The following is a 55,129-nucleotide window of genomic DNA, read 5'->3' as shown; positions in this document are numbered from 1 at the left end:
CGGCGGTCGTGACGACCGACCTGCGCCTGAACGAGCCGCGCTACGTGACGCTGCCGAACATCATGAAGGCGAAGAAGAAGCCGCTGGAAACTGTGAAGCCGGAAGACCTGGGCGTGGATGTCACGCCGCGTTTGAAGACGCTGAAGGTGGCCGAGCCGCCGAAGCGCGCGGCCGGCGTGAAGGTGCCGGACGTGCAGACGCTGGTCGACAAGCTGAAGACCGAAGCCAAGGTGCTGTAACAGGGAGCGGACGGACATGACGATTCTGGTAATCGCCGAGCACGATGCGGCATCGGCTGGCGGCGCGTCGCCGATCAAGGCCGCGACGTTGAACACGGTGGCGGCGGCCGCCGAAGTCGGCGCGTTCGGCGGTGGCGACATTCACGTGCTGGTCGCGGGCCACAACGCGCAAGCAGCGGCCGATGCAGCGGCGAAGATCGCAGGCGTTTCGAAAGTGCTGCTCGCCGATGCGCCGCAACTCGCGGACGGTCTCGCCGAGAACGTCGAAGCGACGGTGCTGACCGTCGCGTCGAACTACTCGCACATCCTCGCGCCGGCCACCGCGTACGGCAAGAACATCGCGCCGCGGATCGCCGCGAAGCTGGACGTCGCGCAGATCTCCGACATCACGGCGGTTGTATCGGCCGACACGTTCGAGCGTCCGATCTATGCTGGCAACGCAATCGCGACGGTGCAGTCGGGCGACCCGATCAAGGTGATCACGGTGCGGACGACGGGCTTCGATCCGGTCGCGGGCGTTGGCGGCAGCGCAGCGGTCGAGAAGATCGAAGCGGCAGCAGATGCGGGTGTGTCGCAGTTCATCGGCCGGGAGGTGACGAAACTCGATCGCCCCGAACTCACCAGCGCGAACATCGTCGTGTCGGGCGGCCGCGGCCTGGGCAGCGGCGAGAACTACATGAAGGTTCTCGAACCGTTGGCCGACAAGCTGAGCGCCGCACTCGGCGCGTCGCGCGCGGCAGTGGACGCCGGCTACGTGCCGAACGACTACCAGGTCGGCCAGACCGGCAAGATCGTCGCGCCGCAGTTGTACATCGCCGTCGGTATTTCAGGTGCGATCCAGCATCTGGCCGGCATGAAGGATTCGAAGGTGATCGTCGCGATCAACAAGGATCCGGAAGCGCCGATCTTCGGTGTGGCCGATTACGGCCTCGTCGGCGACCTGTTCACGCTCGTGCCCGAAGCGGCCGCGGTGCTCTGAGCGATGCCGCTGTTCGAATTCGACGGCATGCGCCCGCGCGTCGCTTCGTCCGCGTACGTTCATCCGAGCGCGGTCGTGATCGGCGACGTGACGATCGGCGCGGGCTGCTACATCGGCCCGCATGCGAGCCTGCGCGGCGACTTCGGCGCGATCGTCGTCGGCGACGGCAGCAACGTGCAGGACGGCTGCGTACTGCACGTCGGCATCCGCGAGACGTGCCGGCTCGGCGTGAACAGCCACATCGGCCATGGCGCGATCGTGCACGGCGCGACGCTCGAGCCGGACACGATGATCGGGATGAACGCGGTCGTGATGGACGGCGCGACGATCGGCGCGACCACGATCGTCGCGGCCTGCGCGTTCGTGAAGGCCGGTTACGACGTGCCGCGCGGCGTGCTGCTCGCGGGCGTGCCGGGCCGTGTGGTGCGGCGGCTGAGCGACGCGGAGATCGACGCGAAGGCGAACGGCACGCGGATCTATCAGCAGCTGGCGGTGGATTGCTTGAGGGGGCTCCGGCAGATCGACGACGCGTAAGCGATGCGCGTTGTCGACGCGTCGTCGTTCGGGCGGAGGATGCCTGCCGGCGGCAAGACCGTCGTGCGTCAGCGTGAATACCGCAAATCCGTGCGCGCCGAGCGCCGCAAGGCGCCGCGCCGAAAGCGCGATGCCACGGTTTTATCGGGGTTTGTGCGGATGGCGATTCGCCGTCGTGCATGCCGGTCGCGACGTACGCGCGGGATCGATTGCCTGATGCGGCGCCGTTGTCTTAAGATCGGCGTCACACCATCCCACCGCCTCCGGCGCCGAATGAAAACGACCCTACGCCTGCGCGTCGCCATTATCGCTTCGGCCTTCGCCGTCTATCACGTATTCATGCACATTCAGTGGGTCGCCAGCGGTTGCATCGAATTTCGCGGCAGCCGGCATTGCAGCTTCGAGAACAGTGAGAATTTCGAAGGCATGATGGACTTCGACCTGCTGCTGACCTGCGCGTGGGTCGCGGGCGCGATGATGGCGTGGTTCGCGGTCGCGCGGTCGTCGAAGAAACCGGGTTGACGTCAGGACGACACCGCCGAGGGCGGCGGATGCGCCGCGTGCGGCGGCGCGTTTTCGCCGTCAATGCCCGACGGCTGCCATCATTCGCGCCGAATGGCGTTCGCCTGTCGCCGCACCGACCGGTGCGGGCTCGTCCAGCGCTGCCAGTTCGCCGGGCGAGAGATCGATGTCCGATGCGACAACGTGTTCCTCAAGATATGCGATACGCCGGGTACCCGGAATGGGCACCATGTTGCGGCTCCACGTTCACGCGATGACGATTTGCGCAGGCGTGACACCATTCGACGCTGCGAGTGCGGAGACTCAGCCGACCAGCCGATGGCGGCACGCGCGACCCAGGCGCATACAGACGGATTCAGGCAATGCGTCCTATTGCCGTCTTTCAATCCGCCTTGCAAGCCGTTTCCTATCGACTAACATTTTCCGGTAGCGCCTGTTTGTCGGTTTGTCGGTCAGTCCCACTGAAACGGGAGATAAAAATGCCACAAGAAATCGACCCGCGCCGGCGTGGCTTTGCGCGCATGGCAGCCGGTGCGCTTGTTGCAGCGCAGTTCGAGATGCTGCAATCCGCTCACGCACAAAATGCGCCGTCGGCAACACCGCCGATGCCACCGATCAAGCCTGGAAGCCATTCGTCGTTCACGACGATCAAGCAGATCAAGGCCGGGTTGCTCAATGTCGGTTATGCGGAAGCGGGCCCGGCCGATGGCCCGCCGGTCATGCTGCTGCACGGCTGGCCATACGACATCCACAGCTTCGTCGACGTCGCCCCGGCGCTCGGCGCGCAGGGGTATCGGGTGATCGTCCCGTACCTGCGGGGCTACGGCTCGACCACCTTCCTGTCGGACCAGACGATGCGTAACGCGCAGCCGACGGCCGTTGCACTCGACATCATCGCGCTGATGGATGCGCTGGACATCCGGACGGCCCTGTTCGGTGCATTCGACTGGGGCGCGCGAACCGCCGATATCATTGCCGTGCTGTGGCCGGAGCGTTGCAAGGGGCTGGTATCGGTGAGCGGCTATCTGATCGGCAGTCAGAGCGCGGGAAAAATGCCGCTGCCGCCCGCCGGCGAGTTCCAGTGGTGGTATCAGTTCTATTTCGCGACCGACCGCGGCCGCGACGGCTACGAGAAGTACACCGAAGATTTCGTCAAGTTCATCTGGAAGCAGGCGTCGCCGAAATGGAACTTCGACGACGCGACCTTCGCGCGAAGCGCGCCGGCTTTCCGAAACCCGGATCACGTCGCCATTACGATCCACAATTACCGGTGGCGGCAGGGGCTTGCGGTGGGCGAGGCGAAGTACGACGAATACGAGCAGCGGCTTGCATCCGCGCCGCCGATCACGGTTCCGAGCATCACGATGGAAGGCGACGCGAACGGGGCGTTTCACGTGCCGCCGGCCGTCTATCGGGCGAAGTTCACCGGTAAGTACGAGCATCGCACGATCACCGGCGGTATCGGCCACAATCTGCCGCAGGAGGCGCCGCAGGCATTCGCCCAGGCGGTGGTCGACGTCGGGCGGTTCTGACCGGCAGGCTGCGCGGCGGTTCGTCCCGCCACTGCGTCATTGCGTGCGCACCGGCTCCGGCCGGTCGCGCAGGATCGCGAGCGACAGCGCCGCCAGCCCGCAGCTGGCGATGAGCATCAGCAACGCGCCCTTGCCGGCATGCACCATCACCCAGCCGCCAAGCGACGGAAACCCGAACGCGCCGATGAAATACGACGCGACGAACCAGGTCAGCACGCCATGCCGTTGCGCGTCCGGGCAATCGTTGACCGCCTGTGCCTGGATCACCGGATACATGAGGCCGTAGCCGGCGCCCAGCAGGACGGCCGCGACGGACTGCAGCGATGCGTGCGCGGCAGCGCCGAACATCGCGAGCGCGCCGAGCAGCATCAACATGAGCAGGCCCTTGGTCGCCGTTTCGGGGCGCGCCATCCTGACCCATCTGCCGAGCAGCCAGCGCGCGCTCACCACCGTCATCGTATAAACGCTGAAGAATGTGCCGGGCCGCGCCTGCGTGCCCTGCATCAGCGACATCTGGAACGTCATCAGGCCGGAGAACACGCAGGTGCCGAGCGCGATCATCGCGATCGGCGCGGCCGCCCGCGTGCGCGAGATCGTGCGCAGCTCGCGCACCCACCGGCCGCCGGCGACGGGGGCGGACGGACGCGGGCTCAGGCGGCCGAATGCTTCCAGCATCAGCGACGCGAGCGCGCACAGCGCGCCGACCGCGTAAAGCGTGTCGTCGATCGACCAGTGGAGCATGCGCATCGCATAGGCGGCAAACGCCGGGGATGCGCCGATTCCGGTCATCTGGAACGTCGCCGATCGAAAGAACCAGGTGCCGCGCTCCGCACCGCTGGTACGCTCGGCCAGCGACATCGGCGCGGCCAGGTGAAACGCGCCCCAGCCGAAGCCGACCAGGAAGCCGGACGGCAGGTCCGCGTAGGCCGCGCGCCCGACGAGCGCGAAGCCGACGATGCCGGCGCCGATGCACAGTGACGACAGCGCGGCGATCCGTGTGGTGCCGATCTGCTGCGAGAACCAGCCGACGAACGACAAACCGGCGAACGTGCCGACCGTCGCCGCGGCCAGTGCCGCGCCGGTATCGAGATCGCTGCCGCCGATCGCGCGAAAGCGCATCGACAGCAGGAAGGTTGCACCGTAGCCGCCCGCGGTGAGCAGGGTGCCGACGAGAAACAGCAACGCACTTTGAACACGCATGACAGCGATCCGGGGCGACGGCGACGGTCGAGGTGAATCGGCGATTGCGAGACAGTATGAACCAGGACCGATGCGGGATGCCCGCATTCGTGATGCCGCGGACGTGCCGTCGGCTTTTGTCCGACATGGCTCGAACACGCTCGTCCGAGCGCGCCGTTGCGCATCGAAAGGCCTGCATCGGCGGGGCTGCACGACGAGGTTGAATGCGTCGGGCCGGCACCGTTGCGCGCCGCGCGGCGCCTGGTTTTTTTCGACGCACGAGGCACCCGCGCGCACTTTGATTTCCCCTGTCCGCTGCACTAGATTCGAAACATTACGTGCCAGCGACTGCGCGAGGTGAAGCCATGACGCCGTGGGAGATCCAGGGAACCGAACTGATGAACTGCAATTGCTCATACGGTTGCCCCTGCCAGTTCAATTCGTTGCCGACGCACGGCAACTGCGAAGCGATGGGTGCGATTTCGATCGACAGCGGCCACTACGGCGACGTGGTGCTCGACGGTGTCCGGATCGCGGTCGTGTTCCAGTGGCCCGGGCCGATTCACGAAGGCCACGGCCGGTGCCAGCCGATCGTCGACGAGCGTGCGAGCCCCGCGCAGTGCGAAGCCGTGCTGAAGATCATGACCGGTCAGGACACCGATCCGTTCGCGACGATGTTTTCCGTGTTCGCATCGACGCTCGAGCAGGCCTACGAGCCGATCTTCGCGAAGATCGATTTCGACGTCGATGTCGATGCGCGGCGCGGCCGGATCAGCATCGACGGCGTGCTCGACATCGTCGGCGAGCCGATCCGCAATCCGGTGACGGGCGCCGAACATCGCGTGCGGATCGACCTGCCGCACGGCTTCGAATACGAGCTGGCCGAGATCGGATCCGGCACCGGCCGGTCGCACGGCCACATCCAGCTGGATCTCGAGCGGAGCTACGCGCAGTTCGCACGGCTGCACCTGAACAACCACGGGCTGATCCGGCATCGCGTCGCGGCATGATCCCCGTCGGCGAGCTGCTCGGACGCGAGCGCGTCGTCACGCTGCTCGGCATGACCGCGCTCGTCGGCGCGTGCTGGGCCTACCTGTGGACGGGGGCCGGCACCGGCATGTCGGCGCTGGACATGACGGCGGTCGCGCTGTTCCCGCATCGGCTGGCCGACGGCATGGGCGCCATGGATCCGTCGCTGGCGACCGTGATCGTGATGTGGTGGGTGATGATGATCGCGATGATGACGCCCGGCGCGGCGCCGGTCGTGCTGCTGTACCGGCGCGTGCTGCGGCATCACGATCGGGGCGATGCCGGGTCGGCATTCACGTCGACGTGCCTGTTGGCCGGCTATCTGGCCGTATGGCTCGCGTTCTCGGTCGGCGCGGCCGTGCTGCAGATGCTGCTGCAGCCCGCCGGCCTGATCTCCGGGATGATGCTGTGGTCGAAGAGCGCCGTGCTGTCCGCGATCGTCCTCGCGCTGGCCGGCGTCTATCAGTTCTCGCCGCTGAAACAGGCCTGCCTGCGGCAATGCCGGTCGCCGGTGCGGTTTCTCGCGACATACTGGCGCCCGGGCATCACGGGCAGCTTCCTGCTCGGCGCGCGCCACGGCGCGTATTGCGTGGGCTGCTGCTGGCTGCTGATGGCGCTGCTGTTCGTCGGCGGCGTGATGAACGTCGTGTGGATCGTCGCGTTGTCGCTGTTCGTGCTGGTCGAAAAGGTGCTGCCGGGCGGCGAGCGGGTCGGCCGCGCGCTGGGTGTCGTGCTGATCGGGTGGGCGGTCGCGACGTTGCTGGTGTAGCGGGTGCGTTCCATGCGTTACCCGCTGCAGCCGGGAGTCGGTCGATGAAGATTCGAAATATTGCCGTCGCCGTCCTCTGCGCGATGAACGTCGTCGCGACACCGGCGTATTCAGCCGGCAGCATGTCCGACATGAACATGGACATGGGCGACTCGAAGACGTCGGCGCCGGATGCCGCGCTGACCAACGCCGAAGTGAAACGGATCGATGCCGAGCACGGCATGGTGACGCTGAAGCACGGCGCGCTCCAGAACGTCGGGATGGCGCCGATGACGATGGCATTCAAGGCCGGCGACCCGGCGATGATCGCGTCGCTGCACGTGGGCGACAAGGTCAAGGTCCGGGTCGAGCGCGTGAACGGTGCGCTGACGATCGTGAAGCTCGTGCAACGACGGTAACGCTCGCGCAAGCAACCGCTTGCCGGGCAACTGTCACGGACCAGTCGCCAGCGCTAACCCGGTCCATCACCGGAATCGCGGCCGGCGTCTGCAAAATTCAACTCGACGCCATTCCCGGCCGGATCGGTGAAAAAGATCTGCAGCTGGCTCGTGACCGGCACGTACCGGCGCGCGTACCGGACCTGCGCGTCGACAAGACGCCGCTCCATGTCCGCGGCATTCGCGCACGAAAACGCCACATGGTCGAACGTATTGACGACGTGCGCCGGCCGCGCCTCGCCGGGCCGCGCTTCCGACAGGTGGAGGATCGCCTGCGCCCCCGCGTAGAGCCAGTAGCCGCTGCTCTGGAACGGCGGTCGATACCCGGGTTCGAGGCCTACGACGTTCACGTAAAAGTCGCGCAGCGTATCGAGCGTGGCCCGATCCGCGCGGAGGTTGTAATGATCGAATCCGATGACTGGCATGGCAGGTTGTCCGGTTCGCGCAAGCGGCGCATGGCACAGCATCGCGCAGCGCGGGGCATCCTGTCACCCCCGAACGCCTTTGACCGCCGCGGCCGGACGGGCGAGCCCGCGCGCCGGCAGCGGCGTCGACATCACGATCGACGTGCGCGTTTCGCCGTACAGATTGATGCGCTCGATCAGCTGTTCGAGATGCGCCATGCTGACGGCGACAAACCGCATCACGTAGGAATCCGCGCCGGTCACGTGATGGCACTCGACCACTTCGGGAATGGTCTCCAGCAGCTTCAGGAATTTCGCCTTCGCCGGCTGCGGCACCGTGATGCCGATCAGCGCGCTCACCGGGTAGCCGGCCGCGGCCGGATTGACCCGCGCCGTGTAGCCGTCGATCACGCCCGCCGATTCGAGGCGCTTCACGCGTTCCGTGACCGCCGGCACCGACAGGTGAACCTGGCGTGCCAGCTCCGTGTAGCTGATGCGGCCGTTGGCCTGCAGCAGCGCGAGTATTTTCCAGTCGAGTTCGTCCATCGCGGCGGAGTTTTTAAGGTGAAGCGGCTATTTTTCCTTAAAAACCGCCTTCAGCGGCGACCGGAGTTTCCCTACGATGACGATTCAACGCATTGCATGTCGCGAGGAGCCGGCCATGTTGTTCATCAAGTCCGTCGTGATGGGATTGTCGATCGCGGTGCCGGTCGGCCCGATAGGCATGCTGTGCATCCAGCGCAGCCTGAGCCGCGGCTTTCACGCGGGGTTCGCGACGGGCATCGGCGCCGCGTGCGCCGATGCGATCTACGGGCTGCTCGGCGCGCTGGGCGTCGCCGGCATCGTCACCGCGTTCCCGATGCTGACCGTCGCGCTGAAAATCGGCGGCGGCGCGTTCCTCGTGTGGCTGGCGTGGTCGATCGCGCGGCAGGCGCCGGCGGCGTCGACCGCATCGGCGGCGGTTCGAGACCTGCCGCGCACGACCGTGCTGCGCGATTTCCTGACGACTTTCGGCCTCACGCTGTCGAACCCGATGACGATCCTGTCGTTCGTCGGGATCTTCGCGGCGCTCGGCCCGCTGGCGGGCACGCATGAAGGCGCGATGGGGGCGGCCGTCGCGCTGATGGTCGCCGGCGTATTCCTGGGTTCCGCGACGTGGTGGCTGTGCCTGAGCAGCGCGACCGCCGCGTTGCGCACGAAGATGTCGCTGACGTTCATGCACCGGCTATCGCGCATGTCGGCCGTCGTGATCGCCGCGTTCGGCGCGATCCAGTTGATCGCGGGCGTGCGGGGCGTCGCAGGGGCGTGACGCGTAGCGCGGTGCGAGCGAACGCGATCTTGCGCTCGCGGCCGACGACATCCGGCACCCGTACACCCGTCGGCATCGCCACCCGCGCACCTGGGTGCCGATGCACCGACCACCCCGCTCAGAACGTATAGCTGACCTTGCCGAACGCCGTGCGGCCGAGCGTGTTGTAGCCGTACGCGGTCATGTACTGACGGTCGAACAGGTTCGACAGCGTGGCGGACACCGTCAGGTGCGCGTTGATCCTGTACGACGCGCGCAGGTTCACGCTCAGGTACGACGGCAGGTACGTCGTGTTGGCCGGATCGTCGAACGTCGTGCCGCCGTAGCTCAGCGACGCGCCCGTGCTCAGCGCGTGCAGATGGAATTCGTCCCACGTGTGGTCGACGTTCACGCTGACGGTCTGGCGCGGCCGGCGGTTGAGCCAGCTGTCGTTGGTCTCGTCCTGCGGATTCAGGATCCCGATCGCGACGCTGACCGGCGTATAGCGGCCGATCGTGCCCTTGTACGACAGGTCGATGCCGCGGATATGCGCACGGCCGATGTTGATCGGCGAGAACGTCGCGGGGTTGTACGCGATCAGGTTGCTGACGCGCGTGTCGTAGATCGCGGCGCTGAACGTGCCGTACGCGGTGTTCGCGTCGAGCGCGGCCTCGACCGAATCGCTGCGTTCCGGGCTCAGGTCCGGATTGCCGTAGCCCGGGTAGTACAGGTCGTTGAACGACGGCAGGCGGAACGCATTGCCGTACGACACGCGCGCCGTATAGACCGGCGTAATGGCCCACGACAGCGCGGCGTTGCCGGTGTTCACGGCCTTCCCGGCAATGATCTCGTGGCGGCCCGCGACGAACATCGTCACGCTGCCGAGCGTCGCCGACTGATGCAGCGAGAACGCGGAATCGTTGCGCGTCGGCACGCCGTCCGGCACGTCGACCGGCAGGAACGCCTGTTCGCGCGTGAAGTCGTACGCCACCTTCGTCTCGCCCGACAGCGGCAGGCCGAACAGATGGAAGCCGTGCGCCTGATGGGTCAGCGACGTCGACGAGCTGATGCGCTGCGAGTTGATCTGGTCGGTCGGGATGGCCGGGTCGCTCGCGTACAGGAACTGGCGATCGTTCGCATAACCGAACGACTGGTCGAATTGCGTGTCGGGGGTGACGTCGAGATGGAACGCGAGGCCCGTCGTCAGCTGATGATCGAGCTCGCGGTTCGCAAAGCCGGCGTTGTCATAGGACAGGTCGGAGCGGTGGTACAGCGCGAACGTCGAGATCGACCAGTTGTCGCGCGCATAGCCGAGGCGCGCATCGAGGTCCTGCGCGTGATACGGATTGCGGCCGTCTTCGTGGTAGGGCAACACGGGCCGCGTTGCGTCGATGCCCGCCGTGTTGTAGTCGTGCAGGCCGAGCGTGTAGGTGAGGCCACCCAGCGCGGCGAGCGGCCCCGTCGACGGCACGGTGCCCGACGTTCGCAACTGCGTGTCGAAGGTCTTGTTCGAGCCGCCGCCGAACGACACGGTGGTCTGGTTCGGCTGGCCGGCGGCGCGGCGCGTGAACAGCTGCACGACGCCGCCCATCGCGTTCGCGCCGAACGACGCGGCGGCCGGCCCCGAGATCACCTCGACGCGCTCGAACGCTTCGGTCGGCAGGTCGGCCCACGGCGCGATGCCGGTGGTCGGCGAGCCGATCCGGATGCCGTCGATGAACACCGCGACCTGGCTGGCCGACGAGCCGCGGATGCTGACCGACGCCGACGAACCCGGGCCGCCGTTCTGCGAGACGGTCACGCCCGGCAGCGTCGCGAGCGCCTGCGTGATGCTCGGGTCGCTCGGCGACAGCCGGTCGAGATCGGCGCGCGTGAGCACCTGCGTCGTCGCATAGCGCTGGTCGAACGACTCGGGCAGATGCCGCGTGTCGGTCACGCTGATCGTCGGCAGGTCGGCGCCTTCGGCGGGTTGGGGCGGCTGCGCGGGCGGCATGTCGCCGGCGGCGTGGGCGATCGGGGAGAGCAGCGCCGTGGCGGCGGACGTGGCGAGAAGGTGGCGAAGATTCATGAGGCAGCGAGGGTGATCGTGTTGCAGGTACGGCGAGCGTAAGCGGGTGGCGGCGAGTACCGCCTGGTTGTCGTTGGTCTATCGCGGGACCGGCCAGCGTGGGCGGCATTCACGCGTGTCGTCATGACGCGTGCCGCGCGACACGGCACGGCACACGCGTGCGGACACGCCGCGCGGACTGGCCGCGCAACGGCACGACGCTTCCGGCGTGGAAGCGGAGGCGGAAAGATCGGACATCCGAAGGGTCCTGAGGTCGGGCCGTCCATGCAACGGGGCGACCGCCAAAGGCGGTGCTGGCGCATCGGGACACCCCGCCCGGTGCGGCTGCTTGGACCTCGGGTCGATGGCAGGTCTCCTGGCTCGCGGGTCGCGATTCGCACCGGCCTTCCCGGTTTCCCAGTGGCATGGGGTGGTGCGGATTCGCCGCTCACAGTTGCGGGGGCAGCCGCAGATTCGAGGCACGGCCTCTCCTGCGTTCCCTTTTGATCCCGTTCCCGGGAACCATCAGCGCGCAAGCGTAATGGCGAGCGCGCCGGCGCGTCAATTATCGAAGTGCGCAGGGATGCGAAAAAACGTCAGTGTTCGCCGGATGCTTTCTAAATCATTTCAATTCGAGCCTTCGCACCGCGTTTCATGTCTGACGAAACGCACCGCCGGCGGCGCTGCAATCGCGCCGGAACCGGCTCGGCGCGATGCCCGTCCATCGCACGAACGCCCGCCGAAACGCTTCTTCGCCACCGAACCCGAGATGCGCGGCGATTCGCGCGACCGGCCAGTCCGACTCGCGCAGGCAGCGCCGCGCGACGTCGGCGAGGCACTGTTCGCGCAATGCGTGATAGCCGCTGCCTTCGGCCGCCAGCCGCCGCCGCAACGTCGCTTCGCTGACGCCGAGCCATGTCGCCAGCGCCGCGAGCGCGGGCAGCGCCTGTTCGCGCGCGAGCGCCGCATCGAGAAAGCCGCGCACCTGCTGCGCCCATGACACGACGGCCGGCGCGGCATCGATCAGCCCAAACGGAAAATCGACGAGAAACGCGGCCAGCTCGCCCGGCTGGCGGATCACGCGTGCATCGAGCCGCACCGCGTCGAACGCGAAGCCGTAGGTCTTGCGGCCGACGTCGACCGGCGCGTTGAACAGCCCGAGCAGCGGCATTGCGTCTTCGCGGCGCGGATGGCCGAGCCAGACTTCGTCCGGCCGCAGCGGCTGCCCGATCAGCCAGCCGAACAGTTGCAGATAGCAGAACAGCCCCGTCAGGTCGACGAGGCACGCGGCGGGGCTGCGCGTGCGGCGCAGCGAATCCATCCGGAACGTCGCGCGTCCGTCGCGCACCGCGAGCGACAGCGCGCCGGCGCGCGGCGTCAGCATCTCGCAGAACTCGGCGGCGCAGCGGATCGCGTCGGCGAGCGTCGCGCAACTGAGCAGGCACCGGCACATCAGGTCGACTTCCTGCTTGCGCATCGGCGGATGGCCGTCGCCGCGCGCGACCTGCGCCTCGAGCCGCTCGATCGCGTCGCGGTACAGCGCGACGAAGCCGCCGTGTGTCGTCGTCGACGCAGCAGCAACGGCAGGCGGCGCAGGCCGTTGCGCCGGCGGCACGCCGCTGCGCGCCAGTTCGTCGAGCAGACGGGCACCGAAGCCCGGCAGCACGCGGCCGCGTGCCGGCAATGCGCGCTGTTTCATATGTCTCCCGGTTTGAGCGTCCTGACAGGGGCCGGTGAGCGCGCCGGTAGGGGTTCGCCGACCGCCGCCACGCAAGAATGCTACTCACGCCGGCCGCTTCCGGCCTCGCCGGAACGGCGTAGGCGGCCGGCATCGCATCCCGCCACGAACCACCCGAGACGACCCGCGAATGATTCAGATCGTAGACGAAATCACCCTCGCGCCCGAGCGCATTCCCGACGTGCTGGCGCTGCTGCGCGACCGCTATTTGCCGGGCCACGCGGCACGCGGACTGACGGCGGCCGGCCGCTGGGTGTCGCCGCCCGTCGCGGTGCCGGGGCAGCCGAGCACGCTGTGGCTGACGTGGCAGGTCGCCGATGCGCCGTCGTACTACCGGATTCGCGCGTTGACCGACGGCGACGTGGTTGCGTTCTGGATGGCCGTCGACGCACTGTGCGACGCCCGCCGCCGCCATGTGATGACGGATGCCGATGCGCCGCTGTCCGCACTGACGGAGATCGACCATGCGGCATGACACGGCTCAGATATTCGTTTCGGCGACCGGCGATGCCGGCGCATTCGAGCACGCGTTGCGCGATGCCGCGCAGGCGTTGCCCGGCGCGACCCGCGTGGCGCTCGCGCGCAATCTCGACGGCTGCTGGGGCGCGGGCGACTACACGCTCGACGTGCTGCGCGACGAACGGGCGACCGGCCACGCGACGGATTTCGCCGCGCTGGCCGGCCTGCCGGGCGTCGTGCGGATCGACGGCGCGGCGTGTCATGCGATCGGCGGCGGCCTGCGCGAACCGGCGCTGCGCGACGGCGTATGGCGCACGCTGATGCTGCGCGTGCGGCCCACGGCCGGCGAAGCGCAGGTGGGCGATCTCGAGCGCGAACTGCTGCGCATGCCGGCATTCATGCCCGGGATCCGCAACTGGCGGCTGAGCCGGATCGTGACGCCGGGCATGTGGACCCACGTCTGGCAACAGGAATTCGCGCACGTCGGCGATCTGCTCGGCGAATACCTGCTGCATCCGTATCACTGGGGCTGGGTCGACCGCCGCTTCGACGCCGAAAGCCCCGACTGGACGGTCGAGGCGATCTCGCACGCGTTCTGTCCGCTCGCGTCGAGCCTGCTGGCCGACACGGCGGCGTGACGCGCGACGCGCACGCGACCCGCCGCAATGCAAACGACAACACCGGAGACACCACCATGCGAGCCTTGCTGATCGACCGCGTCGGCCATTCCGACGCGCTGCGACTGGCCGACGTTCCCGCCCCGAAGCCGGGCCCCGGCGATGTGCTGATCCGCGTCGCGTACGCGGGCGTCAATCCCGCCGACTGGAAATGCCGCGAAGGCTATCTCGGCGCGTTCATGCAAATGACGTTTCCATTCGTGATCGGGTTCGACGCGGCAGGTGTGGTGGCGGCGGTCGGCGACGGCGTCGAAGGTGTCGCGCCCGGGATGCGCGTATTCGCGCAGACCGACGTCGGCGCGGGGCGCTGGGGCGCGTATGCGGAATACGTCGCGGTGCGGCACGACTCGGTCGTGCGCCTGCCCGACGCGGTCGGCTTCGCGGAAGCGGCCGCCACGCCGACGCCCGCGCTGGCCGCATGGGCCGGCCTGTTCGACGACGGCGGGCTGCGGGCCGGGCAAACCGTGCTCGTGCACGGCGGCGCGGGCGCGGTCGGCACCTTCGCGATCCAGCTTGCCGCCCAGGCCGGCGCACGCGTCGTGGCGACGTGCTCGGCGCGCAACCGCCCGAGCGTCGAAGCGCTCGGCGCGGCGGCGAGCATCGACTATCGCGCGCAGGACATCGCGACGGCCGTGCGGGCGTGGGCGCCCGGCGGCGTCGATCTCGTGCTCGATGCGGTCGGCGGCGACACGCTGCCCGCCGCACTCGACCTGCTGGCGCCGGGCGGCACGCTCGTGACCATCATGACGCTCGCGCCCGGCGATGCGCAGCGGCTGGCCGCGACGGGCGCGGAGGCCGCGCGGCGCGGGCTGCGCACCGCGATGACCTACAGCCGGATGCCGAGCGGCGCCACGCTTTCATCGATCGCCGAGCGGCTCGGCATGCGCACGCTGCGCGTGCCGCGCTTCGACAGTTTTCCGCTCGAACAGGCGGCGCGCGCGCTCGACCTCGTTCAAACGGGCGACGCGAAAACCAAGTTCGTGCTGCACGTTGCGGATATCGCGGGCTGACGCATAACGCTCCCCGACACACCATCACCTACACCGGAGACATCATGACCGACCACCGAACCGCGACGCTCGCGGGCAAATGCGCGCTCGTGACCGGCGCGAGCCGCGGCATCGGCCGCGCGATCGCGCAGCGCCTCGCAGCCGAAGGCGCGACCGTCGTCGTGACGGCGCGCAGCCTCACGCACTCGGCGACGACCGCCGGCACGCTCGCCGAAACGGTCGCGCTGATCGAGCAGGCCGGCGGCCGCGCGATCGCACTCGCGGCCGACCTGTCGAAGCCGGCCGAGCGCGATGCGCTCGTCGCGCGCGCGGCCGAGGCGGCCGGCGGCCTCGACATCCTCGTGAACAACGCGGGCGTGGCCGACTACGCGTGCGTCGACGCGATGCCGATGACGATGTTCGACGCGACGATCGAACACTACCTGCGCATTCCGTTCGCACTGAGCCAGGCCGCGATTCCGCTGATGCGCGCGCGCGGCGCCGGCTGGATCGTGAACGTCGGCTCGGTCACCGCGCTCGCACCGCTGCGGCCGTTCGACGACTTCGCGCGCGCGGGCGGCGCGACCGTCTATGCGGCGGTCAAGGCCGCGCTGTCGCGTTTCACGCAGGGGCTCGCAGCCGAACTCGAAGCCGACGGCATCGCGGTGAACCTGGTCGCGCCGAGCACCGCGATCCGCACGCCGGGCGCGGCCCGCTATATCCCCGAAGGCTATCCGACCGAGGACGTCGCGTATCTGGCGGAAACCGCGCTCGCGCTGTGCAGCCTGCCGGCGCGCGAGCGCACGGGCCTCGTCACGCACAGCCTGCATTTTCCGATGTCGCAGGCGCTCGCGGTGCGCTCGCTCGACGGCCGCACGCCGTTGCCGCCGCCCGAGATTCCGGCGTACGCGCATCCCCATATCGACCCGGCAGGACTGTGACATGACGAACCCGATTCGCTTCGACGGCGGCACCGCCGTGATCACCGGCGCGGCCAGCGGCATCGGCAGCGGGCTCGCGCGCCACGCGGCCGCGCTCGGGATGCGCGTGGTGCTGGCCGACCTCGACCCGGCGAAGCTCGACGCGTTCGCCGCGACGCTCGACACCGACGTGCTGTGCGTGCCGACCGACGTGAGCCGCCCGGAAGCCGTCGACGCGCTGGCCGACGCCGCCTGGCGGCGCTTCGGCGGCGTCGACCTGCTGTTCAACAACGCGGGCGTGATGGCGACCGGCTTCAGCTGGGAAATCACGCCGGAGCGCTTCGAGCGCAGCGTCGCGATCAACGTGCACGGCGTGATGAACGGGATCCGCAGCTTCGTGCCGCGCATGCTCGAGCGCAACGTGCCGGCGCGCGTCGTCAATACCGCGTCGGTCGGCGGGTTCCTGCCGAGCCCGCTGATGTCGCCTTACTCGGCGACGAAATTCGCGGTGGTCGCGCTGACCGAATCGCTGTACGGCGAACTGAAGATGCTCGGCGCGCCGGTCGGCGTGTCGCTGCTCGCGCCGGGCCCGGTGCAGACGGGCATCTTCAACGACCCGTTCGGCGCCGCGCACGACCGGCCCGAAGTACAGGGCTTCGTCGATACGATGCGCGCGATGCTGAACGCGCATGGGCTCACGCCCGACGCGTTCGCGGCGCGCGCGTTCGACGGCATTCGCGACGGGCGCTACTGGCTGATTCCACAGCCGGAGACGCTCGACGGCGCGCTGCAGCGGCGCACCGCGGACATCCTCGCCGCGCGCGATCCGTCGCTGCCGTCGTTGTGATGGCGTGACGCGGGCCGGCCGACCGACGCGGCCGGCTCACGCAGCGTGACCCGCGTTACATATGCATGCCGCCGTGCGTGCGGCCGCTCGGGTCGCCGCCGCGATCGGGCGGCGTATTGTTCTGATCGATCTTCGCGAGCACGAAGCCGGCATGCGGCAGCGCGGCGGGCGAACGGTGGGCTGCCTGCGCGACCGAGGCGTGCGGTGCGTGCAGCAGCGTGGCGGGAAAACCGGATGACGTCACGCCCGGTTGAGCGAACGCCGAAAGGGATGCTGCCGCGAGGGCGGCGGCGACGATCGCGTGCGTGTTCATGGTGACTCCTTCTTCACGACTGACTGCGGGACAACGCATTCAGTCTAGGGCGCGAAACTTAACGCGGCGTGAAGGAGCGGCGGCGCGCGGATGACAGGATGTTCATGCGGTCATCCGCGCGCCGCGACGCATTACGCGGAGGCGGACACCAGCGCGCAGAAGTTCTCGAGATCGACGTTGCCGCCGCTGATCACGATGCCGACGCGCTTGCCTTGCAGTTCGTCCTTCATCCGGCGCGCGGCCGCGAACGACAGGCAGCCGGTCGGCTCGACGACAATCTTCATACGGGTCGCGAAGAAGCGCATGCAGTCGACCAGCTCCGCGTCGGTCGCGGTCAGGATGTCGTCGACGTCGCGCCGCAGGATCGGGAACGTCAGGTTGCCGAGGTGCTGCGTCTGCGCGCCGTCGGCGATCGTGCGCGGCGTGTCGATATGGACGATCGACCCGGACCGGAACGATTGCTGGCCGTCGTTGCCGGCTTCCGGCTCGACGCCGTACAGCTTCGCATGCGGCGACAGCGCGCGCGTCGCGAGCGCCGTGCCCGACAGCAGGCCGCCGCCGCCGAGCGGCGTGAAGACCGCGTCGAGCGGCCCGACTTCGTCGAACAGTTCCTTCGCCGCCGTGCCCTGGCCCGCGATCACGTCCGCGTGGTCGTAGGGCGGCACCAGCGTGAGCCCGTGTTTTTCCGCGAGTTCGCGGCCGATCTGCTCGCGGTCCTCGGTATAGCGGTCGTAGGTCACGACGTTGCCGCCGTAGCCGCGCGTCGCGGCCATCTTCGCGGCCGGCGCGTCCTGCGGCATCACGATCGTCGCGGGGATGCCGAGGATGCGCGCCGACAGCGCGATCGCCTGCGCATGGTTGCCGGACGAGAACGCGACGACGCCGTGGCGCCGCTGCGTCGCGTCGAAGCGCGACAACGCGTTGAACGCGCCGCGGAACTTGAACGCGCCCATGCGCTGCAGGTTCTCGCACTTGAAGAACACCTGCGCGCCGAGCGCTTCGTCGATCGTGCGCGACGTCATCACGGGCGTGCGGTGCGCGTGGCCATCGAGCCGCGCCGCGGCGGCCGCAACGTCGTCGTAGGTGGGGAGGGTCGGAGTGTTCATGAGTCGCTCGTCGGAAGAGTCAGTCAACAGGTAAGCGGGGCGCGCCGCGGGCACGCGTCATTTCGCATCGTTGTATACAGTGGCGCGCGACACGCCGAGGTGCTGCGCGACGATTTCCATCGCGCGGCGCACCTCGAGGAAGCCGTCCGCTTTCAGCGTTTGCATCAGCTCGCGGCGCTGGTCGGTCTTCAGCTCGCGCGGCGTGGTCGCGAGGCGCGTCGCGAACGCGTCGATGCGCTGCCGGATCGCGTCCGCGCCGGCCGGGTCGAGCGTTTCGGCGACCGGCGCGCCTTCGGTGCTGCAGAACTGGTTCAGCATCCCCTGGAAGCCGCGGAACAGCGTGACGTCCGCGTTCAGGCACAGCGCGGCCACATAGCGGCCGCCCGAGTCCTTGATGCCGATCGACGTGCTTTTCGCGGTGCGGCCGTCGGCGAAGCGGTTCGCGTAGTTCGCGAGCACCTGGGGGAAGTCGTCGTCCGCGATGCGGGCGAGCCCGAGTTCGGTCGCCGGATCGCCGATCGCGCGGCCCGACAGGTTGTTGTGGATCGCGAGGATCGCGTGCTCCGGCGTGCGCAGGTCGTGCACGACGACTTCGGTGAACGGCGCGAACATCGCGCCGAGCCCTTCGGCGATGCGCAGCACCTGCTCGATCAGCGACGCCTGTTCCGACTGCGGCCTGGGGCGGGGCGTGGTCATGCGCCGGCCTCGAGCACGGGCGCGCCGGTCGTTTCCGGCCGCGTGATGTCGGCCAGCAGCGGGCGGGCGATCCGCACGTAGTCGGACGCGTCGAGCACGACCGAGCGGTCGAGGCGGCCTGCGTTGAACGCGATTTCGTCGTTGAGTTCGATCAGGGCAGGGTCGACGACGAGCGTCACGTTCGCGTCGAACACGAACGGCGGCACGGCGCCCATCACGCAGCGCGTGACCGCGGCGGCGAGTTCGGGCGGCGCGAGCGTCGCCTTGCGGCGGCCGACCGCGTCGGCGACCTTGCGGAAGTCGATCTTCAGGTGGCCGGGGATCACCGCGAGCGCGGTGGCGTCGCCGCCGTCCTTGAACGTGCAGAGCATCGCTTTCGCGCCCTGTTCGGGACGCGTGCCGCGAAGCGCGGCGATCGCGTCGGATTTGCCTTCGGCCGGGTGATCGAGCACGCGGAACCGCGCGCCCGAGGTGTTCAGCAGTTCGCACAGCGCGTCGAAGACGGGGTAGTCGCTCATGGGGTTCCAGGCAGGAGGGCGCGCATCGCGGTACGCGGGAACGGCGCCTGTCGGTTCGCCGTCGATGGATTGTCCAAGTATAGACGTTTTGTCATGTCGGTGGCAAAAGCGCGAAACATGAATCGCCGAGCCTGTCCTCCCACCAACTGCCGAAAGGCCGTTTCATATCGCGGAATGTGCGCCGAATTCCGGCCGCATCGTCTTCCCGCCGCTTGAAAACCTGTTTTGCATCGCAAAACGCGTTACTTATCTCATTGAAAAACAAGAAGAATTTATATCTTATGTCTTATATAAGAGTTGCTCGACAGTGCGTCGCGGGGCGTTACCATTGAGTCCATGCAGTTCGCTTCGTCACACGGAGCGGGCACGCTGAACCCTTTACTCAAATGCGCTTCGTTCCCAGGAGATTGACATGTCCCAATATCAAGACGACATCAAGGCAGTGGCTGGCTTGAAGGAAAACCACGGCAGCGCGTGGAATGCCATCAGCCCCGAGTATGCGGCCCGCATGCGTGCCCAGAACAAGTTCAAGACGGGGCTCGACATCGCGAAGTACACCGCGAAGATCATGCGCGCCGACATGGCCGCGTACGATGCCGACCCGGCCAAGTACACGCAGTCGCTGGGTTGCTGGCACGGCTTCATCGGCCAGCAGAAGATGATCTCCATCAAGAAGCACTTCAACAGCACCGAACGCCGTTACCTGTACCTGTCGGGCTGGATGGTCGCCGCGCTGCGCTCGGAGTTCGGCCCGCTGCCGGACCAGTCGATGCACGAAAAGACCTCGGTCAGCGCGCTGATCCGCGAGCTGTACACGTTCCTGCGCCAGGCCGATGCACGTGAACTCGGCGGCCTGTTCCGCGAGCTGGACGCCGCCAAGGACGCCGCTGCCAAGGCCGCGATCCAGGAAAAGATCGACAACCACGTGACGCACGTCGTGCCGATCATCGCCGACATCGACGCCGGTTTCGGCAACGCTGAAGCGACCTACCTGCTGGCCAAGCAGTTCATCGAAGCGGGCGCGTGCTGCATCCAGATCGAGAACCAGGTGTCCGACGAGAAGCAGTGCGGCCACCAGGACGGCAAGGTCACGGTGCCGCACGAGGACTTCCTCGCGAAGATCCGCGCGATCCGCTACGCGTTCCTGGAACTGGGCGTGGACGACGGCATCATCGTCGCCCGTACCGACTCGCTCGGCGCCGGCCTGACCAAGCAGATCGCCGTGACCAACGCGCCGGGCGACCTGGGCGACCAGTACAACGCGTTCCTCGACTGCGAGGAACTGTCGGCCGACCAGCTGGGCAACGGTGACGTCGTCATCAAGCGCGACGGCAAGCTGCTGCGTCCGAAGCGCCTGCCGAGCAACCTGTTCCAGTTCCGCGCCGGCACGGGCGAAGCACGCTGCGTGCTCGACTGCATCACGTCGCTGCAGAACGGCGCCGACCTGCTGTGGATCGAAACCGAAAAGCCGCACATCGCGCAGATCGGCGGCATGGTCAGCGAAATCCGCAAGGTCATCCCGAACGCGAAGCTGGTGTACAACAACAGCCCGTCGTTCAACTGGACGCTGAACTTCCGTCAGCAGGCATATGACGCGCTGAAGGCCGCGGGCAAGGACGTGTCGGCCTACGACCGCGCGCAGCTGATGAGCGTCGAGTACGACGAGACCGAACTGGCCAAGCTCGCCGACGAGAAGATCCGCACGTTCCAGGCCGATGCATCGCGTGAAGCCGGCATCTTCCATCACCTGATCACGCTGCCGACGTATCACACGGCCGCGCTGTCGACCGACAACCTCGCGAAGGAATACTTCGGCGACCAGGGCATGCTCGGCTACGTGGCCGGCGTGCAGCGCAAGGAAATCCGCCAGGGCATCGCGTGCGTCAAGCACCAGAACATGTCCGGCTCGGATATCGGCGACGACCACAAGGAATACTTCAGCGGCGAAGCAGCGCTGAAGGCGGCGGGCAAGGACAACACGATGAACCAGTTCTCGTAATCGTCATACCCGCGGCACGACGCCAACCCGTTCATGACGGGTTGGCGTTTTTTTTATCCGCGTTTTATCCGCGCACCGCCTTCACGACGTACTGGCTCGTCGGCACCACGTCGATCTTGTCGAAGTCGATGAAGCGTCCGCAGCTGTCCATCATCTCCGCGACGTTGCGCTGGAATTTCTCCTCGTCGCCGACCGCATCGAAGAACGCGTACGGATCGGTCATCGCCGCGGCCGGGAAGCACTCCTCGACGATCGCGTCGTAGCCGGGCGCCGCATGCGTGAGCGCGCGTACGACCACGTTCTGCACGTACAGGAAGTTATCCTGAGTATCGATCGCGACGCGCGTGTGATGGCCGTGCCACACATCGAGCCACGCTTCGTGCGTGAGGCGCGGCGGGCGCTTCAGGAACGCGAGCTGAGAGAAGCCGCTGGTGCGCTCGCCGGGCCGCGCCGGAAAGCGCGTGTTCGGAATCGGCTGCGATTCGGTGACCAGATACGCGGCCATGTGCGGGACGGCCGCGCGCACCGCGTCGTCGAACGGCTGGCGGAACATCGGGTTCGCACTGTCGATCCATACCGCGACGATGCCGTCGATGCCCGGGTGCGTGTTGGTCTGCTTGAGGCCGGCGGCCGGCGCGACGTCGGCGTCGGCGACGTTCACCTGCACGCCGTGCGCGCCGAGCGACAGCAGCTTGTCGGCGAGCTGCGCGCGCACGCTGCGGCTCCACGGCTCGGGCGCGGCCTGCGCGTCGCGCCACAACACGTAAATGACTTTCTCCATTGCTCCGGCTCCAGGGGGGAATGACGGGATCGGCGGCGCTGCCGCCGGGTTTCAGGAAGCGTTGACGGCCGAATCGGCCGGGCGCGTTGCGTCGTGCGCGTGCGGCGCGAAGCGGTTCGCGGTCAGCGTGAACGACGGCGGAATCGGCGACGTGACGGTTTCGAACAGGCGCTCGTGACGCGTCGCGTGAATGCGCCACACACCGTCGTGCTTCACGTACTGGTCGTCGTAGAACGCGGTGCCGTGCACCAGGTAGTCATCCTCGAGATTGATCGCGTGATCCTCGAGAAACCACACGCCGCACGCGTGACCGGCGGACACCAGCGTGAGCTCGGGATGATGGCCGTGATGCATCGTCAGGAAGGTCGGCTTGCCGATCAGCGCACGCAGGCTCGACACGAACGCGTCGCGGCCGTCGTACGCATAGCGGCCGCCTTGCAGGCGCACCTCGCAATCCTCCGTCACGCATTGTTCGAGCAACGCCCAGTCGTGCGTGTCGATCGCGCGGAAATACCGGTACTTCAGCTGGCGGATCTGCTCGTGCTCGTAGAGCGTGCGGGTCGTCTCGTCCATCGCCGTGTCTCGTGGTGGTGTCCTCCGATCTTAGGAACGAAGCCACTCATGTCACATCGTCTGTTCGGACGAACGCCGCGACGGCCGCGTGCATCTCCGCCTCCACGGACCATCGAGGTTCATCCAAACAGGTGATGGCCGGCCATTCGTGCGGCTGTAACGTGGCGTCGACGCGGCTTCGATCCGCGCACACGAGACCAAGGAGACGGCATGACCCCGATCGAACGAATGGAAGTGCGCGTGCGCAGGCTCGAGGACGCCGACGCGATTCGCCAGCTGAAGGCCCGCTACTTCACGTGCTGCGACCGGAAGGATCCGCAAGGGATGCGCGATTGTTTCGCGCCAGGCACCGTGCACATCGACTATGGCCGGATCGGCACGTTCGAGCATCGCGACGCGCTCGTCGACGTGTTCGAGCGGCTCGGCTGCCACCCGCACATCGTCGAGATGCACCACGGCGTGAATCCGCACATCACCGTGCTCGACGACACGCATGCGCGCGGCACGTGGGGGCTGCATTACCAGATGCTCGACACCGATGCGCGCACGCTCACGCAGCTCGGCGCGACCTACGACGATGAATACCGGAAGGTCGACGGCGAATGGAAAATCGCGGCCACGCGTTGCGTCGTCACGTCGACGCTGTCGGCCCGCTACGACGGCGATGCGCCTGGCGTGCTGTTCGCCGGCGCGCAGCCGTCTGCTGCATAACGAAACGACGCGCGCTCCCCGCGCCGGTCGAGAACATTCCCCCAGGAGACATCGAACATGACACAGAACCACGAGGCGCCGGTCGCCGTCGTGACGGGCGCGTCGCGCGGCGCAGGCAAGGGCATCGCGCGCGCGCTCGGCGCGGCCGGCATGACCGTCTACGTGACGGGCCGCTCGCAGAACGAAGGCGATGCGCCGCTGCCCGGCACGATCCACGAGACCGCGCGCGAGATCGACGCGCTCGGCGGCCGCGGGATCGCGGTCGCGTGCGACCACGCGGACGACGCGCAGGTGAAGGCGCTGTTCGAGCGTGTCGAACGGGAAAGCGGGCGGCTCGACATCCTCGTCAACAACGCGACGTACCTGCACGACCAGCTGATCCTGCCGGGCCCGTTCTGGGAGAAGCCGCTGGACCTCGTGAACATCCTCGACGTCGGGCTGCGTTCGGCCTATGTCGCGAGCTGGCATGCCGCGCCGCTGATGGCGAAGCGCCGCAGCGGGCTGATCGCGTTCACGTCGTCGTTCGGCGCGAGCTGCTACATGCACGGCGCCGCGTACGGCGCGCAGAAATCCGGCGTCGACAAGTTCGCGAAGGACATGGCGGTCGACCTGAAGCCGTTCGACGTCGCGGCCGTGTCGATCTGGATGGGGCCGCTGCGCACCGAGCGCACGACGCGCGTGTGGGACGAGCATCCGGACCTCTACAAGGAATTCTCGCTCGTCGCCGAAAGCCCCGAATTCACCGGCCGCGTGATTCACGCGATCCATGCCGATCCGCAGCGCATGGCGCTGTCCGGGCAGGTGCTGGTCGGCGCGGAAGCCGCGCTGCAATACGGCATTGCCGATCTCGACGGCAAACAGCCGCCGTCGTATCGCGAACTGCTCGGCGGCCCCGTGCAGGCGCATCCGGCAATTGTCGCTTAAGGAGCGCGCATGGGCATGCTCAAGGGCAAGGTCGCGCTCGTGACGGGCGCGGGGCAGGGCGTCGGGCAAGGCGTCGCGCACGCGCTCGCGGCCGAAGGCGCGCAGGTGGCGGTGGTCGGCCGCACGCGCGACAAGCTGGTCGCGACGTGCGATGCGATTCGCGCACGCGGCGGGGTCGCGGAGCCGTTCGTGTGCGACGTGATGGACGCCGCGCAGATCGTGCAGTGCGTCGACGCCGTGGTCGAGCGTTTTCGCGGCGTGCAGATCCTGATCAACAACGCGCAGGTCGTACCGCTCGGCCGCCTGCTCGACGTGACCGACGCGGATTTTCTCGCGGGCCTCGAATCGGGGCCGATCGCCACGCTGCGGATGATGCGCGCGTGTCATCCGCATCTGAAGGGCGATGGCGTGATCGTCAATTTCGCATCGTCGGCCGCGGTGCGCTGGGACACGTCGGGTTACGGCGCCTATGCGGCAACCAAGGAAGCGATTCGTGCGCTCACGCGTGCGGCGGCATGCGAATGGGGCGCCGACGGCATCCGCGTGAACGCGGTCGCGCCGCATGCGCTGTCGCCGGGGCTGAAGGGCTGGGTCGACGCGAACCCGGACGAGGCCGCCGCGTTCTTCCGCACGATCCCGCTCGGCCGCGTCGGCGACTGCGAGCAGGACATCGGGCGCGCGATCGTGTTTCTCGCGAGCCGTGACGCGGCCTACCTGACGGGCGCGACGCTGCCGCTCGACGGCGGGCAGGCGTACTGGGGCTGACGGCTGGCGCGGGATCGCCGCGTCGTCGTCAGCTCGTGATCGGCCGCGCACCGGCGTGCGGCCGGGCGTGGCGGCCAGCAAACGGAACCGGAACCGGAACTGAAATCGAAACGCATCGAAGAGAGAACGACATGAGTCGACTGGAAGGAAAGGTAGCGATCGTCACGGGCGGCGCGCGCGGAATGGGCGCGGCGACGTGCAGGCTGTTCGTCGAAGAGGGCGCGCGCGTCGTGATCGCCGACGTGCTCGACGCGGAAGGCGAGGCGCTTGCGCGCGAGCTCGGCGACGCCGCGCGCTTCATGCGGCTCGACGTGGCCGACGAAGCAAACTGGCAACGCGTGGCCGACGCGACCGTCGAGCAGTTCGGCCGCATCGACGTGCTCGTCAACAACGCGGCGGTGCTGATGTTCGGCGCGATCACCGAGTTGTCGAAACGCGATTTCGAGCGTGCGGTGTCGATCAATCTTGTCGGCACGTTCGTCGGCATCCATACGATCGCGCCGCGCATGATCGCGCAAAAGCGCGGGTCGATCGTCAACATTTCGTCGGTGGACGGGCTGCGCGGCGTGAATGCGCTGGCCGCCTACGTCTCGAGCAAATGGGGCGTGCGCGGGCTGACGAAGGTGGCGGCGCTCGAACTCGGCCACCAGGGCGTGCGCGTGAATTCGATCCATCCCGGTGGCGTGAACACCGCGATGTCGAACCCGACGGGCGCACCGCTCGACGAAGTCAACAAGCACTACACGCACGTGCCGCTGCAGCGTGTCGGCTTGCCTGAGGAAATCGCGCGCGCGACGCTGTTTCTCGCGAGTGACGAAGCGTCGTACTGCAACGGCGCCGAGCTGTCGGTCGACGGCGGGATGGCGGCGGGCGCGTATTACCCCGGATTGCCCGGCGCGCCGTTTTGAGCGGTAGCGTACACAACGCGTGCGCGACGGATGTTTGTGTACGCAACCTAATTCAGGGTTTGCCTGAGTAGCGAAAACGTGAATTCGGACGGCGACGGTTCGGGTGCATCGCATGCGAACGTGTCGCGCCGATTTTGCGCTTTTGCGAAACCCTTGCCGGACGGACGTTCCAGCCGTTTCGTCCCCAAAGCGCACACGGCGGCGCAAAAAAAGGACCTGCCGGCAAGCGGCGTGCCGGCGCGTCGACACAGTTGTTTCTTGTTGCAACGCAACGCCAGCCCAATAACGGCGATGGTATGCTGGCCGATATGGAGTTGTACGGCAGGTTGCTTGCATGGCGAAACTCGCGTTCGCACACTCATACGAGACATCACATTCTCTCGCCCGCATCGCGGCATCGACACGCGCTCCGCTCGCGCGTCCCGCCTTGCGCGTCGCTTCAACCTGCGCTCCGACCGCATTCCCCATCTCGCGGGCTCGCCCCGCATCCCCCATCCCCGCCCAATAATCTGGAGACATTCCCATGTCGCAAAACTCTTTGGCCGAAGCGACGCACGGCCCGCTGATCGCTCCCCCGGCATACGTCAAACATCGCAAGCTGATCGACTGGGTATCGCGGATCGCGGCGCTGACGGAGCCCGAGCGTGTCGTCTGGTGCGACGGCTCGCAGGAAGAAAACGACGCGCTGTGCCAGGCGATGGTCGACCAGGGCACGCTCACGCGCCTGAATCCGGCGAAGCGCCCGAACTCGTATCTCGCGCAGTCCGATCCGTCCGACGTCGCGCGCGTCGAGGACCGCACCTTCATCTGCACCGAATCGCCCGACGACGTCGGCCCGACCAACAACTGGATCGCGCCGGAAGAAATGCGCGAGACGCTGAACGGCCTGTTCCGCGGCTCGATGCGCGGCCGCACGCTGTACGTCGTGCCGTTCTCGATGGGCCCGCTCGGTTCGCCGATCGCGCACGTCGGCGTCGAGCTGTCCGACAGCCCGTACGTGGCCGTGAACATGCGGATCATGACGCGCATGGGCCGCGAGGTGTATGACGTGCTCGGCGAGGACGGCGAATTCGTGCCGTGCGTGCACAGCGTCGGGCATCCGCTCGAAGCGGGCCAGAATGACGTGCCGTGGCCGTGCAACCCGGTCAAGTACATCGTGCATTTCCCCGATACGCGTGAAATCTGGAGCTTCGGCTCCGGCTACGGCGGCAACGCGCTGCTCGGCAAGAAGTGCTTCGCGCTGCGCATCGCGTCGACGATGGGCCGCGACCAGGGCTGGCTCGCCGAACACATGCTGATCCTCGGCGTGACGTCGCCGGCCGGCAAGAAGTATCACGTCGCGGCCGCGTTCCCGTCCGCGTGCGGCAAGACCAACTTCGCGATGCTGATCCCGCCGCAGGGCTTCGACGGCTGGAAGGTCACGACGATCGGCGACGACATCGCGTGGCTGAAGCCCGGCCGCGACGGGCGCCTGTATGCGATCAACCCGGAAGCCGGCTTCTTCGGCGTCGCGCCGGGCACCGGCGTGAAGACCAACCCGAATGCGATCTCGACGCTGAAGGAGAACGTGATCTTCACGAACGTCGCGCTGACGGAAGACGGCGACGTGTGGTGGGAAGGCCTGACCGACACGCCGCCCGCGAAGCTGACGGACTGGCAGGGCAACCCGTGGACGCCGGAGATCGGCAAGGAAACGGGCCGCAAGGCCGCGCATCCGAACTCGCGTTTCACGGCGCCGGCATCGCAATGCCCGTCGATCGACGCGGACTGGGAGAACCCGGCCGGCGTGCCGATCGACGCGTTCATCTTCGGCGGCCGCCGCTCGACGACCGTGCCGCTCGTGACCGAGGCGCGCGACTGGGTCGAAGGCGTGTACATGGCCGCGACGATGGGCTCCGAGACGACCGCCGCCGCGGCCGGCCAGCAGGGTGTGGTGCGCCGCGACCCGTTCGCGATGCTGCCGTTCTGCGGCTACAACATGAGCGATTATTTCGCGCACTGGCTGAAGCTCGGCAAGCAGCTCGAAGGCGCGGGCGCGACGCTGCCGAAGATCTACTGCGTGAACTGGTTCCGCAAGGACGCGAACGGCAAGTTCGTGTGGCCGGGCTTCGGCGAGAACATGCGCGTGCTGAAGTGGATGCTCGATCGCCTCGAAGGCAACGGCGGCGGCGGCGAACATGCGTTCGGCGTGTCGCCGGCGTATGACGACCTGCATTGGGACGGGCTCGACTTCACGCGCGAGCAGTTCGAGGCGGTCACGTCGATGAATGCAAGCGAATGGCGCGAGGAACTGAAGCTGCATGCGGCGCTGTTCGACACGCTGAAGCTGCGTCTGCCCGCGGAGCTGACCGAGACGATGAGGAACATCGAACAGCGTATCGGCGGCTGACGATGCGAGTCGAAGTCACGCGGTAACGACGTAACGCCGTTGCGGCACGAACGTCCCGCCGCCGGCATGCATCGCCGGTGGCGGGACGTTTTCGTTTCTGCTTCGTTTCAGCGTCGCGCGTGCAACGCCGACCGTGCGCTTACGCGCCGCACTGCGCGACCACTTCGTTCACCGCGCGCTGCACGTCGCCGCGCCGGTAGCGCAGCAGCGCGATATCGGCCGGGTCCGGCTCGTACGCCACGACGTTGCCGCGCCCCGTATAGATCGCGATGTCCGGCAGCAGCGGATGCTCCTGGTCGAGCGACGGCACCGGCTGCGGATTGCCGGCCGCGCGAAAGAACGCCGCGAAGTAGTCGGCGAAGCTCAGGTTCTCGTCGCCGACGAGATAGGCCTTGCCGGATTCGCCGCGCTGCAGCGCGCCCCAGATCGCTTCGGACAGCGATTGCGTCGAGATGAAGTTGCTGCCGCCGGCCGGCCCGTACACCGGCAGCCCCGCGAGTTTGCCCTGCGCGTAGCCCGTGTACGCGGCGAACATCTCGTTGCGCAGCCCCGGCACCGAGCCGACCACGAACGGCGCATTCACGCTGCACACCGCGAACGACGGCGACGCGAGCGCGCGCACGCGTTCGTCGGCGAGATGGCGCGAGCGCACGTACGGCACCGTGTCGACGAGCGCCGGCGCGACCTGCGGATAAAAGCTGCCGACCAGCACCGCGCGCTTTACGCCCGCGTCGCGCGCGAGCGCGAAGAAGCGCGGCACCGCGTCGACGTTCGCGCGTTCCCAGTGCGCGGCTTCGTCGGTGCCGGGCGGCAGGTGGCGAATGTCGTTGCCGGCCGCGAACACGACCGCGTCGAATGGCGCGAGATCGTCGCGCGTGAAGTTGCCGGCCACATAGTCGCGCAGCAGCACGTCGAATTGCGCGAGCGCGCTGCCCCGCGCGGGCGGCTTGCGCGCGGCGAGCGTCACGTCGTTGCCTTGCGCGCGCAGATGCAATGCGGCGTGGCCGCCGATGAGGCCGGTGCCGCCGATGATCAGGATTTTCATGGTGTCTCCGGTGGCGGCGCCGCTGCGCCGCTTGAATTGAACCGATGATTGAACGGACGAATCCGTGCGGAACGTCGCTCAGAAATTGAAGCCGTTGCCGGTGACGACCGGCATGTTGGTCCAGAATCCGTTCGGATCGCGATACCAGCCGGCCGCCGCGAGTGCGCCGCCGTCGACGTGAAGCGTCGTGCCGGTGACCCATGCGGCGAGCGGGCTCGCGAGGAACAGCGCGGCGCCCGCGATGTCGCCGGCCGCACCGAAGCGCCCGAGCGGAATCCAGCGCGGGACGTGCGCGCGATGCTCGGGCGCGACCATCGCGCTGACCGGCACCTGCGGCGTCTCGGTGGTCTCCGGCGCGATCTGGTTCACGCGGATGCCGGCCGGCCCGAGTTCGAGCGCGAGGCTTTTCGTGAAGCCGGTCAGCGCGGCCTTGAACGACGCGTACACGGTGCAGTTCGGGATCGCGCGAAAGCCCTCGATCGACGACACGCCGACGATGCTGCTGCCCGCGCCGCGCTTGCGCAGCAACGGCAGCATCGCGCGCGTGACGACGAACACCTGGCGCAGGTTCACGTCGAACAGCCGCGCGATGTCGTCGTCGGTATGGTCGTCGAACGGTTTCGCGATCTGCAGGAAATCGCCGACGTTGTTGACGAGCACGTCGAGCCCGCCGAAGCGGGCGTCGATCGTCCGCGCGAACGCGTTGACCTCGTCGCGGCGTGTGACGTCGACGGTGCCGACCAGCGCGTCGACGCCCGCGGCTTCGAGTGCCTGACGCACGTCCTGCGCGCGGGCGGGATCGACCTCGGCCACCACGACCCGCGCGCCCGCCGCGCCGAACGCTTGCGCGCACGCGCGGCCGATGCCCGCGCCGCCGCCGGTGACCAGCACGGTCTTGCCGGAAAAGGAAATCATCGGAACGCTACTCCTTCGAACGGAAAAGCCACGCGCCGCATCACAGCGACGCAACCAGTTGCGCGTTGTCGATCCGCAGCTCCGCGCCGTTCACGAAGCGCGATTCGTCGGATGCGAGGAACAGCACGAGATTCGCGACGTCCTGCGGATCGCACATGCGTGCCATCGGATCGTTGCCGATGCCGAGCTCGGCCGGATCGAGGCCTGGCATCAGCGCCTGCGTCATCGGTGTCCAGATGCCGTCCGGATGGATCGAGTTGCAGCGGATCCGGTAGCCGCTGCGCTTGCAGTGCACGGCGACGCTGCGCGCGAGCGCCGTTACCGCGCCTTTCGAGCCGGTGTACGCGCACATCATCGGCAGGCCGCCGAGCGCGGCGACCGACGACATCATCACGATCGAGCCCGGCGTGTCGTTGTGCTTCATCGCGCCGATCGCGTACTTGCAGCCGAGGAAATAGCCGTCCGCGTTGACGCGCAGTACGCGTCGCCAGGTGTCGAGGCTCGTGTCCTCGATCGATCCGACCGGGCAGATCGCCGCGTTGTTGACGAGCACGTCGAGGCGGCCGAAGCGCTCGAGCGTCGACGCGATCGCGTGCCGCCAGCCGTCTTCGTCGGCGATGTCCTGATGGACGAACAGCGCGGTGTCGCCGATCTCGCGCGCGAGTGCGCGGCCCGCATCCTCGTCGATGTCGGTGAGCACCACGCGCGCGCCTTCGGCGGCGAGCAGCAGCGCATCCGCGCGGCCGACCCCGCTCGCCGCGCCGGTGATCAGCGCGACCTTGTTTGCGACTCGATTCATGTCCGGTCGATTTCCTGTGACGTTGAAAGAAGGCGGGCGCTCATGCGGCGCCCGGCGCACGGCCGGCCCTGACCGCATCGAGCGCGGCCGCGCCGTAGATCTGCGCGATGGTGGCGTCGACGCGCGGGTTGGCGCGCAGCTCGTGGCCGCCGTCGACCGCGAAGCTCTGGCCGGTGACCCAGCCCGACTCGGGGCCGGCGAGATAGCGCACCGCGTGCGCGATCGCTTCCGGCTCGCCGAGTGAGCCGAGCGGAATCTGGTCGAGGAAGCTGTCGACGAGCGCCCGGTTGTCGAACATCGGCGCGGTGGCCTCCGAGCGCGTGAGGCCCGGTCGCACCGCGTTCACGCGGATCCTCGCGCCGGCCAGTTCCTCGGCGGCCCCGCGCACCAGCGCTTCTAGCGCGGCCTTCGCGGTGCAGTACGCGGTCAGCCAGCGGAAATTGATCTGCGCGGCCGTCGACGAGATGCAGACGATCGTGCCGCCGCCGCTGTCGGCGAGCCGCGGCGCGGCGTGGCGGATCGCGGCGAACGCGCTGTTCAGGTTCAGCTCGATTTCTGCCCGGAAGCTGTCGGCGTCGTGCATCAGCAGCGGCCGGAACCCGGCACCGCCGACGGTCGGCACCACGATGTCGAGCCGGCCGTCGAGCGCCCACGCGGTATCCAGCGCCGCCTGCAGGTCGCCGTCGTCGCACGCGTCGCCGGCATGGATCGCGACGCGGCTGCCGGGCAGCGTGTCGGTCAGGTGCCGCTGCGTGCGTTCGAGTGCATCGCGGCGGCGGCCCATCAGCACGACGGCCGCGCCATCGGCGGCAAGCGCGTGCGCGCAGGCCGCGCCGATGCCGCCGGCGCCGCCCGTGACGAGCGCGGTGCGGCCGGCGAGGGGAAGGGATGCGCGCATCGTTCAGCCCTCCAGCGGCAGGTCTTGCGACCAGTCGACGTGCAGCGTGCGCGCGGCGAAGCGCCACGTGCCGCCGTCGAACACGCAGCGGTCGCGATAGCGCAGCCCCCAGTCGAGCTTGCGCTTCACGCCGTCGCGCACGTACACGTGGCACGCGAGGCAGTAGGTCTCGACGTCGGCCTCACCGCCGTCGAGCGTGGCGAGCTGGTTGTGCACGTGATGCTGGGTGGTTTCGTAGCGCTCGATCACGCGCATGCCGGCGACGATCGCATCGCGGTCGTCGAAACGGAAACCGGGGCCGTCGAGCTGGGCGTCGGCGGTGAAGAGGGTGGCGAGGCGCGGCCAGTCGCGCCGGTCGACGGCCTGCGCGTAACGGCACGCGAGTTCGTACAGCGCGTGGCGGGGATTCGAATCGGTCATGCGGTACTCCCGTGAATGAACGGAAAGACTCGGCCGCGCCGCGAGCGCTGACGCGACGGCATTGCGACGTCGACCCGCAGGTTCGCATCCGGCCGCGCGATCCTCATCATCCATACGGAGCAGGGGCACGATCAGGGAAAACACCGGCGCGACGGCCGCCCATCGTCCGATGGTGCGATGCAGCGGCGAACGCGTGGCATGCGCACGAAGATCACGCGCCCCGTCACGACGGGCTGCGGTACGCGGTTTTCCGATCGCGACGCCGCTGCCACCGCTCGGCGATGCTGCGGCGCCGCACGTCGCGTCAGGGCCGCTTCGCGTTTGCCCCTAGTCGAAATGGACGATGGCCGGCGGGCCGGCGCTGGCTACCGTGCAGTCATCCGGTGCGGTTGCCTGTTTGCCCGAGGCCAGTGCGCCGGACACGAACCGCGATAGCGGCCAACCGGAGGGGACACGATCATGAGACTGACGACTCGCAAGCTGTGCGTATTGGCGACGGGCGCGTTCGCGGCGATGGTGATGGCGCGATATGGCGCCGATCAGGTCCCGGCGCCGCCGTATGCGGCCGGCATCCTGCAATGCCGCTCGCTCGATGCGAACGGCCTGCCGACCGGTTGCGTGCCGATCGATCCTTCGCGCTTCGGTTTCGCCGCACTGCGCGGCATGTGACGACGGCGCGGCCGCGTGCCGCGCCGACTCGATGTCACGTTGACGCCGTCACGATGCGACGGCGACCGGGTGGACGGCGTTCGCTCAGCGCAGTGTCGCGGCGCGGCGCGCTCGCGGCAGTTCGTCCGGCGTGTGCATGCCCCCGGCTTGGCTCGCCGCTGCCGCTCGATTTCCCCGTCGACGACGCGGCGTTCGCGTGCCTGCGATCGCTCGCATCGACGACGCGCCGGCCTGCCGGGCCGGCCGCGCAGCGCCCCGACCACCGCCTTTCACCGAATCCCTTCACGCAGACCCTTGCCTCCATGTCATCCGAATATTCCCTCGCTCGCCCCCTGAATATCCGCGACGTCCATCGCTGGGACGCCGAACACGACGTCGTGATCGTCGGCTTCGGCGCGGCCGGCGCGTGCGCGGCGATCGAAGCCGCGAGCGCCGGCGCCGACACGCTGATCGTCGAGCGCGCGTCGAGCTACGGCGGCACGAGCGCGCTGTCCGGCGGCGAGATCTACCTCGGCGGCAGCGGCGGCACGCCCGCGCAGCGGCAGGCCGGCTTCAGCGACGACACCGAGGACCTGTACCGCTACCTGATGCTCGCGGGCGGCCGCGACGCCGACGAGGCGAAGGTGCGCCTCTATGCGAACGAGAGCCTCGCGCATCACGACTGGCTGGTCGCGCAGGGCGTCACGTACAAGAACACGTTCATCGCCGAGCGGATCGTCGAGCCGGAAACCGACGACTGCCTGATCTGGTCGGGCAGCGAGGAGGCCTGGCCGTTCAGCGAGAGCGCGAAGCCTTGCCCGCGCGGCCACACGCCGCAATGGCCGGGCTGGGGCGGCGGGCAGATGCTGATGCGCGTGCTGGCCGAGCGCGTGCAGGCGCTCGGCGTGTCGACGCGCTACGACACGCGCGCACAGGCGCTGATCGTCGACGATGCCGGCGCGGTGCGCGGCGTCGTGCTGCGCGCGTACGGCGAGACGGCGTTCGTGCGGGCGCGCCGCGCGGTGATCCTGTGCGCGGGCGGCTTCGCGATGAACCGCGACATGGTGCGCCGGCATGCGCCGCAGTTCCTGCGCTCGGCCGAACCGATCGGCAGCCCCGGAGACGACGGCTCGGGCATCCTGCTCGGCCAGAGCGCGGGCGGCGCCGCGATCCACATGGACCAGGGTTTCGTCAGCCTGCCGTTCTACGCGCCCGAATCGCTGATCCGCGGGATCTTCGTGAACGCGCGCGGGCAGCGTTTCATCAACGAGGACGGCTATCACGGCCGCACGGGCCACCACGCGTTCCACCAGGCCGACGACCGGATCTACCTGCTGGTCGACCAGGCGACCTACCAGGAGCCGCCGGACATCGCGCGGATCGGCATCGCGGCGGCCGGCGAGACCTGGGACGAAGTCGAGCGCGACCTGCAGATGCCGGCCGGCACGCTGACGGCGACCGTCGACGTCTACAACCGTCACGCGGCCGAAGGCGTCGATCCGCTGTTCCACAAGGCGAAGAAGTGGCTGAAGCCGCTGATCGAGCCGCCGTTCGTCGCGCTCGATTGCCGGATCGATTACGCGTTCTACCCGCATTTCACGCTGGGCGGGCTCGATACGCTGCCGACCGGGCAGGTGCTCGACGCGGCGCGCACACCGGTGGCGGGCCTCTATGCGGCCGGCCGCACGACCTGCGGGCTGCCGCGCTGGGGCGCCGGGTACAGCTCGGGATTGTCGCTGGCCGATGCGACGTTCTTCGGCCGGCAGGCAGGTCGTCATGCCGCAAGTGCGGCGAGCGACGCGTTGCACGGCGTCGCGTAGCGTCGCCTGCGTGGAGCACGGATCGCGGATCGCAGAACGCACACGGCAAAACACGACGCCCCGGGCAACCGCGTTGCACCGGGGCGTCGTCGTTTCGGCGAGGCGTCAGTCGTTCGTCAGCCGAGATCGAGCGCGTTCGTCAGGTCGCCCGGCGGCGTCGCGCCGCGCGCCGCGAACGCCTTGTCGCGCGCGGCGACGCCGTCGAGCGGCGCGAGCCCGTGCACGCGGCTGATGAAGCGCAGGATCGAGTTCGTGTCGTACATCGTGTGGTCGACGTAACCCTTCTTCGCGAACGGAGAGATCACGAGCGCCGGAATCCGCGAGCCGGGGCCCCAGCGATCGCCGACCGGCGGCGCGACGTGATCCCACCAGCCGCCGTTCTCGTCGTGCGTCATCACGATCACCGTGTTCGCCCACTGCGGGCCGCGCCGGATGCGTTCGATCACGTGCGCGATGTGGCGATCGCCGGATTCGACGTCCGCATAACCCGCGTGCATGTTCAGGTTGCCCTGCGGCTTGTAGAACGCGACGGCCGGCAGGCGGCCTGCGTCGATGTCGGCGATGAAATGATTGGTCGACGGCTCGTCGCCGAGGCCCGCATCGCGCAGGTGCTTGCGGCGCGCGTCGGTGCCCGGCGCGTAGTTCACGAAGTAGTTGAACGGCTGGTGGTGGTACTGGAAATCCGGCACCATGCCGGTGTCGCGGTGCTCGAGCGCGTACTGCCACGCGCCGCTGTACCACGCCCAGTCGACGTTCTTCTCCGACAGGCGGTCGCCGATCGTCGCATGGCCTTGCGGCGGGATCACGCGATGATCGGACGGATCCGCATACGCGGCGTTGCCCGGATCGGCCGGCGGCACGTAGCTCGGCTGATACGGCGGCGCCATCGTGTTGACGCCGTAGCCATCGGGCGTCAGCGGGCCGTCGACCGCGAACTTCGGCGGGCCGTCGAGCGCGGACGCGGGCGAATCGGCGGCGAGCGTCAGGCGCGTGCCGGCCTGATCGTCGCCGTCGACCTTCGACAGCAGCTTCGCCGCATGCGGATGCTTGTGCGCATCCGGATACATCGGCGGCTGCGCGGAAATCAGGAACATGTGGTTCAGCCACGACCCGCCGAAGGCCGCCATGAAGAAGTTGTCGCACAGCGTGTATTGCCGTGCGAGGTTCCACAGCCGCAGCGTGTCGGCGGAATTGCGGTAATGGCCCATCACGAGGCCGCCGGAATCGGCCCACGCGACGAACTGGTCGTTGCGGCCCGCGGCGATCTGCATCTGGTTCTGGTAGAAGCGGTGCCACAGGTCGCGCGTGATCACGCCGTTCGGCAGCGGCTTGCCCTGCGCGTCTGCGATCCGGAACGGCGCGTTCGGCAGCTTGTCGATGTCGCGCTCGGCGATCGCGTAGCGCTGGCCGCCGACTTCCTGCGCCTGCGGCACGAGCCCGCCCCAGATCTTCGGCAGCACCGGCAGCGGCGTCTTGCCGTCGCGATCGAGCTGCCGCGCGTGCTCGGGTTTCACCTCGCTCAGCGGATATTGCACGCCCGGGAAATCGCCGTACAGGTTCGCGAAGCTGCGGTTCTCCGCATAGATCACGACGATGTGGCGCACCTGCCGGCGCAGCGCGTCGTCGAGCCGCAGGTCGGCGGCCGAGCGCGGCGCGCTGCCCGGCGTGGTCTCGCAGCCGCCGAGCGCGACGCCCGCGCCGAGCGCGGCGAGGCCGCCGAGCATGCGGCGGCGGTCGGGATCGGCGGGAAGGTCGTCGGGGCGATCGGGGGTGTCGTTCACGTCGTGTGCTCCTCGGATGGGCGGTTGTCGTTCGATGCGCGGCAGCGTCGCACAGCCTGCCGCGACGCGCGGCGGGACGCAACGGCCGGCGTCGCGCCCGGGCGCGGGCGACGCCGGCTGTCACTAAAATGTCACGAACGCGACTATAACGCGGCCGGCGGCGTCGATGAAAGGCGTTTGTCGGACAATGCGCGACGTCCGCGCGCGAACTAGACTTGAATCACGGGCGGCGCGTTGCGGCGCGCTGCCCGCGCGAACGGCGCCCGGCGGCGCCGTCGCGGTGTCATTCATGCGACGAAACGAGGCGACGATGGCGCGGATCCATTCCGTTTGCGCGTGGCCGGCGATGCCGCGCGCCGACCGGGCGCGCGTGCACGCGTAAGCGCGCGCGTCGACGCGCGCGGCCGGCCCGATGCCATGGACAGGAAATTCGATTACGCAGGATTGCTGATCGCGGCGGGCTTCTTCGTGCTGTTCGCCGCGCAGTTGCTGATGCTGCGTCCGGCGTCGACGATGATCGCGTACAGCGACTTCCACCGGCTCGTTGCCGCGCGGCTCGTCGACGATCTCGAGATCGGACCGGCGACGATCACGGGCACGCTGACGATGCCGCAGGCCGGCACGCTGCTGCCGGCGTCCGAAGTCGCGGCCGTGAAGTCGGACGGCACGCCGCCGCGCTTCAGCACCAACCGCGTGACCGACCCGCAGCTGATCGACACGCTGACCGCCGCCGGTATCCGGTTTCACGGCGCGTCCGACACCGGCTGGATCGCGTCGCTCGCGTCGTGGCTGGTGCCGCTCGTCGCGTTCGTGTTCATCTGGAACCTGATGCTGCGCAAGCGCGGCGGGCTGCAGGATTTCACCGGGATGGGCAAGAGCCGCGCACGCGTGTACGTGCAGCAGGAAACCGGCATCACGTTCGACGACATCGCGGGCATCGACGAGGCGAAGGCCGAGCTGCAGCAGCTCGTCGCGTTCCTGCGCAACCCCGATCGCTACCAGCGGCTCGGCGGCAAGATCCCGAAGGGCGTGCTCGTCGTCGGCGCGCCCGGCACCGGCAAGACGCTGCTCGCGCGCGCGGTGGCCGGCGAGGCGGCCGTGCCGTTCTTCTCGATCAGCGGCTCGGCGTTCGTCGAGATGTTCGTCGGTGTTGGCGCCGCGCGCGTGCGCGACCTGTTCGAGCAGGCGCAGCAGAAGGCGCCGTGCATCGTGTTCGTCGACGAGCTCGACGCGCTCGGCAAGGTGCGCGGCGTCGGTCCGATGTCGGGCAACGACGAGCGCGAGCAGACGCTCAACCAGCTGCTCGTCGAGATGGACGGCTTCCAGGCCGGCTCCGGCGTGATCATCATGGCCGCGACCAACCGGCCGGAGATTCTCGATCCCGCGCTGCTGCGCCCGGGCCGCTTCGACCGTCACATCGCGATCGACCGGCCCGACGTGAACGGCCGCCGCCAGATTCTCGGCGTGCACGTGAAGCGCGTGAAGCTCGCGGCCGAGGTCGATCTCGGCGAACTCGCGTCGCGCACGCCGGGCTTCGTCGGCGCCGATCTCGCGAACGTCGTCAACGAAGCCGCGCTGCATGCGGCGGAACTCGGCAAGCCGGCGATCGGGATGGACGACTTCGACGAGGCGATCGACCGCGCGCTGACGGGCCTCGAGCGCAAGAGCCGCGTGATGAACGCGCAGGAGAAGCTGACGATCGCCTATCACGAAGCCGGCCATGCGCTCGTCGCGGAAAGCCGCGCGCATTGCGATCCGGTGAAGAAGGTGTCGATCATTCCGCGCGGCGTGGCCGCGCTCGGCTACACGCAACAGGTGCCGACGGAGGATCGCTACGTCCTGCGCCGCAGCGAGCTGCTCGATCGGATCGATGCACTGCTCGGCGGGCGCGTCGCGGAAGAACTCGTGTTCGGCGACGTGTCGACGGGCGCGCAGAACGACCTCGAACGCGCGACCGCGATGGCGCGCCACATGGTCATGCAATACGGGATGAGCGAGAAGATCGGGCTCGTCAGCGTCGACGACGGCGAAACGCGCACCGGCATCCCGGGCGCATGGCATGCGGGCGAGGGCCGCTGCAGCGAGCACACCGCACGGATGATCGACGACGAGGTGCATACGCTGTTGACCGACGCGCATGCGCGCGTCGCGGCAACGCTCGGCGAACGCCGCGATGCGCTGGAGCGCATCGCGCGACGGCTGCTCGAGCGCGAAGTGCTCGAACGCGACGCGTTGCAGGCGCTGATCGACGGGCGCGAGGCGCCGGTCGCCGAATCTTCCCTGACCGATCGCGGGCCATGCACGAGCGCGAATGCGCCGGAGCAAGCGTCGGCGATCGAGCGCGATTTCGTCGCATACGGGCCGCCGCGCGAACCCGAACGCTGAAGCGCGGACCGCTCGCGCAGCCGGCGGGCGGCCATGATCGCGCCGCGCCTTCGCTGCAATTCGCACTTGCCGGCACGCCGTTGCGCCGGCGTTCTCTTTCCCTTTTTCGAGTCACGGAGTCGCCATGAGCGAGGCACACGTATCGGTGGATGTCGCGCAGCATGCGCGTTTCAGTTTCGAAGTCACGTTTGCCGGCACCGAGCTTTCGCCGGTGCTCACCGACGAGCCGCCGCCGCTCGGTGCCGGCCGCGGCCCGAATCCGGTCCGGCTGCTGGCCGCGGCGGTCGCGAGCTGCCTCGCGGCGAGCCTGTTGTTCGCGCTCGAGAAACAGCGCGTCGATCCGCAGCCGGTCACCGCGCATATTGACGTCGACATGGTGCAGAACGACGCGGGCAGGGTGCGCGTCGGCGCGATGGCCGTGACGCTGTCGGTCGGCAAGGCATGGGCCGATCTCGCGGCGGCGACGCGCATGCTCGACCGGTTCGATGCGTATTGCGTGGTGACCGAGAGCATGCGCGAAGGCATTCCGATCGCGGTGGCGGTGCAGGACGTGAACGGTGCGGTGCTCGACCGCGAGACGACCGGCGTGTAAGCGAGCGACAGGACCCGGGCGTCAGGACACGGTCGCGGCGGCGACTTCCGCCGCCTCGGCGAGCGCCTCGAGAAAGCGCGTGCGCCACCAGTGCACGTCGGTCTTGCGCACGATCGCCATCAGCGCGTCGTGACGCTGGCGGCGTTCGTCGAGCGGCATCGTGAGCGCGCGCTGGATCGCCTGCGCGGTGCCCTGCGTGTCGTACGGATTGACGAGCAGCGCAGGCTTCAGCTGCTCGGCCGCGCCCGCGAAACGCGACAGCACGAGCACGCCCGGGTCGGCCTCGTCCTGCGCGGCGAGAAACTCCTTCGCGACCAGGTTCATCCCGTCGCGCAGCGGCGTGACGAGCGCGACGCGGCTCGCGCGGTAGAGGCCCGGCAAGCGCTTGCGCGCGACCGTGCGGTGGATGTAGCGCATCGGCATCCACTCGAGTTCGCCGTAATCGCCGTTGATCGCGCCGCACAGGCTGTCCATCTCGCGCCGCAGGTCGTCGTACGCACCGAGATCCTCGCGGCTCGGCGCGGCGATCTGGATCAGCGTCGCGCGGTCGCGGTTCTCCGGATACTGTTCGAGCAGCTGACGGAACGCGTGCACGCGCTGCGGCAGCCCCTTCGTATAGTCGAGCCGGTCGACGCCGACGAGCAGCTGGCGGCGCGAATACTCGTCGCGCATCCGCTCGAACATGTCGATGCCGTCGCGATTCTCCGCGAGCGCCGTGAACTCGTCGACGTTGATGCCGATCGGGAACGCACCGGCCGACAGCGTGCGGCCGAACGCGCGCAGGCGGCCGTCCGGCAGCCGCGCGGCGCCGGCTTCCGCCTCGACGTAGTGCTCGAAGTGAAGCAGGTCCGATTCGGTCTGGAAGCCGACGAGATCGTAGGCGAACAGCGAGCGCATCAGCCACTCGTGCTCCGGGATCGCGGCCATGATCGGCGGCGGCGGCATCGGAATGTGCAGGAAGAAACCGATCGGGTTCGTGCAGCCCGTCGCGCGCAGCTCGGCGGCGAGCGGAATCAGCTGATAGTCGTGGACCCAGACGATATCGTCGGGGCGCAGCAGCGTGCTCAGCTTGCGCGCGAACAGCTGGTTCACGCGCCGGTATCCGTCCGCAAAGCGGCGGTCGAACTGTGCGAGATCGAGGCGGTAGTGGAACACTGGCCACAGCACGTTGTTCGAGTAGCCGAGGTAGTACGCGTCGTAATCCTGCGGATCGAGATCGATCGTCGCGAGCTGGATGCCGCCGACGTTCTGGATCTGCACGTCTTCGCCGTGCGCGGGATGGTCGCCGTCGCCGCGCAGCCTGCCGCTCCACCCGAACCAGACGCCGCCCGATTCCTGCAGGCTGTCTTTCACGGCCACGGCAAGCCCGCCTGCCGCGGCCTTACGGGGATCTGCAATACGATTGGATACGACGACGAGTCGGCTCACCAGCTCTCCTGCGAATGGTTGGGGAAGGTTCGTGCGGCCAGGGCGTGAGGCGGACGCCGCCATCGACGCGTGGCGCGATGGGGCCGCGATACGAGCGGACGGGAATCAGGGCGCGCGATTCGCCGTCCGAACGTGGAGTGCTTTTTTTAGGATACTCGTCATTCGGCTGATTTAAAAGTGCATGACCGGGATCAATGATCCTGGCTATCGGTGCGATGCAGTGCGATGCGCGGCGTTCCGCGCGTTCGACCGGCAGGACCGGAAATTGCACGGCACTGCAGCGGCCGTGTGCGCAACGGAAGGTGGAGGGCCGGAGAAGGGAGAGCGAAGGCGAGGGCGATCGATCGTGTTCGGTCACGCCGGCGCGGTCGATCGCGACGGTTTCGATCGACGCAGGCGGGCTGCGCCGATCGATCATGGCGGGCGTTGGCGCCGCGCGGGACGCGTGGCGCGAACGCACCGGCGCGCGATCAGAACGTCGTGCGCAGGCCGGCCATCACGCTGCGGCCGCCTTCCGGCGCGAAGCCGCGCACGACCGAGGTCGCATAGCGGATCTCCTGGTTCGTCAGGTTGTCGCCGCGCAGGTACGCGAGCCAGTGCGTCGCGCCGACACGGAACTTGTACGTCAGCATCACGCCAAGCGACGTGTAGCCGTCCGTCGGAAAGTCGTTGTCGGGCACACGATGCTGCGACCACGCGTGCGTGACCTGCGCGCGTGCGCCGAACGGGCCGTAGCCGTAGTCGGCCGCGAGCGTCACGCGCAGCGGCGCGATCCGCGGCAGCGGCTGGCCGGTGTCGACGTTGCGCGCATGCGTGTAGTCGGCGGTCAGTTCCAGGTCGACCGTATGGCCGCGCTGCGCGAACGCGCGCCATTTGCCGTCGAGTTCGACGCCATAGAACTCGGCGCGCACGCCGCGATAGATTGCTTCGTTGAGCGTATCACCGGCGCCGGGCGCGACCGGTTCGCCGTCGCCGTTCACGACGCGGCCCGTGTTGTACTCGGTCAGGTAGTTCGAGAAGCGGTTGTAGAACACGCCGACGCTGCCGCGGTTCGGGCCGCTCGCGTAGCGCAGCGACAGGTCGGTCGACACGGCCTTTTCCTTCGACGCGTTCGGGTTGCCGATCAGGAACTGGCCGGTCGCATCGTGCGGGCCGTTCGAGTACAGCTCGTAGAAGGTCGGCGCGCGCTCCGTGTAGGCGACGTTCGCCGCGACCGACCACACGGGCGTCAGCGAGAACAGCGCGCCGGCCGAGACGCTGCCGGCATTGAAGTCGCGCGGCTGCGCGAGCGCGAATTTCTCGACGCCGGCCGGATCGGGATCGACCTTCACGTGCTCGAAGCGCCCGCCGACGCTCAGCTTCAGCGCCGGGACGACCTGCCATTCCTCGAGACCGAACAGCGCGACGCTGTTCGTGCGCGTCGACGGCACGAGCGTTTCGTCGCCGAGCGCCGAGAACGTGTTCTGGCCGAACTGCACGCCGATCGCGCCTTCGAACGGGCCGATCCTGCGATGCCGCGCCTCGATGCGCGCTTCGTAGCCGCGGTTGCGGAAGGTGGTGGCGGTCTCGCCGTTGTCGACTTCCTTGTGGCGATAGTCGGTGTACGCGAAGTCGAACTTCAGCTTCGTGAACGGGCCGCTCAGGTTGCGTATCTCGGACGCGAACGCGAGCCGTTCCTGGCGCATCCGCAGGCGCACGTCGTCCTCGGCGACGGAGCCGTAGTTCGACTCGTAGCCGCTGTACGACAGGCCCGCGAAACCGTCGGCCCACGTGTACGACGCGCCGAGCGCGCCGCCATGCACGCGGCCGTCGCTGTTCGGCACGTTGCCGTACGGTTGCGGCGTATCGGGATCGTCGATCGCGCGTTGCTGGCTGCTGCGTGCGTAGCCGGGAATCCGCAGCTTGCTCGTTTCACGGTCGAACGCGTCGACATGGAACGCGAAGCGGCCGTTGCCGCCTTCGACCTGCGCCGCGCCCGCGCGCACCGAGTTCGCGCCGCCGTAGCGCGCGTCGAGCGCGCCCGTCACGCCTTCGATCGCTTCCCGCGGAATCCGGTTGTCGATCGTGTTGACGACGCCGCCGACCGCGTTGCCGCCGTACAGCAGCGCGGCCGGACCGCGCACGATCTCGACGCGCTCGATCGACAGCGGATCCTGCGGCACCGCGTGGTCGTACGACAGCGACGACGCGTCGTAGGCGGCGACGCCGTTCTGCAGCAGCCGGATCCGGTCGCCGTCCATCCCGCGAATGATCGGGCGGCCGACCATCGGCCCGTAGGTGGTGGTCGACACGCCGGGCAGGCCGTTGAGCGTTTCGCCGAGCGAATCGGCCTGGCGGCGCGTCAGCGCATCGCCGGACAGTTGCGCGGTCGGCGCGATCAGCTCGGTGTCGCCGAGCGGGTTCGCGGTCACGAAGATCGGCGCGAGCGGTGTGGTCCGCGGCGGCGAAGACGGGGGTGGCGTCTCGGCCTGCGCGTGCGCGACGGCGGCGAACAGCATCAGCGAAACGGGCGAGAGCGGGCGAAGCGGTAGACGAGGGAGGTCGCGCATGGTCGGTGAATCGGTTGGTATCGGATCGGAAAGCGAGCCATGCGGGTCAAGGCTGGATACGATATATTGTTGCATTTCCGGCGCGTAATGACCCGGTTGGATTGGACTCGGCGTAGCCCGGCCACCGGGTTGAGAGGGTTTCAGGTGGACGAGATCGCGAAATGATATGTTATATCATTTCAAATTCCAAGCGAAACGGCGGCATGCCGCAGGGTTTCCGACAAGCTGCGGAAACGGCGGCGAAAGCAGAGCCGGGCCGTCAAACCCGCGCCGGCACCGGTGGCCCACGCAACAGGTCTCGCGATGAATCTGTCACCGTCGCGCGCGTTTCCCGCTCCGTTGATACGCATCAAGTCGTTCCGGTTTCGAGCCCGGATACTGGCCCGGTCATCGACCAGACAGGAGCGACGCATGACTCAAACCATGAAGGCGGCGGTGGTCCACGCGTTCGGCGAACCGTTGCGCATCGAGGAGGTGCCGGTCCCGACGCCGGGCCCGGGCCAGATCCTCGTCAACATCAAGGCTTCGGGCGTCTGCCACACCGACCTGCACGCAGCCGACGGCGACTGGCCCGTGAAGCCGACGCTGCCGTTCATTCCGGGCCACGAAGGCGTGGGCGTCGTCGCGGCGGTCGGGGCGGGCGTCACGCACGTGCGCGAGGGCGACCGCGTCGGCGTGCCCTGGCTCTATACGGCATGCGGTCACTGCGAGTACTGCCACACCGGCTGGGAAACCCTTTGCCACGGGCAGCAGAACACCGGCTATTCGGTCAACGGCAGCTATGCGGAATACGTGCTGGCCGACCCCGACTACGTCGGCCATCTGCCCGCGCAGGTCGCGTTCGACGAGATCGCGCCGATCCTGTGCGCGGGCGTGACCGTCTACAAGGGCATCCGCGTCACCGACACGCGTCCGGGCCAGTGGCTCGCGATTTCGGGCATCGGCGGGCTTGGCCACGTGGCCGTGCAGTACGCGCGCGCGATGGGCCTGCACGTCGCGGCGATCGACGTGTCTCCCGCCAAACTCGCACTCGCGCGCGAACTGGGCGCCGAACTGACGATCGATGCGTCGACCGACGATCCGGCGAAGGTGATCCAGAAGGAGATCGGCGGCGCGCATGGCGTGCTGGTGACGGCGGTGTCGCGCAGCGCGTTCGCGCAGGCGCTCGGGATGGTGCGGCGCGGCGGCACGGTGGCGCTCAACGGCTTGCCGCCCGGCGATTTCCCGCTGCCGATCTTCTCGACGGTGCTGAACGGCATCACGGTGCGCGGCTCGATCGTCGGCACGCGGCGCGACCTGCAGGAATCGCTCGACTTCGCGGCGGACGGGCTGGTGCGCGCGCATATCCATCGCGACCGGCTCGGCAACATCAACGACATATTCGCGCGGCTGCGCGAAGGGAAAGTCGACGGTCGCATCGTGCTGACCGACATGCATTGACGCGCATTCGGGAGCGCTGCCGCGACGCAACGGACGTCGCGGCGGCGCTATGCTCACCCGCGCATCACGGCGCGAAGAACACGTCGGTGCGGTTCGTCAGGTTGCCCGCGTTGGTCTGGACGAAGAACGGATGGAACGACGACGACGGCAGCACGTCGAGCCCCTGGTAATCGCCGATGAAGAAGCCTTCCGCATTCGGCGCGAGCTTCATGTCGAACGGGCCGCCGACGCGCCGCTCGTCTGCGAACGTGGTGCCGTTGTCGTGCGAGATCTTGCGCCAGAACCCGGTCGGCAGCGTCGTCGTATTGCCGGCCAGCAGGTCGCGGAAATCATAGTGGGTGACCATCACCGCGCCGGCATTGTCGACGCGCACCGACGGATTGAACGCGGGACGCCCGGTCGGCGTGTTCACTTGCAGCGGCGCGCTCCAGCTCGCGCCGCCGTCCTTCGACGTCGACAGCGCGATCTCGTCGTAGTTGCCGCCGTTGAAGCGGCTGTCCTGCCATACGACGTAGAGCTGCCCCGACGCCGGATCGATCGCCGGTTCCGGAATGATGTCGCCGGTGCGTACCGGTTCGCCGGTGTTCGGATCGGTCACGCCGACCGTCTGCAGCCCGGCGATCACCTGCGGTTTCGTCCAGGTCGCGCCGTCGTCGGTCGACTTGACGAACGCGACCTTGCCGGCCGCCTTGTTGAACGGCGGCTGGATCAGGTCGAAGAAGTCGTAGAGCGTGCCGGTCTTCGGATCGACGACGATCTGGTTGCCGATCGTCTGCTGGCGCGACGGCACGTTGACGATCACCTTCGCACGGCTCCACGTCTTGCCGCCGTCGACCGTCTTCGAGAAGAACGTCGGCCCGCGGTATGCCTGCGTGTGCAGGTTCGCATACGGGTTGCCGTTCGGCAGTTCGAGGCGGTCCCACACAGCGTAGGCCGTGCCGGCCTTCACCGGGTTCGCCGTCACCGACTCCTTGTCGTTGAAGAACTGCGTCGTCGGTTCGTCGTTCGCGATCAGCACGGCCGGGCTGCTCCATGTCTGTCCGCCGTCGGTCGACACCGAGGCCGCGACCGCGTTGCTGTTGTTCGACTGGTTGAACGAGATCGATACCGAATACGCGGTGCCGTCCGGACCGAACGACACCCACGGATCGGACGCGCGCTCGTACTTGAGCCCGCCGGGTGCGCAGGCGCTGAACGGCTGCGGCGTGCGCGCCCAGGTCGCGCCGCCGTCGAACGTATAGCCCGCGACGAGCCCGTGGGCGCCGCCGTTCGACCAGCGGTCCTGCTGCCACACGCCGATCATGTTGGTCGGGTTCGCGGGGTTGACCGACAGCCACGGTTCGACCTCGGCGTTCACGTAGTTCGTGCCGGGGCCGCCGATGGTGCAGGCGGCGAACGGGCTCGGGCCGGACACGACCACGGGATCGGCATGCGCGGCCGCGGCGGCGGCCATCGCCACGGCCATCGCGGCGGACAGGCGGGTGAGGCTGGGGACAAGCGAGTGGGACACGATCGTGCGTCGCATGGACTGCTCCTCGTTGACGTGCGGCGGCGATGGCGCGGCACGGCGGCACGACGCGCACCGGTACGCGCGGCAACAAATGCCGTGCCATGCGTCGGATCGTGTCGTTCAGGAAGCCGCCGCGGTCATCGCAATCCGCGTGTGCTGGATGCCGCCAGCACGTCGGTCAAGACACCTCTTCGTTTTCATTGCTTGTCGGGTGCGTCCAGGGTTGCGGACGCAACGGGAAGGCCAGGCCGTGCAGACGACGAATGCGTCGAAGTGGATTGCAATGTAGGCGATCGATATGCGGCGCGGCAGGCAATTTTTTGTAACAGTACGTAGCCGGAAAGCGTTGCCGAAGCAATGCCGCCGGAACGCAAAATTTGCCGCCTGAAAGTTCGGAAACCGAATTGAAAGCGCGAATCGAAAGCACGAATCGAAATCGCTATCGATTACGCGGATTCGTGCCCATGCGGCGCGCCGCCGGCGCGGTTCAGCGCTCGGCCGGAAAGCGGTCCTGCAATGCGTGCAGCCAGCGCGCGACGACGTCGAGTTCGGCGTCGGAAAAGCCGTCGCACAGCTTGCCGTTCAGCTCGCGCAGCGCCACGCGCGCGCGCTTGAGCGCCGCGTGTCCTTCGCCGGTCAGGAACAGTCGCGTTGCGCGCCCGTCGTCCGAATCGGCGTGACGCGCAAGCAGGCCGGCCTTCGCCATCCGGTCGGCGAGCCCCGTCATCGCGGACGGCGCCAGTTGCAGTGCCGCGCCGACTTCGCCGATCAGCGCGCCGTCCTGCCTCGCGAGGCAGAACAGCACGCCGGCCTGCGCGGCACTCGCGCGCGCATCGGTCTCGGCCTTGCGGTCGACCCAGCGCTGCACGCGCCGCTGGCCGATGTTCAACAGGAAAAACAGTCGTCGGTCTTCGCTCAAGCTCGGTTCCCGGCTGCAATGGAAAGGGACGGGCGACCCGCATCGCGCGGCGCGTCGAGCGCCTGCGCGAGCCAGTCGGCGACCGCGGGCCACAGCACCGTGCCTGGCCGGCTGCGGAAGAAGCCCATGTGTCCGACCGGCCCGCTGCCCGCGGCGTGCGGATCGATCTGGCGGCGTTCGACGGCCGCCCGGGTCAGGTAGCTTACCAGCAGGTCGATCGCGGGCGGGTTCGCCCACGGATCGTCGTCGAAGCCGAGCACGAGGATCGGCAGCTGCTGCTTCGAGAAGCGCTCGGCTGCGCCGAGCGTCGGATCGTCGAAGAAGTAGCGCGGCAGCGTGGTCCAGCGGCTCCATTCGCGGAACACGCCGGCCGGGAGGTCCTCGCCGAGGCCGAGCCGCTTGCCGGGCACGTAGCCGAGCAGCGCGGACGCGAGCGGGCCGAGCACGCGCAGGATCAGCCGCACCTTCAGCCGCTCGGCCGCGCGGGCGATCAGCCGCGTGCTGCCCGCGTGCGCGGCGACGAGCACGGCCGCGCGCAGGTGCGCGGTGCCGGCCGACAGCCCGATCGCATGGCCGCCGACGCTGTGCCCGACCGCCAGCAGCGGCAGCCCGTCGTGCGTAGCGCGCGCCCACGCGATTGCGGCGCCGACGTCGAGTTCGACCCAGTCGCGCATGCGGGCCTGCAGCGCGCTCAGCCGCGCGGGCCGCGACGCGCCGATGCCGCGATAGTTGTAGGTGAGCGCCGCGAAGCCGCGTTCGGTCAGGAAGCGCGCGAAGCCCGCGTAGAGCCGCTCCGGCACGGCGGTGGCCGGATGGATCAAGACCAGCGCGCGCGGCGGCGCGTCCGGTGACCACAGCGTGCCGCGCAGCGTGTAGCCGTCGGCGGCGGAAAACTCGATGGGTTCTGACGTCATGGCCGTCCTCGTTCCGGGTAGGTATTTCGTATGCGAAATATAGTTCGCCATGTATTTCGCGTGCGAAATATCTGTCGAGGGATCATTCGAACGGCGTCCCGCGAAGCCCGGTGGACGGCGTCGCTGCGCGGCGATCATTCCATAAAACATTTGCATATTTGTATAGCAGAATATTGCGTTTGTCTCATGAAGCGGATCGCCGTATCTTCACCAGTTCCATCCCGTCCGCCAGCCGTCGCGCCAGGCGGACCCAGGGGCGACGCCGTCGCGCGGCCGCCCGCCAACCTCCGGGGAGATCACGTTGTTGAGCCGAATCGTCACGGCGCTGCTGCTCGCGCTCGCCGCGCAGCCGGGCATCGCGAAAGACACCGTCACGCTGCGCGTCGGTGAACAGAACTACTTCAACATCCAGGCATCGATGGAGGCGTCCGGCGTGTTGAAGGACCTGCCTTATACGATCGAGTGGAAGCACTTCCAGGCTGCCGCGCCCGTCGCCGAAAGCCTGAACGGCAACGCGATCGACGTCGGCTTCCTCGGCGATTCCGCGCTGCTCACGCTGGCCGCGCGCGGCGCGCCGGTGAAAGTCGTCGCGGTGTCGCGGCAGAGCCTCGACGGCGTCGCGATCCTCGTGCCGAAGAACTCGCCGGTGCGCACCGTCGCCGACCTGCAGGGCAAGACGATTGCGGTCTGGCGCGGTGCGTGGAGCCAGCAGCTCGTGCTGCGCGCGCTCGAACACGATGGCCTGCGCGCGGATTCCGTCAAGTACGCGTACCTGATGCCGATCGATGCGACCAACGCGCTCGCGAACGGCTCGGTCGACGCCGTGTCGCTGTGGGAGCCGTTCGTCAGCACGCTCGCGCTGCGGCAGGGCGCCCGTCCCGTGACGACCGCGCAGGGCCTGATGCCCGCGCTCAGCTTCGTCGCCGCGAACGAGCAGGCGGCCACGGCCAGGCGCGCGGAGATCACCGATTTCCTGAAGCGCGTGGTGGCGGCACGCCAGTGGGTCGACAGTCATCCGCGCGAGTACGCGGACCTGTGGGCGAAGCGCGCGAAGCTGGAGCCGGACGTCGCGTACCGCTGGCTCAACAACGCGCACCAGCGCGTGGGCCCGGTCGACGACACGGCCGCGAAGGATGCGCAGAACACCGCCGACTTCCTGCACAAGGCCGGCGTGATTCCGGTCGCGTACGACACGGCGAAGCTGCTCGACCGCTCGTATGCGGGCGCGTTCGCGGCGCCCGCGCAGAAGACGGCCGCCGCGCAGTGAGCGTGCTGCAGCACGCAGCCATTTCCGATCGACGACAAGAAGGACCATCGACATGCCCGTCGACATCATCGGCATGATCACCGCGACGCCCGGCGCGGAGGTCGACGTACCGGGCGGGGCCGCCGTCCAGCCCGACTACGTGCGGCGCTTCGCGCAGGCGCACGAAGCCGCCGGCTTCGACCAGATCCTGGTCGGCCATTTCAGCAACGCGGCGGACGGCTTCATCGTCGCGTCGTTCGCGGCCGCCGCGACCGAACATATTCGCATCCTGCTCGCGCACCGGCCGGGCGTGATCGTGCCATCGGCCGCCGCGCGGCAGATCGCGACGCTCGACGTGTTCAGCGGCGGCCGGCTCGCATTGAACGTCGTGTCGGGCGGCGACGATGCCGATCTTCAGCGCGACGGCGATTTCGTGCCGCACGACGCGCGCTACCGCCGCACCGGCGAATATCTCGACGTGCTGAAACGCATCTGGCTGGCCGACACGCCGGTCGATCACGACGGCGAGTTCTATCGGCTGCATGGTGCGTCGCCGGTCGTGAAAGGCGCGCAGCAGCCGCACGTGCCGATCTATTTCGGCGGTTCGTCGCCGGCCGCGCTGGCCGTGGCCGGGCAGCACGCGGATGTCTACATGACGTGGGGCGAGCCGCTCGCGGCCGTGCGCGAGCAGATCGCGCGCGTGCGGGCCGCGGCAGTGCCGTTCGGACGCGCGCCGCGCATCAGCGTGTCGTTTCGGCCGATCGTCGCGGACACCGAAGCCGCCGCGTGGGAGAAGGCCGAGGCGATCCGCGCGCGCGTGCGCGCGGCGCGGCTCGCGAACGGCCAGCCGATCGACGGCCATGCGCCGCAGAACGCAGGGTCGCAACGCCTGATGGCCGCGGCCGCTCAGGGCGACGTGCTCGACGAGCGGTTGTGGATGGGCGTCGCGAACCTGACCGGCGCGCGCTGGAATTCGACCGCGCTCGTCGGCACGCCGGAACAGGTCGCGCGTGCGCTCGGTGCGTATTACACGCTCGGCGTATCGACGTTCCTGATTCGCGGTTTCGATCCGCTCGACGATGCGCTGGATTACGGACGCAAGCTGATTCCTGCGATCCACGCGCACATCGCGGAACTCGACCACCATCGCGATCGCGCGGCGCTGACGGCGTAGGAAACGACGGCCCGCCCACGTCGATTCGCCCCGGCATCTTCTTTAAGGGATGCCGGGGCGATTTCATTTGCTGCGCGACCGATGCGCAGCTCGCTGTGCCGACGCAACGACGCGTCGGCACATCGACACATCGACACATCGAATCAAAACGACGGCAATCCCGGCGGATTCGTCTCCGCGCGCGCGACCGCCTCGCTCTGCAACCCCCAGCGCGCCAGCGCCTGCCCGTAGCGGCCGTTGTCGATCAGCGCGTTCGTCGCGAGCGTCAGCGCCGGCGCGAGCCCGCTGCCGCGGCGCGTCGCGATCGCGACGTCCGCGTTCGCGGGCCAGCCCGCGTTGACGACGCCGACCCGCCGGATCTTGCCGTCGCGCGCGGCTTCGTACGCGAGCGACGCGTTCGGATTCAGCTCGGCATCGGCGCGGCCCGACAGCAGCGCGACGCGTGCCGCCGCATCGTCGTCGAAATAGAGCAGTTCGGTCGGCTTCAGCCCTTGCGCGACGTTGCGCCGGCTCCACTCGAGCAGGATGCGCTCCTGGCTCGTCCCCGCGCCCGTGATGACGCGCAGGCCGGCGACGTCCTTCGGTTCGGCGATCTTCGCGATCGGGCTCGCGGTGCGCACGTAGAAGCCGTGCAGCCCGAGCCGGTAGGTCGTGAAGTCGTATTTCTCCTTGCGCTTCTCGGTCACGCCGACGTTCGAGATCACCGCGTCGTACTTGCCCGACGTGAGCCCGAGCGGCCAGTCGGCCCATGCGATCGGCACCAGCACCAGCGTGCGGCCGAGCGCGTCGGCGACGAGCTGCGCATAGTCGGGATCGGCGCCGACCACGGTGCGTGCGTCGGTCGCATAGGTCGATACCGGTGGCGCGTGCGGCGAGATCGCGACCGTGAAGGCCCCGTCGCGTACCCAGCGGTAGTTGCTTGCCGCGCGAATCGCCGCATCGTCGCGCGCTGCGCGGATCCGGCCGGCCTGGCGCGGATCGAGGTCCGCCGTCGCGGCGGCGGCCTCGGCCGCGTGCCACCGGAGGCCGGCGGCGGCCGCCAGCGTGGCGGTGATGAACTGGCGTCGGTCGATCATCGTCGGTTGCCTCGCAGGTCGTGAGCGGCGTGCATCAGAGCACCCGTGACAGGAACGCGCGTGTGCGCGGATGGGCCGGCGCGTCGAGCACGACGGCGGGCGGCCCCGACTCGACGATGCGGCCCCGCTCCATGAACAGCACGTTGTCCGCGACTTCGCGCGCGAAGCCGATCTCGTGCGTGACGATCACGAGCGTGGTGCCCGAGCGTGCGAGCTCCTTGATCACGTCGAGCACTTCGTTGACCAGTTCGGGATCGAGCGCCGACGTCGGCTCGTCGAACAGCAGCACCTTCGGGCGCAACGCGAGCGCCCGCGCGATCGCGACGCGCTGCTGCTGGCCGCCGGACAGCTGGCGCGGGTACGCATCGGCTTTATCGGCGAGGCCGACGCGCGCGAGCAGCGTGCGCGCGGTGCGTTCGGCGGCCTCGCGCGTGACGCCGCCGACGGCGACCGGCGCCTCGATCAGGTTCTCGAGCACCGTCAGGTGCGGAAACAGGTTGAAGTTCTGGAACACCATGCCGACCGCCGTGCGGCGCTTCAGCACGTCGCGCTCCTTCAACTCGTGCAGCACGTCGCCGTCGCGCCGATAGCCGATCAGCTCGCCGTCGATGTCGATGAAGCCGTCGTCGACGCGCTCGAGATGGTTGATGGTGCGCAGCAGTGTCGACTTGCCCGAACCGGACGGCCCGACGATCACCGTCACGCTGCCGCGCGGTGCGACGAACGACACGTTGTCGAGCACGCGCTGCATGCCGAACTGCTTCGATACGTTGTGCACGGCGACTTCGCCGCCGGTGCGCGGCACCGGAGCGGCCGCGGCGTCATCGTGAGCCGCCGCGCCGGTTGCCGTTGCGTTGCGCGCCGCCGCATGCCGCCACAGCGCACTGACGCGCGCCAGCACGAACGTCAGCGCCGACGGCGGCGGGTTGCGCAGCGCGCCGCGCGCATAGTGGCGCTCGACCTGCACCTGGATCGCGGACAGCACGGTCAGGATGATCAGGTACCAGACGGTCGCGACCATCAGCAGCGGAATCACTTCGAGATTGCGGCGATAGATCACCTGCACCGTGTAGAACAGCTCGGGCATCGCGAGCACGTAGACCATCGACGTGCCTTTCGCGAGCGAGATCAGGTCGTTGAACGCGGTCGGCAGGATCGCGCGCATCGCCTGCGGCAACACGATCCGCGTGGTCTGGCGGCCGCGCGGCAGGCCGAGCGCGGCGGCCGCTTCGAGCTGCCCCTGGTCGACCGCGAGAATGCCGCCGCGAATCACTTCCGCGGAAAACGCCGCGTGGTTCAGCGAGAGGCCGAGCACGGCCGCGAGGAACGGGCTGATCAGGTCGGTGGTCGGTGTGTCGAACCACACGATGTCGGTGAACGGCACGCCGAGCCGCACGTGTTCGTACAGGTAGCCGAGGTTGTTGAGGATCAGCAGCAGCACGATCAGTGGAATCGACCGGAACAGCCACACGAAGGTCCATGCGCTCGCCGCGAGCAGACGCGAGCGCGACAGCCGCGCCAGCGCGACGAACCCGCCGAGCGCGAAGCCGAACACCGCGCCGAGCAGCGTCAGCACCAGCGTGCGCGCGAGCCCGGACAGCACCGGCGGCGACAGGAACCACTCCGCGAACACCGGCCAGCCCCATTGCGGGTTGCCGAGGATCGAATACAGCACGAGTGCGATCAGCACGAGCGCGAGCACGGTGCCGACGGTGCGCGACCGGTGCCGGGCCGGCACGATCCGCAGGTGCGTGCCGGTGTCGCGGGCGCGGGAGGGGGAGAGCGGCGGCACTGCGCCGCCGAGATGGGTCGTGTCGCTCATGTCGGTGAGGGTCCTCGATCGAGTTGGCCGGAAGCGCCGCGCGAGGCGGCGCGTCGGCGTCATGCGTGCGCTTCGGCCGCGTCGTCCTGTTGCTGCACCGCGCCGGGCGCCGCATGGCGGCTCGCCTTGCGCGGCAGGCCGAGGTGGTCGCGCAGCGTGCTGCCCGGCAGGTCGCGGCTATAACGGCCGCGCGCCTCGAGTACCGGAATCACGAGGTCGATGAAGTCGTCGACGCCCTGCGCCTGTACCGGGAAGCCGAGGATGAAGCCGTCGCCGGCACCGGCGTCGTGCCAGCGGATCAGCTCGTCGGCGACGTGCTCGGCCGTGCCGATGAAGTTCGGGCGCGGCGTCGCGACGGCGAGCGCCGTCTCGCGCAGCGTGAGGTGCTTGCGCTTCGCATCGGCCTTGATCCGGTCGGTGGTCGAGCGGAAGCTGTTGCGGCCGATGTCGCCGAGCTCGGGGAACGGCGCATCGAGCGCGTACTGCGTGAAATCGTGGTGATCGAAATAGCGGCCGAGATACGCGAGCGCTTCGTCGATCGTCAGCAGGTCGCGGATCGCCTGGTATTTGTCTTCCGCCTCGGCGGCCGTGCGGCCGACGATCGGCCCGATGCCCGGGAAGATCTTCACGTCGCCGGGCTGCCGCCCGTGCTCGACCGCGCTTTGCTTCACGCGCCGTGTGAACGCGGCCGTTTCGTCGAGCGACGGCGAGTGCGTGAACACGGCGTCCGCGTACTTGCCCGCGAGCCCGATGCCGGTGTCGGACGAGCCGGCCTGGAAGATCACCGGCTGCCCCTGCGGCGAGCGCTGGATGTTCAGCGGGCCGGCGACCTGGAAGAAGCGGCCGTGGTGATCGAGCGTGTGGAGCTTGTCGCGATCGAAGAAGCGACCGGTCGCGCGATCGCGCACGAACGCGTCGTCGTCCCAGCTATCCCACAGCCCCTGCACGACCTCGAGGTATTCGTCGGCGATCTCGTAGCGCAGTTCGTGATCGGGATGCGCCTTGCCGAAATTCTTCGCGGTGCCTTCGAGCGGCGTCGTCACGACGTTCCAGCCCGCGCGCCCGCCGCTGATCGTGTCGAGCGACGCGAGCTGGCGTGCGACCGTGAACGGCTCGCTGTACGACGTCGAGATCGTGCCCGCGAGGCCGATCTTCTTCGTCGCGACCGCGAGCGCCGACAGCACGGTGAGCGGCTCGAAGCGGTTCAGGAAGTGCGGGATCGACTTCTCGTTGATGTAGAGGCCGTCCGCGACGAACGCGAACGCGATGCCGGCGGCTTCCGCCTTGCGCGCGATGCCGATCGCGAAGTCGAGGTTGATGCTCGCGTCCGGCGGGTTGCTCGGGTGCCGCCATGCGTTCATGTGGCTGCCTGCGCCTTGCAGCATCAGGCCGAAGGGAATCGATCGTCGGGTCGTCATGGGCGCGTCACGCGTTCTGGTCGGGGGAAAGGGAGCGAAGGGAGCGGTCGGCCGCGAG

54 protein-coding genes and 1 riboswitch (2 of these 55 only partly in view) are annotated in these 55,129 nt (G+C 68.5%); of the genes, 27 read left to right on the top strand and 27 right to left on the bottom strand.

All coding sequences use genetic code 11. From position 1 onward, the window contains the following. The 4 genes from DIE17_RS14540 to DIE17_RS14525 form a co-directional block, all read left to right on the top strand. A protein-coding gene (locus tag DIE17_RS14540; protein WP_124921069.1) for an electron transfer flavoprotein subunit beta/FixA family protein crosses the window boundary here: on the top strand, positions 1–239 show its end. 511 nt of this gene lie to the left of the window's left edge; only the last 239 of its 750 coding nucleotides appear in the window; its start codon lies beyond the left edge, outside the window; it ends in the stop codon at positions 237–239. Positions 240–255: 16 nt separating this feature from the next. Continuing rightward, complete coding sequence (locus DIE17_RS14535; RefSeq protein ID WP_124666798.1) at positions 256–1,218, top strand: electron transfer flavoprotein subunit alpha/FixB family protein; 963 nt, start codon at positions 256–258, stop codon at positions 1,216–1,218. 3 nt (positions 1,219–1,221) lie between these two features. Beyond that, positions 1,222–1,752: a transferase hexapeptide repeat family protein gene (locus DIE17_RS14530; protein ID WP_124570863.1), complete on the top strand. Its 531-nt coding sequence runs from the start codon at positions 1,222–1,224 to the stop codon at positions 1,750–1,752. A 273-nt stretch (positions 1,753–2,025) separates the two neighbouring features. Then, positions 2,026–2,274 (top strand): hypothetical protein, encoded by a 249-nt coding sequence (locus DIE17_RS14525; RefSeq protein WP_124485054.1) that lies wholly within the window; start codon positions 2,026–2,028, stop codon positions 2,272–2,274. A gap of 60 nt (positions 2,275–2,334) precedes the next feature. Here the strand turns inward: DIE17_RS14525 and DIE17_RS37440 are convergent, their stop codons facing one another. Next, positions 2,335–2,505, bottom strand: a complete 171-nt coding sequence (locus DIE17_RS37440) for a hypothetical protein (protein WP_185733765.1) — start codon at positions 2,503–2,505, stop codon at positions 2,335–2,337. 248 nt (positions 2,506–2,753) lie between these two features. On the opposite strand from DIE17_RS37440, the gene DIE17_RS14520 reads away from it, so the two are divergent. Further along, positions 2,754–3,806 (top strand): alpha/beta fold hydrolase, encoded by a 1,053-nt coding sequence (locus DIE17_RS14520; RefSeq protein WP_124666850.1) that lies wholly within the window; start codon positions 2,754–2,756, stop codon positions 3,804–3,806. A 36-nt stretch (positions 3,807–3,842) separates the two neighbouring features. Here DIE17_RS14520 and DIE17_RS14515 read toward each other — a convergent pair whose 3' ends face one another. Next, entirely contained in the window at positions 3,843–5,006 is a 1,164-nt protein-coding gene (locus DIE17_RS14515) for an MFS transporter (RefSeq protein ID WP_124666799.1), read from the bottom strand. Between the two features lie 344 nt (positions 5,007–5,350). Between DIE17_RS14515 and DIE17_RS14510 the strand changes: the two genes are divergently transcribed. Genes DIE17_RS14510 through DIE17_RS14500 form a run of 3 tightly spaced genes read left to right on the top strand, consistent with a single transcriptional unit; the run spans position 5,351 to position 7,181 of the window. Then, complete coding sequence (locus DIE17_RS14510; RefSeq protein WP_044844625.1) at positions 5,351–5,995, top strand: DUF1326 domain-containing protein; 645 nt, start codon at positions 5,351–5,353, stop codon at positions 5,993–5,995. Beyond that, the gene (locus DIE17_RS14505; protein ID WP_124666800.1) at positions 5,992–6,783 is read left to right on the top strand and encodes a DUF2182 domain-containing protein; all 792 of its coding nucleotides are present in this window, start codon (positions 5,992–5,994) and stop codon (positions 6,781–6,783) included. The genes DIE17_RS14510 and DIE17_RS14505 overlap by 4 nt, the downstream gene beginning before the upstream one ends. 44 nt (positions 6,784–6,827) lie before the next feature. Then, on the top strand, positions 6,828–7,181 hold the full coding sequence (locus DIE17_RS14500; protein ID WP_044844623.1) for a copper-binding protein: 354 nt from the start codon (positions 6,828–6,830) through the stop codon (positions 7,179–7,181). 53 nt (positions 7,182–7,234) lie between these two features. Here the strand turns inward: DIE17_RS14500 and DIE17_RS14495 are convergent, their stop codons facing one another. Further along, positions 7,235–7,645 carry a VOC family protein gene (locus DIE17_RS14495; RefSeq protein WP_124666851.1) on the bottom strand — a complete coding sequence of 137 codons (411 nt, stop codon included), beginning with the start codon at positions 7,643–7,645 and terminating at the stop codon, positions 7,235–7,237. Between the two features lie 63 nt (positions 7,646–7,708). Further along, positions 7,709–8,170, bottom strand: coding sequence for an Lrp/AsnC family transcriptional regulator (locus DIE17_RS14490; protein WP_044844621.1), 462 nt, complete (start codon positions 8,168–8,170; stop codon positions 7,709–7,711). 115 nt (positions 8,171–8,285) lie between these two features. Between DIE17_RS14490 and DIE17_RS14485 the strand changes: the two genes are divergently transcribed. Continuing rightward, positions 8,286–8,933 carry a LysE/ArgO family amino acid transporter gene (locus DIE17_RS14485; RefSeq protein ID WP_124666801.1) on the top strand — a complete coding sequence of 216 codons (648 nt, stop codon included), beginning with the start codon at positions 8,286–8,288 and terminating at the stop codon, positions 8,931–8,933. A gap of 118 nt (positions 8,934–9,051) precedes the next feature. Here the strand turns inward: DIE17_RS14485 and DIE17_RS14480 are convergent, their stop codons facing one another. Further along, positions 9,052–10,980, bottom strand: coding sequence for a TonB-dependent receptor domain-containing protein (locus DIE17_RS14480; RefSeq protein WP_124666802.1), 1,929 nt, complete (start codon positions 10,978–10,980; stop codon positions 9,052–9,054). Positions 10,981–11,307: 327 nt separating this feature from the next. Further along, positions 11,308–11,501: riboswitch (cobalamin riboswitch) on the bottom strand. A gap of 110 nt (positions 11,502–11,611) precedes the next feature. After that, positions 11,612–12,658: an AraC family transcriptional regulator gene (locus tag DIE17_RS14475; RefSeq protein WP_124666803.1), complete on the bottom strand. Its 1,047-nt coding sequence runs from the start codon at positions 12,656–12,658 to the stop codon at positions 11,612–11,614. A gap of 169 nt (positions 12,659–12,827) precedes the next feature. Between DIE17_RS14475 and DIE17_RS14470 the strand changes: the two genes are divergently transcribed. Genes DIE17_RS14470 through DIE17_RS14450 form a run of 5 tightly spaced genes read left to right on the top strand, consistent with a single transcriptional unit; the run spans position 12,828 to position 16,589 of the window. Further along, a complete protein-coding gene (locus tag DIE17_RS14470; RefSeq protein ID WP_124666804.1) occupies positions 12,828–13,172 on the top strand; it encodes a hypothetical protein in 345 nt (114 codons plus the stop codon). Next, positions 13,162–13,794, top strand: coding sequence for a Dabb family protein (locus DIE17_RS14465; protein WP_124666805.1), 633 nt, complete (start codon positions 13,162–13,164; stop codon positions 13,792–13,794). The genes DIE17_RS14470 and DIE17_RS14465 overlap by 11 nt, the downstream gene beginning before the upstream one ends. Positions 13,795–13,850: 56 nt before the next feature. Continuing rightward, on the top strand, positions 13,851–14,843 hold the full coding sequence (locus DIE17_RS14460) for an NADP-dependent oxidoreductase (RefSeq protein ID WP_124666806.1): 993 nt from the start codon (positions 13,851–13,853) through the stop codon (positions 14,841–14,843). 44 nt (positions 14,844–14,887) lie between these two features. Further along, positions 14,888–15,763, top strand: coding sequence for an SDR family NAD(P)-dependent oxidoreductase (locus tag DIE17_RS14455; RefSeq protein ID WP_124666807.1), 876 nt, complete (start codon positions 14,888–14,890; stop codon positions 15,761–15,763). Between the two features lies 1 nt (position 15,764). Then, complete coding sequence (locus tag DIE17_RS14450; protein ID WP_124645883.1) at positions 15,765–16,589, top strand: SDR family NAD(P)-dependent oxidoreductase; 825 nt, start codon at positions 15,765–15,767, stop codon at positions 16,587–16,589. 55 nt (positions 16,590–16,644) lie between these two features. On the opposite strand, the gene DIE17_RS14445 is transcribed toward DIE17_RS14450, so the two are convergent. The 4 genes from DIE17_RS14445 to DIE17_RS14430 all read right to left on the bottom strand — a co-directional run bounded on the left by DIE17_RS14445 (position 16,645) and on the right by DIE17_RS14430 (position 19,222). Continuing rightward, entirely contained in the window at positions 16,645–16,902 is a 258-nt protein-coding gene (locus tag DIE17_RS14445; protein WP_124523997.1) for a hypothetical protein, read from the bottom strand. A 131-nt stretch (positions 16,903–17,033) separates the two neighbouring features. Then, positions 17,034–18,008, bottom strand: a complete 975-nt coding sequence (locus DIE17_RS14440) for a threo-3-hydroxy-L-aspartate ammonia-lyase (RefSeq protein WP_044844612.1) — start codon at positions 18,006–18,008, stop codon at positions 17,034–17,036. Positions 18,009–18,065: 57 nt separating this feature from the next. Continuing rightward, on the bottom strand, positions 18,066–18,704 hold the full coding sequence (locus tag DIE17_RS14435; RefSeq protein ID WP_124523999.1) for a transcriptional regulator: 639 nt from the start codon (positions 18,702–18,704) through the stop codon (positions 18,066–18,068). Next, a complete protein-coding gene (locus DIE17_RS14430) occupies positions 18,701–19,222 on the bottom strand; it encodes a YbaK/prolyl-tRNA synthetase associated domain-containing protein (protein ID WP_124666808.1) in 522 nt (173 codons plus the stop codon). The genes DIE17_RS14435 and DIE17_RS14430 overlap by 4 nt, the downstream gene beginning before the upstream one ends. A 412-nt stretch (positions 19,223–19,634) precedes the next feature. Between DIE17_RS14430 and DIE17_RS14425 the strand changes: the two genes are divergently transcribed. After that, positions 19,635–21,221, top strand: a complete 1,587-nt coding sequence (locus tag DIE17_RS14425) for an isocitrate lyase (protein WP_044844609.1) — start codon at positions 19,635–19,637, stop codon at positions 21,219–21,221. 64 nt (positions 21,222–21,285) lie between these two features. On the opposite strand, the gene DIE17_RS14420 is transcribed toward DIE17_RS14425, so the two are convergent. Together DIE17_RS14420 and DIE17_RS14415 are read right to left on the bottom strand one after the other, a co-directional pair. Next, positions 21,286–22,002, bottom strand: a complete 717-nt coding sequence (locus tag DIE17_RS14420) for an EthD domain-containing protein (protein ID WP_044844608.1) — start codon at positions 22,000–22,002, stop codon at positions 21,286–21,288. 51 nt (positions 22,003–22,053) lie between these two features. Continuing rightward, the gene (locus DIE17_RS14415) at positions 22,054–22,575 is read right to left on the bottom strand and encodes a nuclear transport factor 2 family protein (protein WP_124921068.1); all 522 of its coding nucleotides are present in this window, start codon (positions 22,573–22,575) and stop codon (positions 22,054–22,056) included. A gap of 210 nt (positions 22,576–22,785) precedes the next feature. On the opposite strand from DIE17_RS14415, the gene DIE17_RS14410 reads away from it, so the two are divergent. From DIE17_RS14410 to DIE17_RS14385, 5 genes are all read left to right on the top strand, one after another. Then, positions 22,786–23,286: a nuclear transport factor 2 family protein gene (locus DIE17_RS14410; RefSeq protein ID WP_124921067.1), complete on the top strand. Its 501-nt coding sequence runs from the start codon at positions 22,786–22,788 to the stop codon at positions 23,284–23,286. Between the two features lie 57 nt (positions 23,287–23,343). Continuing rightward, a complete protein-coding gene (locus DIE17_RS14405; protein ID WP_124666810.1) occupies positions 23,344–24,210 on the top strand; it encodes an SDR family NAD(P)-dependent oxidoreductase in 867 nt (288 codons plus the stop codon). 9 nt (positions 24,211–24,219) lie between these two features. Then, positions 24,220–24,975: an SDR family NAD(P)-dependent oxidoreductase gene (locus DIE17_RS14400; RefSeq protein WP_124645880.1), complete on the top strand. Its 756-nt coding sequence runs from the start codon at positions 24,220–24,222 to the stop codon at positions 24,973–24,975. Between the two features lie 131 nt (positions 24,976–25,106). Continuing rightward, positions 25,107–25,883, top strand: coding sequence for a glucose 1-dehydrogenase (locus tag DIE17_RS14395; protein WP_124484724.1), 777 nt, complete (start codon positions 25,107–25,109; stop codon positions 25,881–25,883). Between the two features lie 523 nt (positions 25,884–26,406). After that, positions 26,407–28,272, top strand: coding sequence for a phosphoenolpyruvate carboxykinase (GTP) (locus DIE17_RS14385; RefSeq protein ID WP_124666811.1), 1,866 nt, complete (start codon positions 26,407–26,409; stop codon positions 28,270–28,272). 139 nt (positions 28,273–28,411) lie between these two features. Here DIE17_RS14385 and DIE17_RS14380 read toward each other — a convergent pair whose 3' ends face one another. The 5 genes from DIE17_RS14380 to DIE17_RS14360 form a co-directional block, all read right to left on the bottom strand. Next, complete coding sequence (locus tag DIE17_RS14380) at positions 28,412–29,317, bottom strand: NAD-dependent epimerase/dehydratase family protein (RefSeq protein WP_124666812.1); 906 nt, start codon at positions 29,315–29,317, stop codon at positions 28,412–28,414. Positions 29,318–29,395: 78 nt separating this feature from the next. After that, positions 29,396–30,232, bottom strand: coding sequence for an SDR family NAD(P)-dependent oxidoreductase (locus DIE17_RS14375; protein ID WP_124519382.1), 837 nt, complete (start codon positions 30,230–30,232; stop codon positions 29,396–29,398). A 40-nt stretch (positions 30,233–30,272) separates the two neighbouring features. After that, positions 30,273–31,031 carry an SDR family oxidoreductase gene (locus tag DIE17_RS14370; protein ID WP_014899307.1) on the bottom strand — a complete coding sequence of 253 codons (759 nt, stop codon included), beginning with the start codon at positions 31,029–31,031 and terminating at the stop codon, positions 30,273–30,275. Positions 31,032–31,071: 40 nt separating this feature from the next. After that, a complete protein-coding gene (locus tag DIE17_RS14365; protein ID WP_124484728.1) occupies positions 31,072–31,929 on the bottom strand; it encodes an SDR family NAD(P)-dependent oxidoreductase in 858 nt (285 codons plus the stop codon). 3 nt (positions 31,930–31,932) lie between these two features. After that, positions 31,933–32,349 carry a nuclear transport factor 2 family protein gene (locus DIE17_RS14360; protein ID WP_124570846.1) on the bottom strand — a complete coding sequence of 139 codons (417 nt, stop codon included), beginning with the start codon at positions 32,347–32,349 and terminating at the stop codon, positions 31,933–31,935. A 459-nt stretch (positions 32,350–32,808) separates the two neighbouring features. Between DIE17_RS14360 and DIE17_RS14355 the strand changes: the two genes are divergently transcribed. Both DIE17_RS14355 and DIE17_RS14350 read left to right on the top strand, forming a co-directional pair. Then, entirely contained in the window at positions 32,809–33,018 is a 210-nt protein-coding gene (locus DIE17_RS14355) for a hypothetical protein (protein WP_124484730.1), read from the top strand. Between the two features lie 302 nt (positions 33,019–33,320). Beyond that, complete coding sequence (locus DIE17_RS14350) at positions 33,321–34,817, top strand: FAD-dependent oxidoreductase (protein WP_124666813.1); 1,497 nt, start codon at positions 33,321–33,323, stop codon at positions 34,815–34,817. 116 nt (positions 34,818–34,933) lie between these two features. Here the strand turns inward: DIE17_RS14350 and DIE17_RS14345 are convergent, their stop codons facing one another. Next, a complete protein-coding gene (locus DIE17_RS14345) occupies positions 34,934–36,598 on the bottom strand; it encodes an acid phosphatase (protein WP_124666814.1) in 1,665 nt (554 codons plus the stop codon). A gap of 417 nt (positions 36,599–37,015) precedes the next feature. Between DIE17_RS14345 and ftsH the strand changes: the two genes are divergently transcribed. Both ftsH and DIE17_RS14335 read left to right on the top strand, forming a co-directional pair. Further along, positions 37,016–38,983, top strand: a complete 1,968-nt coding sequence (gene ftsH / locus DIE17_RS14340) for an ATP-dependent zinc metalloprotease FtsH (protein WP_124484733.1) — start codon at positions 37,016–37,018, stop codon at positions 38,981–38,983. Between the two features lie 124 nt (positions 38,984–39,107). Next, positions 39,108–39,575, top strand: coding sequence for an OsmC family protein (locus tag DIE17_RS14335; protein WP_044844593.1), 468 nt, complete (start codon positions 39,108–39,110; stop codon positions 39,573–39,575). 21 nt (positions 39,576–39,596) lie between these two features. Here DIE17_RS14335 and otsA read toward each other — a convergent pair whose 3' ends face one another. Then, the gene (gene otsA / locus DIE17_RS14330) at positions 39,597–41,003 is read right to left on the bottom strand and encodes an alpha,alpha-trehalose-phosphate synthase (UDP-forming) (protein ID WP_044844592.1); all 1,407 of its coding nucleotides are present in this window, start codon (positions 41,001–41,003) and stop codon (positions 39,597–39,599) included. 470 nt (positions 41,004–41,473) lie between these two features. Continuing rightward, on the bottom strand, positions 41,474–43,552 hold the full coding sequence (locus DIE17_RS14325) for a TonB-dependent receptor (protein ID WP_260439241.1): 2,079 nt from the start codon (positions 43,550–43,552) through the stop codon (positions 41,474–41,476). 411 nt (positions 43,553–43,963) lie between these two features. Between DIE17_RS14325 and adhP the strand changes: the two genes are divergently transcribed. Next, positions 43,964–44,992 (top strand): alcohol dehydrogenase AdhP, encoded by a 1,029-nt coding sequence (gene adhP / locus DIE17_RS14320; protein WP_124666815.1) that lies wholly within the window; start codon positions 43,964–43,966, stop codon positions 44,990–44,992. Between the two features lie 64 nt (positions 44,993–45,056). Here adhP and DIE17_RS14315 read toward each other — a convergent pair whose 3' ends face one another. The 3 genes from DIE17_RS14315 to DIE17_RS14300 form a co-directional block, all read right to left on the bottom strand. Then, on the bottom strand, positions 45,057–46,517 hold the full coding sequence (locus tag DIE17_RS14315) for a sialidase family protein (protein ID WP_124666816.1): 1,461 nt from the start codon (positions 46,515–46,517) through the stop codon (positions 45,057–45,059). Between the two features lie 472 nt (positions 46,518–46,989). Beyond that, positions 46,990–47,421 carry a MarR family winged helix-turn-helix transcriptional regulator gene (locus DIE17_RS14305; RefSeq protein ID WP_124666817.1) on the bottom strand — a complete coding sequence of 144 codons (432 nt, stop codon included), beginning with the start codon at positions 47,419–47,421 and terminating at the stop codon, positions 46,990–46,992. After that, complete coding sequence (locus DIE17_RS14300) at positions 47,418–48,335, bottom strand: serine aminopeptidase domain-containing protein (RefSeq protein ID WP_044844586.1); 918 nt, start codon at positions 48,333–48,335, stop codon at positions 47,418–47,420. The genes DIE17_RS14305 and DIE17_RS14300 overlap by 4 nt, the downstream gene beginning before the upstream one ends. A 301-nt stretch (positions 48,336–48,636) precedes the next feature. On the opposite strand from DIE17_RS14300, the gene DIE17_RS14295 reads away from it, so the two are divergent. After that, positions 48,637–49,602: an ABC transporter substrate-binding protein gene (locus tag DIE17_RS14295; RefSeq protein ID WP_044844585.1), complete on the top strand. Its 966-nt coding sequence runs from the start codon at positions 48,637–48,639 to the stop codon at positions 49,600–49,602. A gap of 52 nt (positions 49,603–49,654) precedes the next feature. Next, a complete protein-coding gene (locus DIE17_RS14290) occupies positions 49,655–50,755 on the top strand; it encodes an LLM class flavin-dependent oxidoreductase (protein ID WP_124666818.1) in 1,101 nt (366 codons plus the stop codon). A 143-nt stretch (positions 50,756–50,898) separates the two neighbouring features. Here the strand turns inward: DIE17_RS14290 and DIE17_RS14285 are convergent, their stop codons facing one another. The 4 genes in view from DIE17_RS14285 to DIE17_RS14270 are tightly spaced (at most 59 nt apart) and all read right to left on the bottom strand, a layout consistent with a single transcriptional unit that may run on beyond the window. Beyond that, positions 50,899–51,831 (bottom strand): ABC transporter substrate-binding protein, encoded by a 933-nt coding sequence (locus tag DIE17_RS14285; protein ID WP_124570837.1) that lies wholly within the window; start codon positions 51,829–51,831, stop codon positions 50,899–50,901. Positions 51,832–51,865: 34 nt separating this feature from the next. Then, positions 51,866–53,653: an amino acid ABC transporter permease/ATP-binding protein gene (locus DIE17_RS38320; RefSeq protein WP_124522903.1), complete on the bottom strand. Its 1,788-nt coding sequence runs from the start codon at positions 53,651–53,653 to the stop codon at positions 51,866–51,868. A gap of 59 nt (positions 53,654–53,712) precedes the next feature. Further along, positions 53,713–55,071, bottom strand: coding sequence for an LLM class flavin-dependent oxidoreductase (locus tag DIE17_RS14275; RefSeq protein ID WP_124519393.1), 1,359 nt, complete (start codon positions 55,069–55,071; stop codon positions 53,713–53,715). Between the two features lie 7 nt (positions 55,072–55,078). After that, positions 55,079–55,129, bottom strand: partial view of an LLM class flavin-dependent oxidoreductase gene (locus tag DIE17_RS14270; RefSeq protein ID WP_124666819.1) — the 3' end only. 1,008 nt of this gene lie beyond the right edge of the window; the window shows 51 of its 1,059 coding nt (coding positions 1,009–1,059); its start codon lies off the right edge, out of view — the gene reads right to left on this strand; its stop codon occupies positions 55,079–55,081.

Source organism: Burkholderia sp. Bp9099, assembly GCF_003857805.1.
Taxonomy (GTDB): domain Bacteria; phylum Pseudomonadota; class Gammaproteobacteria; order Burkholderiales; family Burkholderiaceae; genus Burkholderia.
The sequence above is the reverse complement of the archived record's forward strand: the minus strand, read 5'-3'. Positions and strand labels throughout refer to the sequence as shown.

Excerpts from the sequence above, each read along its gene's own strand:
- DIE17_RS14535 (WP_124666798.1), top strand. The coding sequence starts at position 256 with ATGACGATTCTGGTAATCGCCGAGCACGATGCGGCATCGGCTGGCGGC.
- DIE17_RS14530 (WP_124570863.1), top strand. The coding sequence starts at position 1,222 with ATGCCGCTGTTCGAATTCGACGGCATGCGCCCGCGCGTCGCTTCGTCC.
- DIE17_RS14525 (WP_124485054.1), top strand. The coding sequence starts at position 2,026 with ATGAAAACGACCCTACGCCTGCGCGTCGCCATTATCGCTTCGGCCTTC.
- DIE17_RS37440 (WP_185733765.1), bottom strand. The coding sequence starts at position 2,505 with ATGGTGCCCATTCCGGGTACCCGGCGTATCGCATATCTTGAGGAACAC.
- DIE17_RS14520 (WP_124666850.1), top strand. The coding sequence starts at position 2,754 with ATGCCACAAGAAATCGACCCGCGCCGGCGTGGCTTTGCGCGCATGGCA.
- DIE17_RS14515 (WP_124666799.1), bottom strand. The coding sequence starts at position 5,006 with ATGCGTGTTCAAAGTGCGTTGCTGTTTCTCGTCGGCACCCTGCTCACC.
- DIE17_RS14510 (WP_044844625.1), top strand. The coding sequence starts at position 5,351 with ATGACGCCGTGGGAGATCCAGGGAACCGAACTGATGAACTGCAATTGC.
- DIE17_RS14505 (WP_124666800.1), top strand. The coding sequence starts at position 5,992 with ATGATCCCCGTCGGCGAGCTGCTCGGACGCGAGCGCGTCGTCACGCTG.
- DIE17_RS14500 (WP_044844623.1), top strand. The coding sequence starts at position 6,828 with ATGAAGATTCGAAATATTGCCGTCGCCGTCCTCTGCGCGATGAACGTC.
- DIE17_RS14495 (WP_124666851.1), bottom strand. The coding sequence starts at position 7,645 with ATGCCAGTCATCGGATTCGATCATTACAACCTCCGCGCGGATCGGGCC.
- DIE17_RS14490 (WP_044844621.1), bottom strand. The coding sequence starts at position 8,170 with ATGGACGAACTCGACTGGAAAATACTCGCGCTGCTGCAGGCCAACGGC.
- DIE17_RS14485 (WP_124666801.1), top strand. The coding sequence starts at position 8,286 with ATGTTGTTCATCAAGTCCGTCGTGATGGGATTGTCGATCGCGGTGCCG.
- DIE17_RS14480 (WP_124666802.1), bottom strand. The coding sequence starts at position 10,980 with ATGAATCTTCGCCACCTTCTCGCCACGTCCGCCGCCACGGCGCTGCTC.
- DIE17_RS14475 (WP_124666803.1), bottom strand. The coding sequence starts at position 12,658 with ATGAAACAGCGCGCATTGCCGGCACGCGGCCGCGTGCTGCCGGGCTTC.
- DIE17_RS14470 (WP_124666804.1), top strand. The coding sequence starts at position 12,828 with ATGATTCAGATCGTAGACGAAATCACCCTCGCGCCCGAGCGCATTCCC.
- DIE17_RS14465 (WP_124666805.1), top strand. The coding sequence starts at position 13,162 with ATGCGGCATGACACGGCTCAGATATTCGTTTCGGCGACCGGCGATGCC.
- DIE17_RS14460 (WP_124666806.1), top strand. The coding sequence starts at position 13,851 with ATGCGAGCCTTGCTGATCGACCGCGTCGGCCATTCCGACGCGCTGCGA.
- DIE17_RS14455 (WP_124666807.1), top strand. The coding sequence starts at position 14,888 with ATGACCGACCACCGAACCGCGACGCTCGCGGGCAAATGCGCGCTCGTG.
- DIE17_RS14450 (WP_124645883.1), top strand. The coding sequence starts at position 15,765 with ATGACGAACCCGATTCGCTTCGACGGCGGCACCGCCGTGATCACCGGC.
- DIE17_RS14445 (WP_124523997.1), bottom strand. The coding sequence starts at position 16,902 with ATGAACACGCACGCGATCGTCGCCGCCGCCCTCGCGGCAGCATCCCTT.
- DIE17_RS14440 (WP_044844612.1), bottom strand. The coding sequence starts at position 18,008 with ATGAACACTCCGACCCTCCCCACCTACGACGACGTTGCGGCCGCCGCG.
- DIE17_RS14435 (WP_124523999.1), bottom strand. The coding sequence starts at position 18,704 with ATGACCACGCCCCGCCCCAGGCCGCAGTCGGAACAGGCGTCGCTGATC.
- DIE17_RS14430 (WP_124666808.1), bottom strand. The coding sequence starts at position 19,222 with ATGAGCGACTACCCCGTCTTCGACGCGCTGTGCGAACTGCTGAACACC.
- DIE17_RS14425 (WP_044844609.1), top strand. The coding sequence starts at position 19,635 with ATGTCCCAATATCAAGACGACATCAAGGCAGTGGCTGGCTTGAAGGAA.
- DIE17_RS14420 (WP_044844608.1), bottom strand. The coding sequence starts at position 22,002 with ATGGAGAAAGTCATTTACGTGTTGTGGCGCGACGCGCAGGCCGCGCCC.
- DIE17_RS14415 (WP_124921068.1), bottom strand. The coding sequence starts at position 22,575 with ATGGACGAGACGACCCGCACGCTCTACGAGCACGAGCAGATCCGCCAG.
- DIE17_RS14410 (WP_124921067.1), top strand. The coding sequence starts at position 22,786 with ATGACCCCGATCGAACGAATGGAAGTGCGCGTGCGCAGGCTCGAGGAC.
- DIE17_RS14405 (WP_124666810.1), top strand. The coding sequence starts at position 23,344 with ATGACACAGAACCACGAGGCGCCGGTCGCCGTCGTGACGGGCGCGTCG.
- DIE17_RS14400 (WP_124645880.1), top strand. The coding sequence starts at position 24,220 with ATGGGCATGCTCAAGGGCAAGGTCGCGCTCGTGACGGGCGCGGGGCAG.
- DIE17_RS14395 (WP_124484724.1), top strand. The coding sequence starts at position 25,107 with ATGAGTCGACTGGAAGGAAAGGTAGCGATCGTCACGGGCGGCGCGCGC.
- DIE17_RS14385 (WP_124666811.1), top strand. The coding sequence starts at position 26,407 with ATGTCGCAAAACTCTTTGGCCGAAGCGACGCACGGCCCGCTGATCGCT.
- DIE17_RS14380 (WP_124666812.1), bottom strand. The coding sequence starts at position 29,317 with ATGAAAATCCTGATCATCGGCGGCACCGGCCTCATCGGCGGCCACGCC.
- DIE17_RS14375 (WP_124519382.1), bottom strand. The coding sequence starts at position 30,232 with ATGATTTCCTTTTCCGGCAAGACCGTGCTGGTCACCGGCGGCGGCGCG.
- DIE17_RS14370 (WP_014899307.1), bottom strand. The coding sequence starts at position 31,031 with ATGAATCGAGTCGCAAACAAGGTCGCGCTGATCACCGGCGCGGCGAGC.
- DIE17_RS14365 (WP_124484728.1), bottom strand. The coding sequence starts at position 31,929 with ATGCGCGCATCCCTTCCCCTCGCCGGCCGCACCGCGCTCGTCACGGGC.
- DIE17_RS14360 (WP_124570846.1), bottom strand. The coding sequence starts at position 32,349 with ATGACCGATTCGAATCCCCGCCACGCGCTGTACGAACTCGCGTGCCGT.
- DIE17_RS14355 (WP_124484730.1), top strand. The coding sequence starts at position 32,809 with ATGAGACTGACGACTCGCAAGCTGTGCGTATTGGCGACGGGCGCGTTC.
- DIE17_RS14350 (WP_124666813.1), top strand. The coding sequence starts at position 33,321 with ATGTCATCCGAATATTCCCTCGCTCGCCCCCTGAATATCCGCGACGTC.
- ftsH (WP_124484733.1), top strand. The coding sequence starts at position 37,016 with ATGGACAGGAAATTCGATTACGCAGGATTGCTGATCGCGGCGGGCTTC.
- DIE17_RS14335 (WP_044844593.1), top strand. The coding sequence starts at position 39,108 with ATGAGCGAGGCACACGTATCGGTGGATGTCGCGCAGCATGCGCGTTTC.
- DIE17_RS14325 (WP_260439241.1), bottom strand. The coding sequence starts at position 43,552 with ATGCGCGACCTCCCTCGTCTACCGCTTCGCCCGCTCTCGCCCGTTTCG.
- adhP (WP_124666815.1), top strand. The coding sequence starts at position 43,964 with ATGACTCAAACCATGAAGGCGGCGGTGGTCCACGCGTTCGGCGAACCG.
- DIE17_RS14315 (WP_124666816.1), bottom strand. The coding sequence starts at position 46,517 with ATGCGACGCACGATCGTGTCCCACTCGCTTGTCCCCAGCCTCACCCGC.
- DIE17_RS14300 (WP_044844586.1), bottom strand. The coding sequence starts at position 48,335 with ATGACGTCAGAACCCATCGAGTTTTCCGCCGCCGACGGCTACACGCTG.
- DIE17_RS14290 (WP_124666818.1), top strand. The coding sequence starts at position 49,655 with ATGCCCGTCGACATCATCGGCATGATCACCGCGACGCCCGGCGCGGAG.
- DIE17_RS14285 (WP_124570837.1), bottom strand. The coding sequence starts at position 51,831 with ATGATCGACCGACGCCAGTTCATCACCGCCACGCTGGCGGCCGCCGCC.
- DIE17_RS38320 (WP_124522903.1), bottom strand. The coding sequence starts at position 53,653 with ATGAGCGACACGACCCATCTCGGCGGCGCAGTGCCGCCGCTCTCCCCC.
- DIE17_RS14275 (WP_124519393.1), bottom strand. The coding sequence starts at position 55,071 with ATGACGACCCGACGATCGATTCCCTTCGGCCTGATGCTGCAAGGCGCA.